General features: G+C 56.0%; 42 protein-coding genes and 1 pseudogene (1 of these 43 only partly in view). 19 read left to right on the forward strand and 24 right to left on the reverse strand.

The window, feature by feature from the left end; translation table 11 throughout:
• A protein-coding gene (locus tag ACY9XZ_RS20025) for an ArdC-like ssDNA-binding domain-containing protein (protein ID WP_463458745.1) crosses the window boundary here: on the forward strand, positions 1-385 show its end. It extends 542 nt beyond the left edge of the window; only the last 385 of its 927 coding nucleotides appear in the window; its start codon lies off the left edge, out of view; its stop codon occupies positions 383-385.
• Between the two features lie 10 nt (positions 386-395).
• On the opposite strand, the gene ACY9XZ_RS20030 is transcribed toward ACY9XZ_RS20025, so the two are convergent.
• Positions 396-773, reverse strand: a complete 378-nt coding sequence (locus ACY9XZ_RS20030; protein WP_463458746.1) for a hypothetical protein — start codon at positions 771-773, stop codon at positions 396-398.
• Between the two features lie 172 nt (positions 774-945).
• On the opposite strand from ACY9XZ_RS20030, the gene ACY9XZ_RS20035 reads away from it, so the two are divergent.
• On the forward strand, positions 946-1,761 hold the full coding sequence (locus tag ACY9XZ_RS20035; protein WP_463458747.1) for a hypothetical protein: 816 nt from the start codon (positions 946-948) through the stop codon (positions 1,759-1,761).
• A gap of 11 nt (positions 1,762-1,772) precedes the next feature.
• Here ACY9XZ_RS20035 and ACY9XZ_RS20040 read toward each other — a convergent pair whose 3' ends face one another.
• Together ACY9XZ_RS20040 and ACY9XZ_RS20045 are read right to left on the reverse strand one after the other, a co-directional pair.
• Complete coding sequence (locus ACY9XZ_RS20040; protein ID WP_463458748.1) at positions 1,773-2,576, reverse strand: DUF6036 family nucleotidyltransferase; 804 nt, start codon at positions 2,574-2,576, stop codon at positions 1,773-1,775.
• Positions 2,573-3,499, reverse strand: coding sequence for a helix-turn-helix transcriptional regulator (locus ACY9XZ_RS20045; RefSeq protein ID WP_463458749.1), 927 nt, complete (start codon positions 3,497-3,499; stop codon positions 2,573-2,575). The genes ACY9XZ_RS20040 and ACY9XZ_RS20045 overlap by 4 nt, the downstream gene beginning before the upstream one ends.
• Positions 3,500-3,637: 138 nt before the next feature.
• Here ACY9XZ_RS20045 and ACY9XZ_RS20050 point away from each other — a divergent pair, with 138 nt between their 5' ends.
• Complete coding sequence (locus tag ACY9XZ_RS20050; RefSeq protein ID WP_463458750.1) at positions 3,638-3,961, forward strand: hypothetical protein; 324 nt, start codon at positions 3,638-3,640, stop codon at positions 3,959-3,961.
• A 560-nt stretch (positions 3,962-4,521) separates the two neighbouring features.
• On the opposite strand, the gene ACY9XZ_RS20055 is transcribed toward ACY9XZ_RS20050, so the two are convergent.
• The 3 genes from ACY9XZ_RS20055 to ACY9XZ_RS20065 form a co-directional block, all read right to left on the reverse strand.
• Positions 4,522-5,790 carry an orc1/cdc6 family replication initiation protein gene (locus tag ACY9XZ_RS20055; protein ID WP_006825219.1) on the reverse strand — a complete coding sequence of 423 codons (1,269 nt, stop codon included), beginning with the start codon at positions 5,788-5,790 and terminating at the stop codon, positions 4,522-4,524.
• Positions 5,791-5,964: 174 nt separating this feature from the next.
• Positions 5,965-8,130: a type B DNA-directed DNA polymerase gene (locus ACY9XZ_RS20060; protein ID WP_463458751.1), complete on the reverse strand. Its 2,166-nt coding sequence runs from the start codon at positions 8,128-8,130 to the stop codon at positions 5,965-5,967.
• A 224-nt stretch (positions 8,131-8,354) separates the two neighbouring features.
• Positions 8,355-9,332: an IS1595 family transposase gene (locus ACY9XZ_RS20065; protein ID WP_463458752.1), complete on the reverse strand. Its 978-nt coding sequence runs from the start codon at positions 9,330-9,332 to the stop codon at positions 8,355-8,357.
• 198 nt (positions 9,333-9,530) lie between these two features.
• Between ACY9XZ_RS20065 and ACY9XZ_RS20070 the strand changes: the two genes are divergently transcribed.
• Positions 9,531-10,589, forward strand: coding sequence for a hypothetical protein (locus tag ACY9XZ_RS20070; protein ID WP_463458753.1), 1,059 nt, complete (start codon positions 9,531-9,533; stop codon positions 10,587-10,589).
• A 175-nt stretch (positions 10,590-10,764) separates the two neighbouring features.
• Here the strand turns inward: ACY9XZ_RS20070 and ACY9XZ_RS20075 are convergent, their stop codons facing one another.
• Positions 10,765-11,088: a hypothetical protein gene (locus ACY9XZ_RS20075; protein ID WP_463458754.1), complete on the reverse strand. Its 324-nt coding sequence runs from the start codon at positions 11,086-11,088 to the stop codon at positions 10,765-10,767.
• Between the two features lie 2 nt (positions 11,089-11,090).
• Positions 11,091-12,035 carry a hypothetical protein gene (locus ACY9XZ_RS20080; protein ID WP_463458755.1) on the reverse strand — a complete coding sequence of 315 codons (945 nt, stop codon included), beginning with the start codon at positions 12,033-12,035 and terminating at the stop codon, positions 11,091-11,093.
• A gap of 340 nt (positions 12,036-12,375) precedes the next feature.
• Between ACY9XZ_RS20080 and ACY9XZ_RS20085 the strand changes: the two genes are divergently transcribed.
• The 3 genes and pseudogenes from ACY9XZ_RS20085 to ACY9XZ_RS20095 all read left to right on the forward strand — a co-directional run.
• Positions 12,376-13,602 (forward strand): hypothetical protein, encoded by a 1,227-nt coding sequence (locus ACY9XZ_RS20085; RefSeq protein WP_463458756.1) that lies wholly within the window; start codon positions 12,376-12,378, stop codon positions 13,600-13,602.
• 256 nt (positions 13,603-13,858) lie between these two features.
• Positions 13,859-15,112, forward strand: a complete 1,254-nt coding sequence (locus ACY9XZ_RS20090) for a hypothetical protein (protein WP_463458757.1) — start codon at positions 13,859-13,861, stop codon at positions 15,110-15,112.
• 73 nt (positions 15,113-15,185) lie between these two features.
• Positions 15,186-15,452, forward strand: a pseudogene (locus ACY9XZ_RS20095) (SOS response-associated peptidase family protein); the annotation flags it as partial.
• A gap of 25 nt (positions 15,453-15,477) precedes the next feature.
• On the opposite strand, the gene ACY9XZ_RS20100 reads toward ACY9XZ_RS20095, so the two are convergent.
• The 6 genes from ACY9XZ_RS20100 to ACY9XZ_RS20125 form a co-directional block, all read right to left on the reverse strand.
• Positions 15,478-16,506: a Cdc6/Cdc18 family protein gene (locus ACY9XZ_RS20100; RefSeq protein WP_463458758.1), complete on the reverse strand. Its 1,029-nt coding sequence runs from the start codon at positions 16,504-16,506 to the stop codon at positions 15,478-15,480.
• 179 nt (positions 16,507-16,685) lie between these two features.
• Positions 16,686-20,324, reverse strand: coding sequence for a DEAD/DEAH box helicase (locus tag ACY9XZ_RS20105; protein ID WP_463458759.1), 3,639 nt, complete (start codon positions 20,322-20,324; stop codon positions 16,686-16,688).
• Positions 20,325-23,222 carry a DUF1156 domain-containing protein gene (locus tag ACY9XZ_RS20110; protein WP_463458760.1) on the reverse strand — a complete coding sequence of 966 codons (2,898 nt, stop codon included), beginning with the start codon at positions 23,220-23,222 and terminating at the stop codon, positions 20,325-20,327.
• 15 nt (positions 23,223-23,237) lie between these two features.
• Entirely contained in the window at positions 23,238-23,855 is a 618-nt protein-coding gene (locus ACY9XZ_RS20115; RefSeq protein WP_463458761.1) for a DUF7680 family protein, read from the reverse strand.
• Positions 23,852-27,142, reverse strand: coding sequence for an ATP-binding protein (locus ACY9XZ_RS20120; RefSeq protein WP_463458762.1), 3,291 nt, complete (start codon positions 27,140-27,142; stop codon positions 23,852-23,854). Before ACY9XZ_RS20120 ends, ACY9XZ_RS20115 begins: the two co-directional genes overlap by 4 nt.
• Entirely contained in the window at positions 27,139-27,273 is a 135-nt protein-coding gene (locus ACY9XZ_RS20125; RefSeq protein WP_006169676.1) for a hypothetical protein, read from the reverse strand. Before ACY9XZ_RS20125 ends, ACY9XZ_RS20120 begins: the two co-directional genes overlap by 4 nt.
• Before the next feature lie 218 nt (positions 27,274-27,491).
• Between ACY9XZ_RS20125 and ACY9XZ_RS20130 the strand changes: the two genes are divergently transcribed.
• Positions 27,492-28,055, forward strand: coding sequence for a hypothetical protein (locus ACY9XZ_RS20130; RefSeq protein ID WP_463458763.1), 564 nt, complete (start codon positions 27,492-27,494; stop codon positions 28,053-28,055).
• A gap of 17 nt (positions 28,056-28,072) precedes the next feature.
• Here the strand turns inward: ACY9XZ_RS20130 and ACY9XZ_RS20135 are convergent, their stop codons facing one another.
• Positions 28,073-29,491, reverse strand: a complete 1,419-nt coding sequence (locus ACY9XZ_RS20135) for an argonaute/piwi family protein (RefSeq protein WP_463458764.1) — start codon at positions 29,489-29,491, stop codon at positions 28,073-28,075.
• Positions 29,488-30,912, reverse strand: a complete 1,425-nt coding sequence (locus ACY9XZ_RS20140; protein ID WP_463458765.1) for a hypothetical protein — start codon at positions 30,910-30,912, stop codon at positions 29,488-29,490. Before ACY9XZ_RS20140 ends, ACY9XZ_RS20135 begins: the two co-directional genes overlap by 4 nt.
• A gap of 112 nt (positions 30,913-31,024) precedes the next feature.
• Here ACY9XZ_RS20140 and ACY9XZ_RS20145 point away from each other — a divergent pair, with 112 nt between their 5' ends.
• The 5 genes from ACY9XZ_RS20145 to ACY9XZ_RS20165 all read left to right on the forward strand — a co-directional run bounded on the left by ACY9XZ_RS20145 (position 31,025) and on the right by ACY9XZ_RS20165 (position 34,243).
• A complete protein-coding gene (locus ACY9XZ_RS20145; RefSeq protein WP_463458766.1) occupies positions 31,025-31,873 on the forward strand; it encodes a hypothetical protein in 849 nt (282 codons plus the stop codon).
• Between the two features lie 161 nt (positions 31,874-32,034).
• Positions 32,035-32,667, forward strand: coding sequence for a PIN domain-containing protein (locus ACY9XZ_RS20150; protein WP_463458767.1), 633 nt, complete (start codon positions 32,035-32,037; stop codon positions 32,665-32,667).
• Positions 32,668-32,758: 91 nt separating this feature from the next.
• On the forward strand, positions 32,759-33,325 hold the full coding sequence (locus ACY9XZ_RS20155; RefSeq protein WP_463458768.1) for a hypothetical protein: 567 nt from the start codon (positions 32,759-32,761) through the stop codon (positions 33,323-33,325).
• A 58-nt stretch (positions 33,326-33,383) separates the two neighbouring features.
• Positions 33,384-33,818 (forward strand): TRAM domain-containing protein, encoded by a 435-nt coding sequence (locus ACY9XZ_RS20160; protein WP_463458769.1) that lies wholly within the window; start codon positions 33,384-33,386, stop codon positions 33,816-33,818.
• A gap of 152 nt (positions 33,819-33,970) precedes the next feature.
• Positions 33,971-34,243 carry a hypothetical protein gene (locus ACY9XZ_RS20165; protein WP_463458770.1) on the forward strand — a complete coding sequence of 91 codons (273 nt, stop codon included), beginning with the start codon at positions 33,971-33,973 and terminating at the stop codon, positions 34,241-34,243.
• Positions 34,244-34,328: 85 nt separating this feature from the next.
• On the opposite strand, the gene ACY9XZ_RS20170 is transcribed toward ACY9XZ_RS20165, so the two are convergent.
• The 3 genes from ACY9XZ_RS20170 to ACY9XZ_RS20180 form a co-directional block, all read right to left on the reverse strand.
• Entirely contained in the window at positions 34,329-35,024 is a 696-nt protein-coding gene (locus tag ACY9XZ_RS20170; RefSeq protein ID WP_463458771.1) for a hypothetical protein, read from the reverse strand.
• Positions 35,021-35,695 (reverse strand): helix-turn-helix domain-containing protein, encoded by a 675-nt coding sequence (locus tag ACY9XZ_RS20175; RefSeq protein WP_463458772.1) that lies wholly within the window; start codon positions 35,693-35,695, stop codon positions 35,021-35,023. The genes ACY9XZ_RS20170 and ACY9XZ_RS20175 overlap by 4 nt, the downstream gene beginning before the upstream one ends.
• A gap of 319 nt (positions 35,696-36,014) precedes the next feature.
• On the reverse strand, positions 36,015-36,485 hold the full coding sequence (locus ACY9XZ_RS20180; RefSeq protein WP_463458773.1) for a helix-turn-helix domain-containing protein: 471 nt from the start codon (positions 36,483-36,485) through the stop codon (positions 36,015-36,017).
• A gap of 226 nt (positions 36,486-36,711) precedes the next feature.
• Between ACY9XZ_RS20180 and ACY9XZ_RS20185 the strand changes: the two genes are divergently transcribed.
• Entirely contained in the window at positions 36,712-37,446 is a 735-nt protein-coding gene (locus ACY9XZ_RS20185; protein ID WP_463458774.1) for a hypothetical protein, read from the forward strand.
• Between the two features lie 277 nt (positions 37,447-37,723).
• Here ACY9XZ_RS20185 and ACY9XZ_RS20190 read toward each other — a convergent pair whose 3' ends face one another.
• Positions 37,724-39,145, reverse strand: a complete 1,422-nt coding sequence (locus ACY9XZ_RS20190) for a hypothetical protein (RefSeq protein WP_463458775.1) — start codon at positions 39,143-39,145, stop codon at positions 37,724-37,726.
• 207 nt (positions 39,146-39,352) lie between these two features.
• Between ACY9XZ_RS20190 and ACY9XZ_RS20195 the strand changes: the two genes are divergently transcribed.
• Together ACY9XZ_RS20195 and ACY9XZ_RS20200 are read left to right on the forward strand one after the other, a co-directional pair.
• Positions 39,353-41,077 (forward strand): SIR2 family protein, encoded by a 1,725-nt coding sequence (locus ACY9XZ_RS20195; RefSeq protein ID WP_463458776.1) that lies wholly within the window; start codon positions 39,353-39,355, stop codon positions 41,075-41,077.
• A 342-nt stretch (positions 41,078-41,419) separates the two neighbouring features.
• Positions 41,420-41,557: a DUF7837 family putative zinc-binding protein gene (locus ACY9XZ_RS20200; RefSeq protein WP_463458777.1), complete on the forward strand. Its 138-nt coding sequence runs from the start codon at positions 41,420-41,422 to the stop codon at positions 41,555-41,557.
• A 147-nt stretch (positions 41,558-41,704) separates the two neighbouring features.
• Here ACY9XZ_RS20200 and ACY9XZ_RS20205 read toward each other — a convergent pair whose 3' ends face one another.
• From ACY9XZ_RS20205 to ACY9XZ_RS20215, 3 genes are all read right to left on the reverse strand, one after another.
• On the reverse strand, positions 41,705-41,980 hold the full coding sequence (locus ACY9XZ_RS20205) for a PadR family transcriptional regulator (protein WP_463458778.1): 276 nt from the start codon (positions 41,978-41,980) through the stop codon (positions 41,705-41,707).
• 264 nt (positions 41,981-42,244) lie between these two features.
• The gene (locus tag ACY9XZ_RS20210; protein WP_463458779.1) at positions 42,245-42,700 is read right to left on the reverse strand and encodes a hypothetical protein; all 456 of its coding nucleotides are present in this window, start codon (positions 42,698-42,700) and stop codon (positions 42,245-42,247) included.
• Complete coding sequence (locus ACY9XZ_RS20215) at positions 42,684-42,896, reverse strand: KTSC domain-containing protein (RefSeq protein ID WP_463458780.1); 213 nt, start codon at positions 42,894-42,896, stop codon at positions 42,684-42,686. The genes ACY9XZ_RS20210 and ACY9XZ_RS20215 overlap by 17 nt, the downstream gene beginning before the upstream one ends.
• Positions 42,897-43,355: 459 nt before the next feature.
• On the opposite strand from ACY9XZ_RS20215, the gene ACY9XZ_RS20220 reads away from it, so the two are divergent.
• From ACY9XZ_RS20220 to ACY9XZ_RS20230, 3 genes are all read left to right on the forward strand, one after another.
• Positions 43,356-43,658 (forward strand): hypothetical protein, encoded by a 303-nt coding sequence (locus ACY9XZ_RS20220; RefSeq protein ID WP_463458781.1) that lies wholly within the window; start codon positions 43,356-43,358, stop codon positions 43,656-43,658.
• 699 nt (positions 43,659-44,357) lie between these two features.
• Positions 44,358-45,269 carry a ParA family protein gene (locus ACY9XZ_RS20225; RefSeq protein WP_463458782.1) on the forward strand — a complete coding sequence of 304 codons (912 nt, stop codon included), beginning with the start codon at positions 44,358-44,360 and terminating at the stop codon, positions 45,267-45,269.
• A complete protein-coding gene (locus tag ACY9XZ_RS20230) occupies positions 45,269-45,778 on the forward strand; it encodes a hypothetical protein (protein WP_463458783.1) in 510 nt (169 codons plus the stop codon). Before ACY9XZ_RS20225 ends, ACY9XZ_RS20230 begins: the two co-directional genes overlap by 1 nt.
• Positions 45,779-45,878: 100 nt before the next feature.
• On the opposite strand, the gene ACY9XZ_RS20235 is transcribed toward ACY9XZ_RS20230, so the two are convergent.
• The gene (locus tag ACY9XZ_RS20235) at positions 45,879-47,135 is read right to left on the reverse strand and encodes a tyrosine-type recombinase/integrase (RefSeq protein ID WP_463458784.1); all 1,257 of its coding nucleotides are present in this window, start codon (positions 47,133-47,135) and stop codon (positions 45,879-45,881) included.
• Between the last annotated feature and the right edge of the window lie 377 nt (positions 47,136-47,512).

Below are 47,512 nucleotides of genomic sequence, written 5' to 3' on the forward strand. Positions count from 1 at the left end.
CGGCGTGACGGTGCGGATCGTACCAGCTGAGGAGTGGACCCACGGCGAGGCGAAGGGCATCTGCGAACAGCTGAGCCTCGTCGACGTCCAGCCGCTCGTCGAGGTGCGCGATCGGGAGAATGAGGCCGACTTCGCGCGGACGCTGATTCACGAGTACGCCCACGCCCTGCTCCACTTCGATGTCGACGACGACACCGAACGGTCGAAACGCGAAGTCGAGGCCGAAGCCGTCGCGTACGTCGTCGGGCGGTACTGCGGGCTCGACACGAGCGGATCGGCGTTCTACCTCGCTGCGTGGGAGTCGGACGATCCCGAGGTCGTTCGCGAGCGGCTCGGACGGATCAGTCGGACGGCAGAGGAACTCATCGACGTCCTCGAAGAGTAATCCTCGCGCTTCACTTGCGGAACAGTCCTACGAGTAGCATCAAACCAGCAGCTCCTATCGCGAAAGTCGTTTGAACTGCAGAGAAACCCCCGCGAAGTGCCATTCGAGTATAATTTGGATTTGAATGGTAGAGGTCGCTCGCCATCCTAATTATCGAATCAACTAGTGGAGCCAACACATCAAATACCAGCGCCTTTCCAAAATTCACCCCTGCTTGACCCAGTCGGTACGCAACCGTCACCAAGAAATTCGCCTTCCCCGTCAGGAAATGGCGGTTTGAAGGTGTGACGTACTGTCCCCTGCCGTTGGTCGGGTTAAATGGCCATTTTGCGAACTTCACAGCCTCAGTAAACAGCGATGCCACAAACGCGATAAGTCCCCGAATCATCTTGTGTGTTATGTAGTAACTAGTGGCACATTAAATTTCGTTCTCAAAAGGCACCAAGCCAGACGGCTAAGTGAGCCAGATCAATTCTCTATGTCAACATTGGCTTCCAGTTTCTGGAAGTTTTTCTGCGCCCCGCCGAGGGGCGGAGGCGCATTCAGACCTCCGTCGAATAATGACTGAACCCTATCTCACGACGGTCCTCGAGGAAGCCGAGCACGTTGCCAAACAACACCACCAGGTCGCTCGTACGACAGACAACCAAGCCCACGAGTACCTCCGATACGCCGTCCTCCGAGTGCTCGAAGGCGCGGCGGAACACCTCCCGGCGGACTGGACGCCGGTCGACGGCGTGACCGTCGGCTACGGGAGCGACGAGGCGATGTTCGACAGCTGGGGCTCCAGCGAAGACTGGTGGGAGACCGTCCCGCCGCAGGAGGCGTGTACCCGCTTCCGGGTGTTCTTCCCGGACGACCACCAGACGGTCCCCCGCGACATCGTCGATGTGATGGCCACGCTCGGTGCCTGGCGCGTCTGGACCGGGAGCGCAGCCGCGTGCGGCTCCTACGACCATCGCGAGCGCCGTGAAGTCCACTACCTGTGGCCGGAAGGCCATCCGGTGGAGGAAGTGCTCCACGAGCGGCTCAGGGGGCCTGCGGAAGCCGTCGCTCCCGACGGTGGCCGAACGGGCGACGTTCGCGACCGACTGGTCGTCGACGAGAACGCACAGTCGGAGGACGATCTTGAGCCCCGCACGAAGCGTGCCGTCGCCGAAGCGATGGACGTCTCACTCCTCTCGAAGGGGGGCCGCTATGAGGTACAGTCTGCGTCCGGGAACCGGTACGAAGTCGACGTCATCGACGAATCGTGTACCTGTCCCGACTGGCAGCAACGTTCACCCGAAGGCGGCTGCAAGCACCTGCGCCGCGTCGATCACGAGATCAAACGGGGCCGCGTTCCCCGACCAGACGGCCGCCTTCCCTCCCCGTAGTCGTGGCCAGACTACTCCACGGGACGGACTGTGTCGCCATCCCGACGGACCCGGTCGAACGTTGAGAGATACGCAATCCGGTCGTGAACCTCGTCGGTATCCAGCTCCAGTTCGGCGGCCAGTTCGTCGACGGTCATCGGCTCGTCGAGTGCTTGGAGGACTTCGAGCCCCCGGTAGTACCGGTTCGTCAGTTCCTGAACGCGCACCTCGATTGGCGTGGTCACTCCGTACCGCTCCTCGAGTTCGACCAGGGCCTCGTTCGCGAACGTGGCGAACTGATCGTCCCCCAGGCGTTCGATCTGGGCTTCGAGTTCAGTCCGGACGACGTCGTAATCGAGACCGGCCTGTACGAGCATATTCATGTCCTCGATGTCGTCGTCGCGGCCTGCGATCGCCTTGAACAGGAAGATATCTTCGTTGCTGACCAGCCGGACCGTCAGTCGATCTGTGTCGAGGAACGGCTCGCTGCGCTCTTGCATCCCGTCGGTGAGCACGAGCTTGTTCGCGACCTGCTGGTTGAAGATGTCAAGGCGACACCCGTCGTCGTTCTCGACGCAGCTCGTTGCCCCCAGCGCCCGATAATCTGGATCCAGCGATTGAACCTCCGCATACCCGAGGTCCATCAAGACGGCCCACAGCTGACCGTACGCGTCGCCATCCGGGACGACCAGGTCGATATCTTTCGTCGCCCCCTTGAGGTCGCGCAGCGACATCGCGCCACCACCGATCAGGTAGACCGTGAGCGGTTCAGATAGGCCATTCGCGATTCGCTGGAATTCGTTCTCGATGTACTCGCGGCCGAATGTTGGTCTCATTGTGGTAGTGGCACCTCGTAGTCAGCCGCCAGCTCCTGGAACTCGTCCCACTCCGGGAGCCGGTCATCGTCGACCTCGCCGTGCGTCTCGAGGTAGCGGAGCAAGGCGTCGATATCGGCTTCAAGGCCATACTTCGCCGCCTGCTCTCGGAGGGCCGCCTCGTCGACGTCGACGTGACTGAGCAGGAGGAGACAGTACGAGCGGTGACGGCTGCCGTCGTCGATCAGCAGCGTGTGACAACACAGCTCCGCCGGCGAAACTGCGTCAAGTTCCTCGGAGTAGACGTAGTAGCGGTGGCCGGTGAGCAGGAACTGGAGGTCGAAGGCCGCGAATCGAGCGAGGCCGGTTTCGTGGAACCCCTCTGCGTCGATCTCCGTCTCGGCCTGGGCAAGGAATTCGTCGTAGTCCTCCCAAAGAATCGTGCCCTTCGGGGCAACGGCTTCGAGGCGGTGGCGATGCAGATGGTGTACGAGTTCACGGGCGAACTCGTGGAGGCGGTCGAAGTCGGCGTTGAACTCGTAGTGGCCGTCGGCCGTCCCGACGAGACCCCGGTCGCGAAACCGCTTGAGGACGCGGTTGACCGTGTTGCGGTAGTTGTCGCTCCGGTTGGCAATCTCGGAGACGGTTCGCGGCTGGTCGAGGTAGTACAGCACCTCGAGTGCCTTGCCGGTCAGCAGTTCGGGGAAGTCGATGTGGGAGTGCTGGCGGACGAGGTCCTGATAGAGTTCGACGGCGCGAGCATCCGACGGGACGACTCGTTTTCGCCGGCCATCGCGTTCCGTGTAGACGAGTCCCTTTTCAACGAGGTCGCCGACGGCACGAGAGAGGTAGCTCTCGCTGTGGTCGAGCTTCGTCGCGAGTTCGGAGATTGTGTCGCCGCGGTCGGCCGTGGCGAGGACCTCGAGTTCGATGCGCCGGAGCACGGTGTAACATAGTACGAAACTTGTATATAAAGAAGTTTCGAGTAGTGTTACGTCCAGCAAGCACAGGAGCCGTCTCCATCGTCTTAACCAACAAAACTATGGATTCGTGGGCCGTGTTGGTTAACACGAGAGTAGCCGATGTCCTACGAACCCCCGACCCCACCGGCGAACTTCCCGACGGAGATCGTCAACACGCTCAACGAGTCGGACCCGGAGCAGCTCCGAGACGTTGCGACGTACGCTGAAGCGCTCGCCGAGCACAAGGAACGAGAGGCCCGTCTCGAGGAGTCGGCAGATCAAGAAGAGGTCGAAGAACGACCAGACGACCTCCCAGACGACGTCCCTGCCAAAGCGACGATCACGATCAAGGAAATCAACGACAATCGCTACTATTACTGGCAGTGGCGGGAAGGTGATTCAGTGAAGTCGAAGTACAAAGGACCGGTGAATCCCGACGAGTAGACGAGATTCAGCTGTAGCCAGATGTTCGTTCCAACGTGATTCGTAGCGTAGCAGATGACACCCCCCAGAGTGTGAATGGGATCGGTTTACCCGACACCCCTCGGTGTGAATGGGCTACCAACCGCCGATCTCTAACGAGACTTCACGCCGAGAGAAGACAGAGCAACACGCGGATAGATTACGCCTCGTTTACCCCCACACCCCTCAGTGTGAATGGTCCACCACCCAGGGTACCGCGATTAAGAAGGCATTAACAGCAGAAGTCCTCACGCCGTAGGGAGGGTTCTCGCCTCAGTGGCGAACCTTCGGCTTCGGCACAAGGCCTCGCCTTTCAGAATACATCTACTCGGAGGACTGTTTAGACTGTAGTATAATAAAGATAACTACAGCTGCGGTGCGGTGCAGTAGCGGGTCGGGTCAGCTACCGTGGCAGAACGTGTAAGCCGCTCTCCGTGCCGTACTAGGTTCTTCAGACGAACGAGCCTGCTTCCTCGACTCCCGTTCTATCTCTACAACCGTCGTATCCTATGGGGGACCATTCACACCGAGGGGTGGGGGTGTCACCATCCCATCAACGTCTGGAGTTCCGGCGTTGAGTTGATCAGTCCAGTTCGCGTACTCTCAACGTCTCCTTGGAGCGAATACGACCTGAACTTCCCCTGATCTCCGCCTTCCTTCTTTTTCGATTCGAGAACTCCTGTCGTCACGTGCTTGTTCAGAAGCTCAAGCGCACGATTGTACCCCTTGGGCTCTACTTCGACGTCCCGTGCTACTGTTTGGTAAACCTCGTGAATCTCTGACGTCCGGAACCATTCTTTCTCCGGGTTATTCCGGTCAAGACGCGTGAGAGCAAACAGGAGTAATTTCCCGGACAACGGAGTCCCTTTCACCATCTCCATAAAGAGTTCAACTTCGACGAGTTCGTCAGCTTCGAGAACGTGATTCGCGGTCACGATATCGTCGCCTTCTTCGTCGGCGATCTCGCCCGCATTCCGGAACAATCGGACTGCCCGTCGAGCGTCACCGTGTTCTTCAGCTGCGAGTTCAGCTGTGGTTGGAATCACCTCGTCATCGAGGACACCGTCGTAAAATGCGTCCCGTCGATTTTCGAGGATTGCAATGAGCTGGTCTTCTTCGTACGGTGTGAACGTTCGGTGTTCTGGCTGGAGAGTCGATTGTACCCGTGACTCAATTTCGCCTTTGAATTCGATGTCGTTCGAAATCCCGATTGTAACGACTGGGAAGTCAACGTCGTCTTTTGATTGTGTCCGTGATAGCGTGTAGAGGACCTCGTTGACTTCTCCGTGCTTGTCGATTTCATCAATGATGACGACGAGGCCGCCAGAGAACTCCCTCTGAACAACGGGCCACAATTTCTGATCTCGATAATGCTCGGCTGAGAGGCCCTGATAGGGGACATCAAGTGGGTTCTCTGCTTTCGCGTTCACCTGCTCTGCAATCTTTCGGAAGGTGGAGGTATACGTAGAGATGGGATCTGGGTTAATGTAGGCAGTAACGATGGGGGAGTCCGTTCCTGCAGTTGCTGCTTCAAGCCGCTCGCAGACGTGTCTTGCAACTAGTGTCTTCCCCGTCCCGGTTTCTCCCCACTCCAGGACGTTATCCGGGACGCTGTTTGTCCGCATCTTTCGGAGATTCTTGGCCAAGAACGTGATATGGTCGTCTCGTCCGACAATTCGATTGGCGTCAGGAACGTTATCGATCTCGAGCAACCACGGTTTCTCAAAAATATCCGATTCATCTTCGCTATCCCCCTCGTCGACATTTAGTATCTCGTCGACGGTTGTTTGCGTGGAATCGTTGTTTGGCATGACCGGACCAATTCGCCCCATTCACATATAGGTTGTCCACCCTCGGTGTGATTGATTTACCTCCATTCACACTCCGGGGGGTGTTCCAGAGAGCAGGACCCCCCAGAGTGTGAATGGGATCGACCTCGTCGCCCACTTGTGATTTTGCTCACCTCAGAAGACATTTGAGACTACTCATCCGTTCCGGACTGCTGTAAACTCCGTCAGCTCCACCTCCCGTGTCTCCGCGAGTCTCCGTCGAATATCTGTACGATCCCACCCCAGCGGCAACAGCACGCTCTCAATCGCTCGAACCAGCTGCGTCTCGTAGTACGAGGCGTCGTAGGTCTCGATATCCTCGTGGGCGAGGGCGACACGGTCTCGCGAGGATTTCTCGTCGTCGACGACCACGTACTCGATATCCTGGCCCGGGTGGACTGCCAGGTCCTGCTCGCGAGCCCGTTTCAAGGCGGCCACGTTCTGGGTATTCTGTGAATAGCCTTCCAGGGGCTTGGAGACACGATTCCGCTCGACGAGCCGCTCCACTGCTACGTTGCCTGCCTGCAGTTCGTCAATAGCTCGTTCGAGACGTCCGAGTACCACGTCCGGTGACCGCGTGGCATCGAGCCGGTCGAGACAATCCCGTTGGACGTCCTCGATGAACGGCGGGGTCGAGCGCTGCCGGGCTTCGATGCCTCTGATCTTGAAGTCGTCGTCGCCGGCGACCTTCCCGAAGTACTTCGTCAACGCGCCGGCGTCGCTCTCGCGCTGCGGCACGAACGCCACCCAGTCGTAGTGGGCTTCGTGTTCGAGCCGAATTTCGACGCCTTCCGTAATCTCCGTCGCTAGCGTCTCGAGGTTCTCGCGATCCTCGTCGTCGATGTCGGGGTCTGGCGTCACCCAGATGGAGTCGACGATCCCGTGGACGACGCGCCAGCCGCCAGCTTCCAGCCGCTGTTTCGCCGTCAGCAGAATCTCACGGGCGAACGCGTTGATCGCTTCGTGGCACTCGATGCGGCCGAACTTCGCGTTGCTGAACCCCTGATACCCGAAGCAGGCGACGAGGATCCACTTTAGCGCTCCCGACCGCCCTTCGAGTTCAGCCAGGCGGTCCTCGTCGGGATCGTCCCGTTCCTTCTCACGACGGATGGCCGCCTTGATCTCGTCGCGTGCGTTGATGATTGGCTGTAGCACATCGACGAGGTAGCCCCGGTCGTCGCAGATCGAGTATTCGAGCCCGGGGACGTCGTCGCGGTCGCCGTGGCAGTCACACCGGATGACGTCCGGTGAGACGTTCCGGGTACAGATGATGTTCGGGTACAACGAGGAGAAGTCGAGTTCGTGGACGTTCTCGTGAAGGCCGACCTCGGGGGCAAAGATGAAGCCGCCGCGGTCGGCGTCGTGGAGCGTCCCCATCGGCTTGTAGAACTCGTGGCGCCAGGAGTTCCACGGGACGAGGACGCCGCGGTCGTGGGCCTCACAGATTTGAATCGCGGTGAGGACGTTCCCGATCGACGCCCACGCGAGCTCCTGGACGGGCTTTTTCGAGCGCGACACGAGGTCGATGACGCCCTCGAGGTTCGTCTCCCCGTAGAAGAACGTGTTCGACTCGTCGATGATCGCCCGTCCGGGCACGTTGTACCGCGCCGGTGAGTGACCGACGCGACCGTAGCTCGAGTACGTCGACCGGCTCGCAAGCTGCTGGTAGTCGACGTCCGGCCACCGACTCAGCGAGAAGTCGCCGACGCCGGCGTCCGTCGCCATCTTGTACAGCGTCGGGACGATCTCGCTGGTTGAGCAGACCAGGACGTCCGGATCGTGTGCTTCGAGCACCTCCTGGACGGCGGTCAGGATATCCGTCGGCGAGCCGGTGACGGTGTCGCCGGCGACAGACAGTTCCCCATAGACGTCGTTGCTCGTTTCGGTCACCGGGACGCTGAGACGGAGCGTCGAGAGCTCGCTCGCCGGCGTCGGATCGGCGCCGGTCTCCAGACAGTACCGGAACTCTCGCGAGAAGTCGACGTTGAAACAGGCGAGATCCCCGATTGGATAGTCCGACAGCTGGCGTGCCTGCCGGGCGAGTGGGGTGATGCGGTCGATGTGGGCGACGTCGACGGCGAGGACTAGTTCCTCGTCCCGTCGAAAGCCCGGTCGTCGCGCAACCATTTCGGTCGCGACGACGTCCGGGTGCTGGTCGTACATCGACTGGAGGGTCGTGAGATTGAGGTCGTTCGCTGGGTCGCGAGCGGCGACGTAGAAGCGTGGGGTGTAGTCCTCGCGCTCGGTCACGACGGCGCCGTCGGCGGTTGCCTCCCACTCCAGGACGCGGCCGTCGTCCAGGAAGTCAATACTGAACGGCATCTGTGGCTATTTCGCCTCTGCCTGTTTGGACGATTGCGTTTCTAATAAGCTGAGGCGTGTCGTTTCCGAGTTTCAACCGAATCGGTACAAAACGTCTCTAATATCCGATCTTGTCTTGTTTGGCGCGTACACTTTCTTTTCCGGGGTGCTTTCCGAGAACACAGCCAAGTATTAACCAACAGATTCGGGTGCTGGCGTCATTTGTTGGTTAAGAATCGACGCTCTTATGTAGAATTGCGGAAAGCCCCGATAACGAGACAGTCAATGATTGACTCGGTGGATTCACCAGCTAGGTTGAGTGACCGAACGATACCAAAGGTATGAGCGGCCTGTTCCAAGCCTTGCTTGGACAGGCCGCGGAACTTCCGCAGCCACGGCTGGAGGAGCGAAAACAGGCACTCAGCTTGGTTAATATGGACGCCTTCTGGCGATACATACCGCTCTTTGTGCATGACCGTTCGGTGATTCCGTTCCATCTCTCGGTAGGCTTGGAGTCCGTCGGTCCAGACCTCTCCCAGCCGCTGGGAGAGGTCTTCAGCCTCCTGGATTACCGGTTCAAGATCTCCGCTGTAGTCGATGCCGAATTGGCCGCGAATCACGCGAAGCGAGTCGCGGCACGCCGCAACGAGCGTCAATTGATCACCGTGGCGGCCTCGCCAGCGTGATCGGCCTGTCTGGGACGAGCCGCCGCGAGAACGGCTGTTCCGCGGCGGCTCTTGGCCTTTGTAGCCCGAGCAAACCTCACCAGACTCATCGACTTGCGTCGGACCATCGATTGTCTGGTCGAGGAGGCTCCAAACGACGGGGAAGCCGCGCTGAACCGCGGCTTCCACCTCTCGAATCGCCGTGTGAACGGTTCTGTAGGCCCGTCCGAGGAACGGCGCAATCTGGTTGATACTGAGCAACGTGTCCGCGTAGAGCGTGAAAGCGAGAAGCACCTCACCGCAGGAGAGGTGCTTCTCGTGGAACGGCGTGCCATAGGTGAAAACCGGCTTGAAATTGCAACTACGGCACCAGATTCGGTCGATACTCTCCCAGGTCACTATGCTCTGGTGACCACACCGTGGACAAGACGTATTCTCCCAGAATTCCTTGAGTCGCCGCTCGATGCGGGCATCGAGCGGCTCCGTGTTGACTTCGACGACGCCCAGCTCGATCAGCTGTCGAAACATCCCGCCGAACGCTGGCTGAGCAGAAACCATATCGCCAAATTAGCGTCGGCTCAGTGTAATTATACGGTCTTTCCGCAGCTTTGCATAAGAGCGAGAATCGAATTTGATCGTCGTATATCTCATTTATATGCCATCAGAGCCTTTGGCGGTCATCTCTATCCAGGATATCATACTCTGAGTATACACGGACCAAAGACTTATTTAGTATCTGGAGTATGGTATTGGTATATGAGGCCGAATGTTGACATTCCGTGGTCCATCCATGGGAGAATCAAGGAGCACGCAGAGCAGACCGACCAAACAATCGAGGAAGCGTATATTGAAACCCTTGAGAATGGAGTCCGCGATCTGCCCGAACAGCGGGGAGAAGTCACTCTTCCAAGTCCCGGTTACAACGATTTTGGGCCACGACTTATCCGAACGCAAGGAACAGACTCACCGGATATTAATGACTCAGTGACGTTCCATCCGTTTTTCCACCTCGGTGAGAACTCAATGGAAATCCGAACACGGACGGATGATATGGATGCTGATGAGTTCACAGACCGATTGGCAAGGATCCACAAGGTAGGAAGACTTAGCACGTCTTGGTTCACAGTTCATCAGCTGGGTGGAGCACTCGTCGGTCGGGGGCCTGCTCACCTTGCCACGGCAGTCAGAGAAGCCCACGCCACGTTTGCTGATGAGGACGTTCCGACGTACAAGAATGGACACCTCATCTATATTGCCAACCTCGCCTACGAAGACGAATACTTGCTTATCAGGGCGGAACTTCCCCGATCATCCCGTGACAAACAAGTCCTTTCAAATGTCGAACTCCGGTTCATCACGGAAGGCGTTCCCGTCACTGGAGCACTCTATCAACGACTGGCTCGCGCCTTTGGTTTTAATGAACTTTTCAACGCCACGGCGTTTGATCTTCCACGAACCGGATTCAACGCACCAGAAGGTAGCACACCCGTTGTCTCCGAACAGATCACCACGGAAGAGGAGAACTACGATGACCCAAGTGTTAACGGGCTTATCATCGAGAATCCATTACAGAATAACGACGATCTCCTTTCCCATCTCAAATCGGAACTTAGCGGACCTGATCAGTCTAAATCAGAAGCAGAACACCACATTGAGGTGTTAGAAAATTACGATGAGTTGTACTGTGATCTTACTCACAACCACGGATTGTCTGAGGATCGGGAGTATGAATTCAAGGGATTATCTGCGACATACATCAAGCCCCTTTTCAACCGAAACAGTACGTGGAATCTTACAGCCAGTGTCAGCTGGTGATTTCAGTACGAATATTGGTTGAGCCGTGTTTCTCCAAATAAGAGTAACTCTATGAGTAGAGATTCCGCCTCTCAATCTAAAGATCAGCCCTTGGCAGAACTCTGGAACTAGGGAGACATATCTCTCACTCGATGGGATTGAGTGACTGCATCGTGGAGTGGAATTTCGAGTATCGTTATTGTCCTTCCTGGTCGGGATTAACATAGCGAGACTGCCTCCCGTGGCCATCTCCGCTCGCTGCGACTGCGGCCTCGAGTTCCTCGAGGCGTTCCTCGTGGTCGTCGAGTCGGCGCTCCTGTTCGAGATCGATGCTGAGCAGCGCCGGCAGCAGCGGGTTCTGGTGGTTCAACAGCCCGCTCGCGTCGGCGTGCTCGCGGGCGTACTCGAACAGCCGGTCGAAGCGCGGCTGGTCGCGACGCCGCAGTGCCCGGCGGAACTCCGCCCAGCGCTCTTCGATGGCCCGCAGAGCATCTCGGTACGTCGGGTTTGTGCGCCCCATCGCTATCGGCCTCCTGCCCCGGTCGCCGTCCACGCATCGAGCAAGGGGTCGGCGGTGGCCGCCACCGTCTCACCGTCAGCTGTGACGCCCGTTCCGACGCCCTCCGGGGTCGGCGTCGACGGCGCAGGCGTCGTCGGTTCCACGCCGACCTGTGTGGCGCGTGCCGCGAGCAGCTGCCGCCAGTACGCGAACGTCGTCTGGTAGTACGCGCCGTCGTCGACGGGATAGACGAGCGTCTCGAAGCCCTCGCCGACGACCCGTGGGCCCATCCGAGTTTGCTCGCACTCGAGATGGTGGTCCGCGACCGTCGCGACTGGCTCGGTGAATTCGTTTCGTTCGTTTCGCGTAACGAGCACTGGGATGTCGTACCCCTCGGCGTAGGTCGCCAACCGGGCAAGGGTGCGGGCCTGGAGGGTTTTCGCGTGGGTTTCGCCGAGGGTATCGTCGGCGCGGTACTGGGCGTCGACGGCCGGCGCGACGATGACGGCGGGTGTGTGGGGCGACGTGTCCTCGTCACGACTCGGTTCCCCTCGACCGGCCGCCCTGGCGTCGGTGGTGGACATCTGGATCGATTTGTTCACTGCCGTCGGGAGATCACAGACGGCGCCGTAGTGCTGGTAGGCGGTGAATCCTCGTGCCACATGGATTCGGTTGAGCAACCGTTGACTGGGCGCGATCTGGGCGAGTGTCGTCGTCGTCGCGTGACCATTTGCGTCGACCCAGAAGGCGGGCCCGTCGTGCAGGAGGAGATGGTCGAGTACGAGCGACTGCAGGATCGGGACGCCGCGGTCTCCCTCGACGTCGAGCAGCGTGATGCCGTCGCCGAGTGACGGCAACAACATCTCGTCCGTAGCCGGATCGGCCTGGTCAGCAAGGGACCGATTGCGGTCAGCGCCCCGTGTCGGCTGGTCCACCGCCAATCGGTTCGACGTTGAGTGTTCTCCCATACTCGACTAGTTGTCTACGTTCCCGATAAGCCGCGGCGTGTCGCTTCCGCGTTTCCGGGAAGGCTTGGGACAAATTTAGAACCAGACTCAGTCACTGGATTTCTGGCATGCTTCGTTTGCTTCTGAGAATGTTTCCAGAATGGTCTTCTCAAGTGGTGATCGTTCTTAGGCGCTGTATTGAATACACAGTGCATAGCTCGAATATTCAAATACCTCTAAAGACAAGGATGCGGTAGAGCGCGAGGTCGAACGCGAAGTCCGTAGTTCGTGATCCTGTACTACGACCGATCTACTAGTTGATCCGGTATTTTATGACAGATCACGTCACAACTACATGGTAATGAGACGACGACAATCAGTTGACCATCTCTTCTCCGACCAATCGATCCACGAATACCGGCGGGAGCAAGAGACAGAGCTGAAGGACGAAATCAAGGAACTGTCCAATGACGAGCTACAGGACAGCACCGACCTCCTGACCTTGATATTCACGTCGAGATACACACCATCCCCGATCCAGCTCAACGACTACGACCTGGAACAGGCGGGCGAGGTCGAGAAAGAGATCCCGCGTGGCCAAGGCCTGCCCGGCCTCAATCAGCGCGGCCGGTCTACTAAGACGTACCAGCGGATCCGTGTGAAGCTGCCATTCCACGGCGACCGCGACCTCCTGCAGATCAATCCCAGCTCCTCGAAGCTGAACAAACCGCGCTACAATGAACTGAACCGGAACGAGATCGTCTACTACGTCGACTACACGATCGGGAACAAGGATGCGGAACAGGTCCAAGTCGAGATTCAGTCCGAGGTTGACGAATGGGTGGACAAGGTGGCGTGGTTCGTGGAACAGCTTGAGGATGATATCGCGAAGATGGAAGAGCAGTTGCGGCGGACCGCCCGCCGCTCAATTGAGGAACGGCGGGAGATCGTTGATACAAACCATGCGGTGATGGCCGAACTGGGTGTCGACACCGGTGACACCGCGGAACCAGGATATGTAGTGCCGGAGAAAAAACGAGAGATTGAGTTGCCTTCACCGGCCGCAAACAGTGATGACGAGGTGCTACAGGACCGGACCTTTATCGAGGTCTTGGATCTGCTTGATGACTTGGGACGGGATCTGGAACGGTCCGCCACGCCGGTCCGGGGTCTGGATGAGGAGTCGCTTCGCGATATTTTCCTGATGGGGATTAATTCGCATTACTCCGGGTTCGCAACCGGAGAAACGTTCAATCGCGGTGGGAAGACGGATATCCTGCTCCGGTATGATAACGAGAACCTGTTCATCGCGGAGTGCAAATTCTGGGATGGACCATCTGTGTATGCCGACGCGGTTCACCAGCTCCTAAACAACCTGACCGTCCGGGATTCACACGCTGCACTCTTGATCTTCTCACGGCGCCAGGACTTCGGGACGGTTGAGGACCGGATACGGGAGGCGACGATGGATCACAAACGGTATGTCTCTGAGGTGTCGGAGATTGCAGATCACGGTGTATATCGACTGGAGTCGGAGAGTGGGCATCCGGTCAGAGTCGCGGTGAAAGCATTCGATGTCCGGGAGTAGGCATAGTGCGATTGGTCCAGTTCTTCTACTCCTTGAGTGCGAATAGTGATCTACGGTAGTCTCAGAGTAGATGGCAGAAGCTTCTTTTTGATCGCAAGATACCTATAGGTAAATGAGGTCTTCTCGCCGCCGGTTTCTCTCGATGTCTGCGGCTGCCCTGACCTTCCCAGTTGCGGGTGGAGCTCAGGTAACTACAGCGGAGCAATCTGATCAGATCACACCATCTAGCCCCGAATCGGACCCCGTCGACCCGGTGATGGCAGAGATCTATGGCGAACTCGAACTCCCACAGGACGACCCGTTCTGGACGTGGGACATTCCCTACTTTTCGGATGATGCCATCATCGAGTACGAGGTCCGGCCGAAAGACGGCGGCCACCTTCCGGACGTGCTGGTCGTGGACGACGATGGACTGGAGAAATACCGGACACAGGTCGCATCGATTCCCCTATACGATACTCAATCACGGGACCTCGGCTGGTTCGGTTCGGTCCCTTGGCCGGTCGTCTATTTCGACAACATCCCGCGAAAGCTAGACCAAGTGCAGTCATGGAATGTGGAAGGGGGGATGGTCGACATTGAGACGTTGGACTGTCTGACCAATTCCCGGCCACGGCGTGATGCGAACGTCATCGCTGGCGGCGACTATCATCTGGTCTTCGACTGGACCGACGAGGTCCTGTCTAGTCCGGGGAGCGAAGATGTGACCGTCGAGGTATCCGCCCGCGTCCGCCGAAACAAGCCGGAGGAAGCGGTAGAAGTAGCTCCAGCGCAGGCCTCCACCCTCTACACGACGGTCGGAGCCGCAGAGTCGCCAGTTGTCGAAGCGATGGTACCCGTCGCTGAAGCAATCTGCAGCCGAGTCCCGGACAAAATGAAAACATTGTCCGTCGCTGATGTGCAGACGGAGGCGCCACGCGCTGTGGAGGCAGTGGCCGTCACACGGATCGTGTTCGCGGTCCTCGACGACAAACTTGGGTATACGCCGACATTCGTCCGGCAGCTGCTAGCTGGTGCATCCACATGGGCACGATGGGGGCGGTCGGTGCTCCCGGTCGTCAACAGCATTGACCATGTGATTAATGATGCATGCCGTGTTGTGGGAGCAGAGCCAGGTGCGTTGACGGATGCCGTGGAAGATCTCCTGCTGAGCCTGGGTATTCTTGTGGCTGACCTGTTACTGGCGAAGTTCGGCTTGGTAAGCCGTGTTGCGTCTTTCGGCGTGAAGCGAGTGCACACGTATTTGCTCGGGATTATCGGTGAAGTGCTGGGACTCAAAGCGTATCTGGTGTTGCTCCGAGAGCTGTACAATCTTCTCGAAATGGGTATTCAGCAGACGCTCCGGAAGATCAAGTCGTTTACCCGCGATATCGAGGAATACGGGTTCCTCACGGATGACGAGGTAGCTACCGTGCAGGAGTTTGAGCAGGAAGAAGATCTTCAGTCGCTTGATTCTGGGTGGGATCTACGGGTGGGACCGTTGAACCCTAGTCCGGAATGTCAGTCGTAAACCGAATTTCCTGACGGAAGTATAGGGCTCCCACTACCGGTACAGTTTTTCCCGGTGCCGGGCCTCGTAGACAACGACCTCGTGCGTGACGATACTGACCACGAACCCGAACGACCTTATGAAGTCCATTCACGACCCGGTGCCGGTTGTCCTGCCGCGCGATGCCGAGTGCGAATGGCTCTCTGCCAGGCCGGACGCTCGAAAGGAGCTGTGTCGCCAGTGTCCGAAGGACGATTTGAACGCCTACGAGATCTCGATGCGGGTCAACCCCAGAAACGACGACCCGCAGATCATCGAGCTGTTGGACTACGAGAAATCAGGGATCGATGAATTCAGTTAGGGGCAGCTGTTGGGGGTCCTCGTTCTTACTGAATTGGCGACGCCGCCGCTGAATCGACGAGCGAGTACTCTCGGTCCCGACTCGTCCCTTCCGCCTCGAGGAGGTTGTACTGCTCCATCTTCGAGAGGTACGTGCGGATAGTCCGTTTCGTCCGCGGATCATCGACTCCCTCGGAATAGCGCTCGTGAATCTCGCTCGGCCCGACCGGCCCGTGCTCGCGAACAATGTCGTAGACGACGCGCTGGTGCGGCGTGAGCGAGTCGAGGCTCTTCTGCTTGATTTGGGCCCGGGCATCCTCGGCGGCGTCGAGGAGAATGTCGTCGGTGATGCGCTCGTGATTCTCGCGATCGGCCTTGCCGGCGGCCGTTCGGAGGATGCCGATTGCGAGGCGGGCGTCGCCGGCGGCCGCGTCGGCGATTCGATATAGCTGGTCGTCGGTGATGATGTCCTCGTCGAGCCCCCACTTCGCCCGCGAACTCAGAATGTCGTACAGCTGCTCGTCGTGGTACTTGTCCATCCGGACGTGTTCGCTGGAGCGCAGCCGGCTCACGAGCCGGTCGTCGACGCGGCTGAACAGCTCCTCTTCCTTGTTCGCGATGCAGATGATCGCGAACTGCGGGAGGCTGTGGAGGTCGTAGATGACGCTGGGGTCTTCGAGCTGGTCGACCTCATCGAGGATGACGACGGTTCGCGGGCCGTCATGCTGCTGGAGGCGATCAACGAGTTCGTCGTGGGGTGTCGACTGGCGGTGGATGTCGATGGTTGCGCCGAGATCGTCGAGGATTTGGTAGAGCGTCCGAAATCGGGTGTAGTTCCGCCAGCAGTTGACGTAGGTCGTTTCGACGTCGAGGACTTCTTCCCGGAGCCGTTCGGTGACGAACTTCGAGATGCAGGTCTTGCCGGCGCCGCTGGGTCCAGTGACGATGGCCGTGTCGGCGGGTTCCCCGTTCGTGATGGGCTCAAGAACGCTGGAGAGGTGGTTGACTTCGGCGTCGCGATGCTCAACTTCCCGAGGGACGAACCCGGCGCGGAGAACGCGAGCATCGCGGATCATCGTTACTTGATAGACTGGTTTTCTGGCTAGTACTAAAAACGTGACCGGGTTGCTTCCGGAATTACCCCATTTGATGGCTTCATTGCCACCTCCATCACGGTGATGTCCGGCGGTTTTGTTTGTGGAAAATTCGTTCTTCCGGAAACTTCCGGAAAGCCTTCTGCTTCTGGAAAGTGCCTCTACTCTGCAACTGGAAGTTGGGATAACCAGGTCAGGATAGTTTGCTCAGCATCGTCGATATCTGAGATCGAGTTCGTCCCACCGAGGAGATTTTTCACACTCTCGCTCGTTACAGCTGGTTCTACAACAGTCGCTTGTTTGGCTTCGGCGACCTGACTACTTCGGGTAACAGACGATCCACTCTCTCCACGCTGACCACAGACGAACTCCACATTATCGACTTCTGCTGGGGCAGCTTCGCGGACGAGCGCTTCGAATAGTGGATCTCCAGGTAGGAGCAGCCGAATCGACGGGAACTGCTCAGCAATCTCTGGGTTGAACGTCACAACAACACCGCTACCCCCTCCAAGCTCTGCCTGAGCTGTCTCTCCGAGCGACTCCGGCATTGCTACTGCATCCTCCTCCGGCAGTTCCAGAACGTATGCATCGTCGACGATATCTTCGAAGTCGTCGGCGCGGTCATGGTTCCGGAGGGCAGTAAACGACCATTCTGTCTCTTCGAGACGGTCGCTTTGCGTAAGCTGTGTCTCGATCGTCTCTAAGCTCACCAACGGTTCATACGACCGATCACCGGTCCCGATCTCATCGAATGCGGGATAGCAATAGGGTTCCCACCCGTCAAGTCCGGAACTCTCGATTATCGCCTCTTTCGTCGATACCTCTTCTGGCTCACCTGCTAGCCCGGTCTCCTCGGCTTTCTCCTGGGCACGTTTTGCCCGTGAGTCCGCTTCTTCGACGACTTGCTCACTTGGCTCTCTGGTGTCATCCGACCCGGAACTACCCATAACGGCGTCTTTGATGTCCTGCTCGATGCTGTTCAGTACCGGACGCATCGGCCCAACCACGTTCTCGAACAGCTGTAACCGTCCCTCCAGTTCCTCGTAGATGTCGCCGTCGATGCTGTCCTTGTAGGCGTAGTTGATGATCTTCACGACCTCGTTCTTCTGGCCAATACGGTCGATTCGACCGATGCGTTGTTCAACCCGCATCGGATTCCACGGCAAATCGAAATTGATCAGCGCATCCGCAGTTTGGAGGTTCAGCCCCTCACTCGCGCTGTCTGTACAGATCAGGATATTGGTATCGCCGTCAGTGAAATCGCGCTTGATCGCCTCTTTACCGACGTTCACCCACTCTCCGGTAGTTTCGTCGTACTGCATCCCGCCACCACCACTGTACGTACCGACGTTTGGATGCGTGTCTGTCAGCGTCTCACGGATATGCTCGAGGGTGTCGTGATACTGCGTGAAGATGATAATGTTATCACGGGCGCTCTGACGGAGTGAGCGAATGTCGCGGCGCAGCTGCGCTACCTTCGGGTCGGTGTGGGCTTGCCTGAGATCGTCCACGAACTCTTGGAGGGCCGTCCGCTCCGCCTGAATCACGTCGGCGGCACCACGACTACTTGGCTGATAGGCGTCGAGGGATGCTTGGCCGATCGCCTCGTCGATGGTCGCTTCCGTCACTCCGGCGTCCCTACTAAGCTCGGAGACCTCCTCGGTCATGTCCTCAACCTTCTCGTCGAGCTTCTCCATCCGGCGCTGGAGGCTCTGCTTGATGGCGTGGAGACTGCTCGTCAGGCGCTGACGATACGTGGTCATCACGAAGCCCAACGCGAGCTTCTCCTTCCCCGTCAGGACTTTCTGCGATTGCTTATACGTCTCATCAATATACTGCTCTACCTGATCGTACAGCGGGGCTGCGTCACCCAGCTCGATACGTTTTGTCTCGACATCCCGAGTCGGAACCGTATCGTCGAGGAGCCCCAGATCCTGACACTGCTCCAAGACCGCTCGAGTATTCCGGAAGATGCGGGACTGAACCGGTGTCGCCCACTGAGAAGCTTCCACAAGTGCGCTCCACTCCGTTGGCCCACAGTCGAAAATGAGCGAGCGAGGGTCGTCAAAGCGAGGGGAGGTTTCGCGCACGCCGACGAGTTTCTCGAGGGCTTTCCGCTGTTGAATTGACTCCGTGTCCGTCGCCTCGACTAGCGCCTTCGCCTGCTCGTCGTAGCCGGGATTCGACGTGAGATGTTCGTGAATGAGTTTCCCGAACCGTTCAATTCTCGGTCGGCCTTCGTCCTCCTCCAGATCGAGCTCTTTCTGGAACTGTTGGAGAACTTGTTGCTGTCCATCGGCTATATTCTGATACCGAGAGCCGACGGTACTGAGGCTATCTTCGAGTGCTTGCCGTGTTTCGAAGAACTCGACGAATCGGTCCTTGTCGTCCCAACCCTCTGGAAGATCGCACAGTCGAAGGAGATCGTAGAGCTCGCCAACATTCAGCTGCATGGGCGTCGCCGTGAGAGCGTAGAGACACCGGGAGGCCTCCTCGGCTTGTCCGAGCAGGTCGTAGAGTTTCGTCTCCTCGCGAGCACTGTGTGCCTCGTCGACGACCGTGAGATCCCACACGTTCTCGTCGGTGCGTGGAGCGACGTGTGCCTGATTACCTTCGCGGCGGGCGGTATGCCACGACTCGATTACGACGGTTGGCTCATCTCTCTCCCTAACGAACGAACCAATCGGCGTGTTCTCCCAGGCATCGGCGTTGACCGCTCCGGATGTGGGGATACGGTGGTCCTCTGCGTCTCCGAGAGGACCGATCATGTAATCACCGTCGTAGGACCGTTCGTGATAGTAGGCGTGGATATTGAAGCGGTCGAGGAGTTCGTTCTGCCACTGCTGAACCAACCCTGCAGGAACCAGAAACAGCGCCTGCTCAGCCTCTCCGACCTGCATCAGCCGTGAGAGGGTCAGGCCTGCTTCGATGGTTTTGCCGAGTCCCACCTCGTCACAGAACAGGAGGTTGTTCGGGTAGATACTGACCGCGGTATCGGAGATCGTTCGCTGATGCGGCCAGGGCGTGACAGTACTGATTTCCTCTGCGAGATGGATTCCTCCCGGTGTCCGTCCGGCAACCGAGACGACGCCAGCGGTATCGTCTTCGGGCACCGTCGTCTGGGGGTCGTGATTCTGGACCCGCTCGACGTGTTCCTCGAGCGTTCCATCGGTGTCCTTCCAGTCGATGAGGTCCTGACGTGCAGCTTCGTCGAGCTCAAAGACATCGACAGAGGGGTGGAAGCCGTTCCAGAGTGCGTTGAACGTCGAGACGTCTTCCTCGACGTACTTCGCTTCGCCGCGGCTCCAGGAGCGATGAACTTTGAAGCGTTCGTAGTTGTACTGCCACGCACTGAGCGTCTCGTTGATACTCCCCTCGAAGCTGATCTTGTTGCCCTCGCGATCGACACCGATGCCGAGCTTCGGGTGGAAGAGTCCGTCACCGCCTTTGGGGTCTCCGACCTTGATTTGGAGGTCGCCGCGGTCGAGGAGGGTCGCGATGATGGTGAGTTGGGACTCAACCCACGGTTCGAGGGGTTCATCTGCGTCAGGGAACATCGCTCCCTTCTCGCGCTTCTGGAGATCGGCTCCAGCGATGACACGTACTGTTCCATCAGTCTCGAGGAGGGAGTCAACCCCTTCGAGAGCGTGCGCCAGACTACGCAGACTCAGATAGCCGGCGAGCCGGTCGTAGCGGATAACCTCGTTGAGGAATGGCCGGTAGAACGTCTCCATGAGCGTCCGGTTGGTCCGGAACTCGCTCTCGTACACCGGCTCCCACGAGACGTCCCTGAGGGTCATTTATTCGAACTCGTTGAGTGCTGCCTGATTATCTTCGTCGTCCTCTCCTCGAACGTTGAGATTGATGTTGCTGATGTCGATATCGAGGTATTCGCCCGTGCGCCCCGAGAGTATATCGCGAAGGGTTTCCGCAGTTTCGTGTTCTTGGGGAAGCACCTCGAGGAGGGCAGTGACGGTGGTCCGGAACCGCTCGTCATTCTTCAGACCACGATCGGATAGCCACTCCCAGGCAGCTTCTGGACCTTTGGTTTCGTAGACGTGGATGGCAGAATGGACTGCATCGATGCCGTGGCTGAAGCGTTCATCAGTCGGGTTCACGGGATATTTGCGGCTGGAGACATCTTCTCCGTTTTCGACACGAACGATGTCCTGTACTCGATTGCTGTGGGTTTTGAGCTGGACATCACCACTGCTTTTCCCCCAGATTTTGGTGTCCCGTTTCACGTCGTCAATGTTGACACCGACGCCGATTCCGAGCTGTCGAGCTTCGTCATAGGGCATCGTGTCTGTTTCGTAAATTAGCCAGGAGAGGACGTACCAGCGCGTCAGCCCGTCAAGATCGTCGAAGCCTTTCGTGTCCAGATACCGCTCGGCGAGAACTTCCGCGACGGCGTCGCGGGCGGCTGAAAGTGCGTCGCGGGGCGGGACTTCCTCCCCCTTCTTATCCACGACGGGGTAGTTATCGGCGAAGACGCGTAGAGTTGGACCGAACGCTGCAATAATCGTGTCCGTCTTGGTGAGGCTCAGACCGGAGTCCAAAAGCTCTCGTGCAGCTTTCTTTGCTTCGGACCGTGTCTCAGATTTCACATCGTCCCAGAGCGTCGCCCCGCCAGTATCCTCCTTCTCGTGCAACGGCTTCCGCCCCGTAAGGAGGATTGTGCTGTCAGCACTCTGGCTCCCGCGCATCACGACGCGGTTTGGCATTTCACTTGTGATCGGGTGTGTCGCGGTAATTGTGAACCCGGCTTCGATGAGCGACATCGACAGCGTATCCCAGGCGTCGGTCTCCTTATGTGTGAACATAATTGTCAGGACGCCGCCGGGCTCAAGAGTCTCGTAGAGTTCAGAGAAGATTTCTGCCATCTTCTCTTCGTAGTCCTCTTTTGCAAGTTGCTTCTTTGACTTCTCACCTTCCAGTCCTTCGAATCTGGAGGTATTCGCAACAGCTTCGTCAGACTTGTTGGTTAGTTCTGAGGTGAAGAACTCGGGGTGGACGTCGCTCAAGTACGCCTTCTGCAAGACGTAGAAGCCATCTGCGAGTTGGGCGTACATGACGCTATCATAGTATGGGGGGTCAACGACTGCAGCTTGGACAGAACCCTCTCCGACTTTCGACGTGAGATCAGCTGCATCCCCACAGTACACCTCTGCTGCGTCTCGGCCCGCAGCCATCTCAACGAGCTGCTCGTAACAGTCGATCACCTTCCGCGAGGTATCTTCGTACCCCATCGTTTCAGAGACTAAATTGTTGTCGCAGAACACTCGACGGAACGAGTAGTTGTGAGACATGAACATATTCGCAGGATATCCTCTTCCTGTGTCCCACGGAGACATTCGAGAGTTCCGATCAATCATCTTACTGGCAGAGATCGTAAGGATCGTCAGGATGGCCTCTGCCTCGCGTGTATCGTATTCCTCACGAATCTCCTCAGCGCATTCTCGAAATGCGTTACAGTACTCGTAATGGGAGACCAGCTGACGCGGATTGAAGATATCTCGCCATTCTTCCATCCCGTAGGTCGCCGGATCAGTGATACGACTACTCACTTCGACCTTTTCGGACAGGAAAGTGAGCAGCTCGAAGTCGGATTCGATACGCTCTTCGGCGCGCTTGAGGGCTTGCTGGTCGAGGTCGTCACCCGCCCGATACCCTGAACCACCACGGGGATCGTCGTACTTGACACCGTAAATCTGGTACTCGAACTCGCCGTTCTTAAGCAGCTCCCGAGTCTCTTCGTACTCGGTAATCACACCACAGTGGGGGCATTCTACGTCCGAGCGCGATACTGTACCCTCCGACGGATCGAAGTCAGTGTTCGAGTTCTCTGTGAGCTCAACGCATTCATACGACACGTCCCCGTTCTCGTAGTGTGGTTTGATCGCGACGCCTTCGCCGGCGCTACGCTTGTGGAGCCACCACTTCGGCATCAACGGGACCGTCCCAGCACAGGACTCACACTGAATGTGGTACGTACAGGCCGATGCCAGCACTTCACGGCCATCCCGCTTCGTAGGGTACAGTTCGTCGAGCTCCTCGCTCGCCTTCTTTTGGATACGGTCGCGCCATTTGTAGAGGTCATCTTCGAGCGATCCGACCTCCGGCGCGTACTCCAACATCACCTTCAGGATCACCGACGGGACGGGATTCAGCTCATTCGCGATGGTGGGCAAGTCGTAGCGGATGGACTCGAAGGGAATCACTCCGCCACCAGCAGTCGCATCTAGAACAGTCGGTAATTCGCCATCCCAGGTGTCTCGCAACGAGGTATGTAGATCTGCCAGCTCGTCTTCGGTCGGAGACTGTGTGAACGGTCTCGGATAGCCGTACCACTCGCCGAGTGTCCCATCACGTTGTCCTTCAGTCGTCTTGCGCTCTTGAACGTACTCGCTGATGTTCTCCTCTAGACCGTTTGGCCCGATCTGCATCAGCGACAGCAGTTCATCCGCACTCGTTCCCTCCTCCATTACCGATCCAAGAATCGCCAGACGGGCCGCAGGGGTGGGGCGGCGAGCGAACCACGGGTGGATGTACCGGTGCGGCGGCATGTGCTTCGGATTCGCTTCCTTGAGATTCTCAATCCCCACTGCCTTCAGGGGAAGTTCGCCCTCGATTGCCAGCGAGGTGTACTCGTCGTCAGATTCAGGTTCGGTCTCGGATGTCGTGTGGGAGTCGCTCATAATATCGAAATCTCGTTAGATGTGGTCGGCGAGCAAAACGCGAAGTGCTTTCGTACCGCTGGGTGAGGACGGCGAGCGAGCCTTAGCGTGCCAGTAGTAGCATTCACCCAGGCTCATCTGGTCGATTCCCTTTGCGACTTCACGGAGACGGTCTCGACGTCGCATCGGCTTCATCGCACGGAACGCGATCGAGAGCCGAACACCGGCCGCTTCGGGAAGACTCACGCTTGCTGGGTCTCCTGTACAGACGGTCTCGGGATCAAGACTCAGCTCCCTGAAGGTGGATTCGATAAGGAAACTCACCTCGTTGAACGCCCCGCCGCGTAACGTCGCGATACGAATCGCACACCAGTCATCCCAATCGTACGCCGCGTCATCTGCCCCGGGGAGTTCGGACGGGGAACGGTCGCCGATAATGGCCTCCTCCAGTTCGCGTACTGAGACGCTTACTGCTTTTTGCGCTCTCTCGAACCGTTCTCGTCGGGCCGTCGCGATATCGCGGGGCGCCAGCTCGTAGAGCGTGATTTCGTGCTGGTCGTCGACCCGATCGCGCGTCAACACGAACGTCGGTCGATTCCCGTACGCGCCGGTAGTGAAGGCGAACGAATTCCCCTCGGCGATCCCCTGACTCATACTTGGGTCACCTCGCTGGATTCGATCAGACGGATTTGCGTGTGCATCGTGACGGTGAACGCGTTGTCGACAGCGAGGAGTTCGTCTAGGGCGTCGAACGTATCGCCATAGAGGCGATCATCGCCCTCGTCGAACTCAATCGCGAACTCGGCTTCAGCGGTACGACCGCCATCCGGATTCGCGAGATCTTCCGGCTCCATATTGAATCGGAGGTGGCTTGCGAAGACCTCCGGGCGTCCATTGAAATCGACTTCGAACTCCGATTTCGAGTCGGCTCCGTCGTTGGCCTCATAATCGAAGTCCATCGTCGTGTCCTCTGCGAAGTCCTCATCGTTGCTGAGTTTGTTCGCAGTGAACCACGCGCCCTTCCACGCATCAGCCCCGTCCAGATGGATCCAGACGCCTTCGACGATGGGCGTCAGTTCGTCAGGGTGTCCGTCGTACTCCTCGCGAGCGCTGGTAAGTTCGTCCGCGATGTCAGCCCGCATTTCCTGCAGGGCCCGAGAGACGTGTGCGGGCTCAGAGGTGCGAACTTCGATGAGTTTACTGAACGGCTCAGGGTCGTCATCGCCACCTGAACCGCCGCCACTACTGCCGCCAGTCTCCTCATCATCGTCAGTAGTCTCGTCCTCTTGCTCTTCGTCTTCGTCGGGTTCCTCCCAGTCGATTTCACTCCCGACGTCGTCGACCAGCTCATCGAGCGAGGTGTAGAGTGTGTGCGACTGCGAGAGCTTCACGTCCTGATAGCTGAGCCCCGCGTGCAGATTCTTCGCGTCGTCGAGCTCGTGATCGGTTGCCGTGAGGGTCGTCTCGGGCGTGTAGTACCCGGTCTTCTGCTCCTCGTCCCAGTAGGCGTACCCGTCTTCACGGACGAGCTGGGCGATCGTCTTTCGCAGTGGGATGGGTGACAGGAGAATCTCAGCATCCTGGCGTTTCCCGAACTGTTCTTCGATTGCTCTCGTCGTCATCGAGGTCGAGCCGACGTTCCAGATCGTCGCCTCGAACCAGTCAACACCGTAGGCGTCCTCTCCTTCGGGGATGATCGCGCCTGCTTCATCGAGCTTCTCGATGACACTCTGATGGATGGTGCTGTCGGTGGTGACGTTCCGATGAGCCAGGCCATCTCCAGTCGGGAAGTAGAGATGTGTATACGCCTTTTTGATGTCTTGATCGAGCGTGCCCTTCGCGCTATCGAGGCGTTCACCGAGCTTGTCCTGCTGTTCGGTGTTGAGCTCGTACTGGTCGCCGAGATTATTCTGGATGTGTTTGATGGCAGCGACGCGCTCTGCGGTCCGCTTCGCGTCGGACACGTCGTTCGCGCTCGCCGCGAGGAAGACGACGTTGTTCTTGAACACCCGTGGCGTCTTCTGTCCGCCACTCGACGATGCTGTATTCTTAAACAGCGTTTGGATTGCCTCGGGGACGGTCTCGTAGTCCGTGATGGTGACCGTATCGAAGTCCATCACGCACAGATGCGCTTCGTCGGCCGTATCCGGGATTTCGTGTGGCTCTTCCGGGCCGACAATCACATTCAGACTACCCTGACCGAGCGCCTCGTCGAGGGCTTCCTCGAGATGCCGACGGGCGAGCCCGTCTTGCAGTTGCTCGACGACGGAATCGATGAGTTTCGTGAGGTTCGGCTCTGACTTGAACTGGATCTTCTCACCGTTGTCTCCGTGCAGGTAGAAACACGCAGACCGACGTCCCTCTCCAAGGAGGTTATTGAGCGCGTCGTCGTAGTGCGCTAGCTCGACTTCGGTGTTGGCAATCGCGTGTCGAAGAGGCCGGCGTGTAGTGCCGCGCCCGTCGGCGCCCTTCACGATGCTTTTCCAGAGGATTGCCGTCGTCAGATGTGTTCCGAGTGGGGGGTGTCCGTTCTTGACCCAATTCCGGTCCTCTTCCTCTGCGTTCGCCGTGCCATCTTCCGAGAAGATGTCGGCTTTGATCGCGGCCTCGAAGTCCATGTCGACCGACGAGAACAGCCGGAGAAGCGTCGAACGAACGTCCCCATCGGAGGGATGCATATCGAACAGACGAACGAAGTGGCGTTCTTGGTAGTCGCTCTGGTGCTGCCAGAGGCGGTAGACTGCGCGGGAGAGGAGCTTGAGCGCACCACGAGTGCGCTGGAACGACGGGAGGGAGTCCAGTTCCTCTGTGAGTGTATCGATGACCGTCGGATGAATCGGGTAGCTGTCTTCGAGGCGGTCTCGATGTTCCGGGTTCGTCGCACTGTCGGGGAAGGAGTCACGATCACCCGTGTAGAGGGACATGTAGGCATCAACAGTTGCATCGCGCCCATCTTCCACGACGCTCTCGAACAAGCGGTGTCGCAGGACAGCGGCAATTTCGTTGTCCTCCGTCGGCGTAATGGAGCCCTCGACACGGTCGCTGATACTGTTGAACTCAGAGATGGTCTCGGAGACGAGACCACGGACGTCTTCGGCTTGGTCGGCGAAGGCGGTGTCCGCGATACTGAGGACAACAGTGACCTTGTCGTTGTTCTGCGTCGCGGACAGCAGCGACATCAGGAAGGTATTCGTCTGCTTCGCGAGCGTCGAATCTCCGATTTCGACAGCGGCAGCTTGCTCGAGATATGCGGCGATCTCGTCGATGAGGATGAGCGATGGATTGTCGTTCCGCTCGAAGAGCCGCTCGAGTTTGGTCGTTCCTGGAGGCGTTCGGTTCTCGTCGTTTTCGCGCAGGAACTCGTAGCCTTCCCGCCCGAACAGCTGGTAGGCCATTTCGCCCCACATGGTCTTCGTCGCGGGGGCGTCAGGGTCGTCGTAGTTCGAGCGAGCGTCCTCGGCGTCGACGTGTGTGCCCACGAAGACGGCTGAGTTGACGTCGAGACCGAGTGCGGCGGCGTCAGTATACTCATCGGCGATGTCTTGGTCGAGGATGAAGTCAGACAGATCGGGGACAGCACTCGGCGATTCTGCGAGGTGATACGCGGCGATCTGGTTGTGGGTTTTCCCGCCACCGAAGCTCGTGTCGAGTCGGAGAATGCCGTTCGTACCGGTGTAGTCGTCGTTATGTGCGCCGACGAAACGGGTTGCGAGACGAGTGAGAAGCTCCTGCAGACCGCTAGTGGGGTAGGTTTTCTCGAAGAAGAGTCGAGGGTCAGCGTAGACATTAGGAGCGTCGTCGCTGTGGGCGACGTCTGCGAGGCTAGCCGCGAATTGGTCCTCGGCGAGTTCGCCGGTGAGAACGTCCTGGCGAGGTTCGCAAGAGTCGAAAATACTCGGCGGTCGATTCGTCGTGCCGGTGGTTGTGGGCGTATCGCTCATTCGTTTGTAGAGGTAGTTTCGTTGGCGCGTTCTTTGAGGAGCGTCTTGATTACTGAATCGAGGGACGTGTGGTCTTCCTCGTCCTTGATCTCCTCTAGCTGTTCTTTCGTCCAGTCCTGTACCCGTATCATCGGCATAATTGTATCACGAAATGTCCACTTCCCTGAGTTTCCTGCATAGTAGGTTATCAGGGTGTATACAGACAGTTGACTTAGTCATTTGGTATTTTAAAGAGGAGTTTAGTGTAACAGGTCTGGAGTTCGACTATGATACGCCCCTCTGGCCAATCTGACGTCCAATCCGCCAACTATTAGCCATCTCTTTGTAGCTCCGATCAGACTCGGACAATATGCCGAAGCCCGATATCGAAGTCCTCGACGACGGCGACGCCTATCCATATTCGTCGCATATCAGCGTAGCAGGTACAGAACTCCAGCTGGGCGATCTTCTCCTCGTGTTTGATTCTCCCGACGACAATGGTGTCAGCTTCTTCGAGCGTGTCTATGGGTTTACTTGGCCGGGAATTATCACTCACGTCGTCGATGGGCCGGTTCCTGCTGAGTTCCACAATTTCGAGGATTTTGCTGCGGATCTCGACAGCGGGAAGTTCGCGGTCGCCAGCAAACGCGAACAAACGAGCTTCTTCGTCGACGAAGACACCGTCCGCACTATCACCCTCTACCGATACCAGTACCAGGGCGGGTGGCAGCCGATCGTGATTGATGAGCGACGAGATCCACTTGAGAACACCCCCTTCAATGAATCAATTACTCTCTATGAGGATGGAGAGCAGGTAATTGAAGAACTACTCGGGACGAGTTCCCCTGAAGAGAAGCAGGAGGTTGAGCATATCCGCGAATTTCTGCGGTCTGCTGGTTATCAGCTAGATCCAATCTCTGATTCAGACGAATAAGCCTCTCACTCACCGATTCACATATAGTAGAAATACTGTGGCCGAACCTCTGAAATGGACTCAGTATCTACTTCGGATAGGATTGTACCGACACGCTTTGCAACACTCACGGTTGCTGGCATCCGAATTGCGTAGTCCGATGTATTCCAGTCGAGTTTTGTGAAAAAGAGAATCTCCTTACAGATCTCTAACGAGGGTGTCTCACAAATCTCGTCAGGTCGGATCTCAATCGGTGATGGTACTCCACTCCCCTGATAGGTCGTCTCTTCCGGGACATATCCGGATGTGTAGAGATAGTGGACGTCGTCATCAGGGACGCTCAGGAGGGTTCCCCGCATGGCGGGATAATCCGTAGGTGGGAACAACCTGACCTTTGGCCGCCTACGAACCCATACAAGGTCTAAATCGCGAACACCGTCCGTGGCATCAAGCAACCCTTCACGTTCTTCTTCCCAGAAGACAGATGGCTTATGTAGGACAAACCGGCTGGGAAGGGTCCCTTTCTGAGCTTCGTAGTATTCCAGAATCTGCTCACCCACCTGTCTAGCCGCCTCATATGAGAGATGGGGAGATCCATTTTCGTCTTCGGTGATATCCGGGAGCGGATCGCTCTGAAGGATAATATGGTCCCGTCCGTGAAAGACGTGAGCAAGAGCAGCTCGAATTACATCGTCTCCTTCGTCTCGTTCTTTGTAGAACGAGAGTCCTGCGTAGCAGTGTCCATCTTCGATCTGCCGAGTTTTCCAGGGATGCCCTCGTTGTGACTTGTATAGAAGTCCAACTGTGAGATTCCAGGCCCGAGATGCTCGCTGTCGGTCAGTACGGATTGCAAGTGTGGATGGCTTAATCAGCTGTGTGGGGATTCGAGCCTCCATCCCGATCAGCTTGATTCGATTTCGCAGGTCAGAACCTTCCGACTGGATTCGCGCATGGTCCTGGTTCTCAGGAGTACACGCGTCCATCACTTCTTGCGGAATACAGACGATGATTGCGTTCGGCTGAACCGAATCCCGTTCGATTATCTCTATGTCTTTCCGCACTAGCTTCAGGAATCGCTCCATCCGATCTCTGGGGGTCGATTTACTCGTAACAGATTGGATGTCTCGTCGGCGAATTTGGCGTCTCCAACCCTTCTTTGCATTGATGGAGAGATTGAGCGGGGAACTCTTACCAAGGCCGGGATACGGAACCTGCCACGGATTATCACTCGTTCCTGGATGGATCCCGACCTCCATATCGTGAAGTAGTTCGGTCAACCGGCGGATCGAATCTCGATCGCCGATAATCCCGAGTTTGATTGTGTGGTGTCCTTCTTCATAGAGCCGTGGACCATATCTGATAAGGCCACGTTTGGGAGAGGTTTCAGTACCTCCTTCAAACTGAATCTCTGGCTCCTCGAGGTGACGAAGCGTGAACGGGGAATCTTCAGGCGTCATTGTTCAATTCCACCTGTGTTTTCGAGATCAGAAGCTGACTCGATGAGCTCATCACGTTCGTCTCCATCTTTGGGCGGGCGGACATTGAGGGACAGCGAGTCAACTCTGGTCACTTCGAGTTCCTTTACGACGGGTATCTTTTCACCCATAAATCGATCAAGCTGGGTCTGATCCGACATCAGCAACTCTTCCCAGACACGCAGCTGGCGGTCGTACTTACTATTCTGGGCGTGGAAACGATTTGGCGAGAAGTCGTTTTGGAGCCGCGATTTACGCTCGCCTGTTACAGGTCGACGACCGTCAGAAGTGAAGACTTGTGTGGGTAGCAGAACGTAGTAGTACTCTTCCGCATAGCGCCGCACTCGTACTTTGACACCACGATGTATAACATCGGAGTAGGAGTCTAACTCCTTTGCAACCCAAGATCGACCTAGTTTTCGCTCGGAACCGTGCTGTCTGCGGTCTAGTTCGGGGTATACGGTTGTTCCCTTCTCACGGTCGATGAGACAATCGTTATCTCTTGCAACGAGAGTGAAAATCCCTCTGAGAAGGGACCTTACGATATTTTCACGCTCTTCTTCTTGAGCCCGCGTTCGGAGGAACTCCTCGAACTCTCGTGTTTCGAAACGGTCCTCGTGTATGTAATGACGAGTAGACCCCGGAAGATGGTCCGGATGAACGAGCGAATATAATTTCCGCTCGTGAAGCTTGATGGGGAACGCTTCGTTGTTGTAATTATAGACGCGAGCAGATTCGGCTTCCTCTGTCGTCTCTATGATGTACAGTGTCTCTGGGTAGCGGGTTACCTGAAACAGATTCGTCGCATATTCTGTTTCCTCAGAAACCGGTTCATACGAATGAAGATATGGTTCGTACTGGAACCGTTCTGTTTTCTCGAGTTGATGAGCTTGTTGACGGAGGTCATCGTATGTACCGACGAAAACATGGGTATCAATAGCAAAATCTCGGAACTCATCTACATCAGTATCATCTAGCCGATCTACGACCTCATCGTTAACGCTGTCTTTGAGTTTTTCGTAGAAGTCAACCAGTTTCTGATTATCGGTGACATCACGATCGAACAGGGCTTTCCAGAGCTGGTCATTAGAAAGTGTCTCCGTAAAAATATAGAAGTCAAACCGGTGGGGTTGGGGTTGTTTGATATATTCGAGGAAATACCGGGCCAATTCGTCTCTAAAATCGTTCGGGCTGAGGCCTGTGGAATACGCTTTTGCCTCGGCTACCACTTTATCGCCCGTAGCTTTGTTCACAAACTGAATATCGTCAAGCGTGGAGTGGAAAGCTGAATCCCGTTCGACCATGTAATTCAGCCCTTCCATGTACTCGATGGCGACTTCCTTATAGTCCTCCCCGCGTCTCGCCGTCCCTTCCCGCTCTTTATATAGATTGTAGATGGGCACGTTGTATCTCGTTACAAGGAAGTCTCGTGTGAATTACTTTTCCCTCAGTCGTTGGATAGTCTACTGGGATCCGACGGTACTTCTATAAAACGAGCGGTATATATTGGAGATAATGAACCGCGAGGACTTGGGAACGACTCTGCGCCTCCTCAATCGCGAACGTGGGGCCGCGGATGCGTTACCGAAAAAGTCGCTTCACAAGCTCCTCTACCGTATTGACGTCAAATCTGCCGAGCGAAATCTGGATATCTCGATCCCGTATTACTGGTATCTCTTTGGTACTGTCTCTCCAGCAACGCCCTCGACTGTCCCCTCAGCCAGTATTAACGAGCCCGGACTTGAAGATCGCCTACGTTCTGTTGTCTCAGAGGCTCTCTCTGAATATTACGAACATGGATTAGAATGGCTCACAGACCGAATGTATGATGATGCGCCGTATCAGGTTCAGCGGGATTTTCGGGAGTTAGATAAGAAAATACGAACGTTACATACGGAGTATCACGATTTCTTTGAGGTTGACCCAAGCAGAGAATCGGTACTCAGCTCCGTCCACGACACTTTTGAATCATTTCCAAACGACCGATTTCCGGAGTACGATCGACCACTAATCAAGTGGTATAACGCGGTCACTCGAGAACTCCATTCGCATTCTCCTAACCCCTCCAGATTGATGACGGTGAATGTAACGTTCTGGCGTATCTTTGCCCTCGAGCTTGCTCAACGGCATGCCCAGGGAATGTCTCCGGAAGAGGTCCGTGGGACCCTCGGTATAACCTCGTTTGAGGAGGCTCGGAGTTCTGCGATCCAGAAACTTGACGAATTCGAAGAGGAAGACCTTGATGCGAAATTTTCTGGATTAGCGACCGAACTCGAATCTGAACGGAGTGCAGCTGACGAACTTGTTGCTCCGATTCTTGAACGTCGGGGAATTGCGCACGAAGATCTCCATCCGGGCCAATGACTCGATACTTCGTAGACACTAACGTCCTCATTGGACTCACGTTTTCTCATGACCGGTGGGCCGTAGAAGCAGAGCGTATCCTAGACGGTCATAACACGCTCTTCACGAGTGAGTTTGTGATCTACGAGTATTGCAGCCGTCCACAAGGAGCGCCTCGAGTTGTGTCCGACCCCGATCAGCTACAGGTTGACCCTGACGATACCGATGGCGTGTTCGGGACCGTCCTTGAAGACTTTCAAGAGAATGTCGAGGATAATATCCCAATGTACAATCGAGAAATCGATTTACATAGCTACGATGGGCTTTCCTTTGAGAGGATCTTAGAGATTTTCTTCGATAATATTGAGGTTCGAAGTCAGGCCAAGCCACACTTTGTTCGGCACTTCCAGAACTACTTCTCCTCGCGTGAAATCACCCCACGGAATGCGAAACGGTGTGTCGAAGATCTTCGAGATCGTGTTCTTCACGACGCAAAGGAGCGGAAAGACGCACTAATGGATGCTGTCCACGTCATGTCGTCAACTTATGACGATCAGGAGCGCGCTCGCGGCCTAGTCAAGGAGCACATCGGAATTCGAGAGTCCCGGATTCCTCCAGTAGACTCTCAGTGGCTTCTTGACGCAATAGGGCTTGCAGAACGCGATGTGCTTCACCGTGTTGTGACCGGAGATAAGAAAGACATCGTCCGATATCAGCAACAACTGACGTCATTATTTGATGTTTCAATCCTCTATATTTTGGATGAGTTTCATACTCGTTCCCAAGTCGGTCAGGATTCACACGAAATCTTCTGATTACGCAACGACTGGTTAGAAGGTACACTGTCGCCGGAGCTGAGGTCCACTCTGACAGGAAGTACTTATGGGTGCCGTCCGGACGAAGCGTATGGGACTCTTTGAGACCTTATTTAGCTCATCCACCGGGGATACTGTCCCTCAGGCACAACAACCGAGTCAGCACGAAATCTTCCCCGAGGACAAGTACAATGTCGCATACGCTGTAGCCGCTCGGCGTGAAGAAATTCGGGCGTTAGAACAACTTCTAGAAGCGGATCAGACCTCACCTACCGCCTTGGAGGCTGAGCCTTTCCTTCAGGATATAATCGAAGATATGGAGCAGGATCAGGAATACTCCCTCCGCCTTCGCACCTCTGGGGAGGAGCTCGTCGACGATATCCGTGAACTCATAGAGCATTGGGACAATCAGGTAGATGAGCAGATAGGGACGATTTGGTGGCCTATCGGAGCAGATACGACGTTCAGGTTGTACCTCCATTATCTGGAACTCCGTGCTGACGCGGAGGATGACCAATTTTCGTTCCCGGAGTCTGCTGGACAGGTTCACACTCTCGTCCAGCGTGGTCTTAGTGCAATGGAAGATGATGACGACTCGAAGCTCGCTGTAGTCCACAAGCGAGACATTCCTTGGGAAGAACCAGCTGAGGACAGCTGATCTAGTTCGCTCCTTCTCAAAGAGACCGATTAATTGTATCCAGTATCAAAACCCAGCTATGGTAGAAATCTCAGACTCCCTGTGTTCGCTGTTCACTGCGAAAATTCAGGAGGAGGATGGCACATTCGTCATCGAGATTCCTCCGAGTGAGATCAAGCATGGGGCGCTGACTGTTGATGAAACCTACCGCATCGCTCTTCTTGATTCATCCTCCGAAGCTGAATCGACATCTCCACAGAGCCCACGCCATCCCGCCTCTCAGGGGAGCACGAGCAACGATTCATCTGGTCCTCCTGTTGATGAGGGAGAAGTGCGCGACGTGACAATCGAAACCGTCGGTGATCAAGGAGACGGTATTGCGAAAGTCGAACGGGGGTACGTCGTGATCGTTCCCGGCGCTCAGCCCGGCGACGAGCCAACAGTCGAAATCGAACAAGTTCAGGAGAACGTCGCGTTTGCGAGCATTGTCGATAGCGATCCGCGAGCACTCTAACCTGTTGTCCCTTCTGTGGATCGGTCTTCTTCTCGGTAAACCATCGGTGTGAGAAGGCTCCGTTCGCGTTTGTCTGATGGAGGTGGTTCTGAAAGTCACGTTTTCTTCACGCGCTCGCGATGGCACAACCCTCCAAAGCCGAAATACAATCTATGACAAAGGAACCGATTGAGGTACTCGACGACCTGGCCAACAAGGTCGCCGATGAGTTCGAGGCGTATAGACAGCCGGACGAATTCAAGGATGTCTCGCTCGTGATTGAGAACAGCGACGAGGAGCGCCCGACGCTGATCGTCCACGTCGATAGGGAGGATGCGGAGGCCCTTGCCGACCGCATTGATGAGTTCCTCCGCGAGCACGGTGCTCGTACTGAACGGGAACGACACTCAGCTACGGATGTCCGTGTGTTAGCGACGGTCGACTGACAACCACCCCTCCAATTTTTTGACTGACTGCAAGCACCGCTGAAGGGCCTTATCTTCACTTCCGATCAAGGGGGTCCCGACCGATTCAGCTCGGGTAGTCAATCTGTGCAGACAGATACTCTTGGAGAGCGGTGACCGTTTCTTCTGAGACAGCTGAGGCCCCGAAGTCACTCCGAAATCCGTGCTTGAGTTCGTCACTCTTCAAGATCTCCAGACCACGCTCAAGTTGCTCCCGGAGCTCATCGTCGTCCCCTCGCCGCAGGTGGGGTGTGACAGCGTCGAGGTCGATCTCTTCAGCCACTGCCAAGACGTCCCGAAGGTCCGTTTCTCGGCCACTGTGGAGCTTTGCAGCCACAAGGACTGCCCCATCGATGACTCTAGCCGTCGTCGTTACTGTGCTCCCGCTCACCTCCTGTTGGTGGCTGTGGTCGTACAGGTAGTCGAACGACCACTGTGCCTCGGTCTGACGACAGCCGAGTCCGTTCACCAAGAGGTCGAAGCCGATCGGCTGTTGCGGCGTGAGCCGCTTTTCGTACTCGATCACCTCTGTATCGTAGAACCACTCCTTGGCGTGGCTGTCCGTTTCCTCGAAGTTCCGACGTTCGAGGAATTCGACGAAGTCAGCTTTGGAGTCCGGCGCGACGACGATATCGAGATCCGTGGAGAAGCGAGCATTGAAGGCTGAGACTGCGTAGCCACCGACGAGAACGTACTCGTGGCCTTCTTGGGTGAGCTCTTCGAGCAGTTCGATGAGTGCGTCACTTCGATTGTTGAAGCTCATGGCTGTGCCCGTTCCGTCTCTCGATACGTGACGCCGAGGTCGAGGTCCTCGTACATCCGGTCGAGCATTGCCAACGCCGACTGGAACTGAGCGTAGTTCTCGCGCATATACTCGATTGTCTCTGCTCTCGGTATCACCGGGTATCCCTCGACGTATTCGATGTCGAGTGACGGGCGTGGCTCGAGGACGATCTGCAGCGGTCGGTCCAGCTCATCTCGGGGCTGTCGTTCGAATGCGGTCGGGAGGTCGAACGATTCGAAAAACGTCTCCCAGGCGTCGACGTCCTGCTCACGAACAGCGAGGAATAGTGGATAGTCGTCGGGCTCGCGACCGACCTGGTAGCCGCCCTGAGTCCACACGTAGACGGCGTCGATCCGCGTGAACGCGAACGGCCAGTCACTGAACTGCGGGATGACGTACGTTTCCTCGATGGAGGGTGGACTGACGCCGGCGCTGGCAGCGACGAGCTCGAGCGCTGCGTCGCGTACGCGCTCGTCGACGACAGTGAGGCCGTCGTCATAGGAAACGTAGCCTGCGTCTTCCAGCCGATTGACGGCCTGTCGCACCGTTTCGTACGGCGTGTGGAGGTGTTGGGCGACACGGCGGATGGAGTCACCACTCTCGATGGCGAGGATGGTCTGTGCCGCCGTGTCGTCGAGTACCTCATACATCTGGTGGTTACCAATAATCCGGTAACAGTTAAAAGTCTTACTAGAAGTGGGGTTAGAGTGCCCCCGACTGACTTCAATAAACGCGTCAGCTCGCCGTGTCTTGAAGCCGTCGCAGTCCTGGTAATGCGGATCGTGATTCGGCTCCGATGTGGGGACCTGTTGGCCGAGAGCGGCGACGGTGAGAGCCGTACAGCGAGCGTGCGTATCTGATTCCCCTTCGGATGCCGTTGAACAGGCTCAAGTCGTCATCACTGGCGTGGAAGAAGTGACGAGCGCGTTGATCGCCATTACGGGGGTAGAGAATAGCTCGTCATTCGGTCTACTCATCGGCGGTTTTTTCGAGTCGATCCTCTTCGTCCTCGTCGAAATCATTCGGAGTGTACGTCGTCGGGGCCAACTCGTCGTCACCGAGATCGAGAATCGAAAAGAGCGCTTCGACGAAATCATACACGGTTCCAGGCGACAGGTCTGTGAGGTTCGCGATCTGCCTGATCGTGACGTCCCCCTCACTGTGTGCCTTCACGAGATCGTATGCGAGTGCGAACGTGACGATGCCGTAGTCTTCGAGGGCCCGCTCGATCGCTTGGTGCTCGTTCTTCTGGGCGATTCCCTCGATGAGTTCGGGCGTGATCGAGACTTCCGTCTCGCGGACCGCCAAAGCCAGTTCGAACTCTTCAGCGGTGTACACGGCGGTCCCGTCATCGTCACCGACTTTGCTGATCAGGCCCGCCTGCTCCAGATTACTGACGGCATCGTAGAGCGGCAGCTCGTCCTTATCGGGCATCGTCATCACCAACTCATCGGATAGAGCTTCTCGTAGTAGTTCTCCAACACTCACGCTTCGCCGTTCTCAGCGTTAGCTTGCCGGATGTATTGCAACCTCCGTGTACTCATTTTTGAGATTAGTGGTCATTGGACGGCATCTTTCGCTAAGAAATTGATCGATGAATAACGTTCTGTGTTTTGTCCGATATGCGTCTTGTATCTTCAAGTAAGACAGGACGAATGTAGGCGCTATGGACGAAGAACTAGCTCTGGATCTCGTTCGAGAACTCCGCAGCGAATACGAGGAAAACGCGGTGATAGGACGCGAAATACAGGGTGAGACAGTTCAGAATCGTCATCAGGACTCATTCGAGATTCGTGCCAATCGGATCCCTATTCCGTATGATTGGGTAACGGGAGATGATCTCCCCGAGATATCCAAGGTTAATCTTCCATCCGTGGTTTCCGGCTTCCATCAGGCAGAACGCTGGTTCTTAATCGATCGGCTTTATGAGGCCGATAATGTCCCGACAGTGTCGATCCCGGAGATTACGCATAATAATCTCGTAAAGCCGCTGTCAGAGGTCTACGATCCAACCCATCTCTATGTTCCCCAATCTGAGCCATTTCTTAGTGTTCAGTCACGACAGGCCATCAATAGCGTCACTGACTCCTTTGATTCCCTCGAAGAGGTAGGACTGAATACCGACAATCGGGAGGATGTGAACGCCTGTTATGCGATCCGTGGAGACTACATTCGACTTGACCAGTGTACTCGTCTTCCGTTAGACCAAGCAGAGTGGCTCCCCGACAGAACGGCGACCCCTACGAATGAAAAAATTCCAGAACATCCGCTATATTGTGCGTACGGGATGTCTGAGGAAATTGAGGCTGAGTACCTGCTGGCTGTGGCCTCTATCCTCTCGAAAAACCCCACTATCCGAGACAACGCAGCTGTGAGGATTGAATTGGGAGATGATGCGTGATTCTGTCGGGGGTATGATTCCTACTCTGCCCATCCCTTGAAACTTTCATTTAAAAATCTAGCCACGATAAGGAACAAGAGCTAGCAGCCAGGCCGTACTGCCGTCCTAGCCATAGTACCGTATTCGTTGCACTGTCAGCTTTTACGAACGAGATACGTGCTCTATATTTAGCGCGGCCTCAACAATCTATCGACGACTGAGGATTTCAACAGAGTCACTTTACTCCCCATCTGGAGATTGGGGAGCATATCTCTCCACCGGGTCGACAGTCGTTCTCTTAGCTGCGGTTCTCGTCAATTTCGGTCGCCGCTTGGATAATCAAGTCAATGCTAACCGCTGGTCCGAACATCCGCATGAGGGATGACTGTGATCCATCAAACATACACTCCGCCAATAGCCTCCCATACGCGGTCAATTGCCACCCGTCCTTACTCCCGGCTAGTACTGGCCGCTGCTCCCACTCTCGGCCCGCAAGATCCGTACAGATCTGGGTGACTTGCCCTTGATATGATGTTTCGGAACCGATATCCCGTGCTATCTGTTTCGAACTGATCGCGCTCTTACTGTTGTGAATGGCCGAAAATACGTCAAACGCATCTAGTCCGCGAGCTTTCTTCCCCTGGATTCGATCAGCGTCTGTCTGACAATGGCGATACAAAACATCCCGTTCTAGAATTCTATACTCTTCGACTAGGGTTACCACACGGTCGTATTGAATGAACTCTTCTGGCTCAAACTGCTCTGCTGGACCGTGTTCGGCTTGAAAATCGCCCCAGTGTCCAGATGATCCGACTGGATAATCCGACTCGATGCTGTTGTCGATCAAAACGAAGAGAAGATCCCGACAGTCGATACCCCTCTCGTTCACTCCTGTTCCTTGCGAGTCAGTATCGCCTCGCTTTTCGAGCACCCGAGAACGGAACTCTGACATCGATCGTCGAGGGGCAATCGGTTCCGGTGCTTCGTTGAGGATCTCTCTAAGCCGGGAGATCATCTTCGTTCGATGTTCATCCCACAGATCGTCTTGCACTCGCCACTCACGCTCCCATTCAGCCCATTCACGATCGTATGTCAGCTCATGCTCGAGCTGTTTTTGAAGGGCTGAAATGATCTCGTTCATGTACTTTTGCCGTTGCTGCATTAATTGATCACCGAGTCCAGCTGGTCTGTGGTCGAAATAGAGCCCTTCAAGAAAGCCATAGGCAATATCTTGTAGCACTTCGTCTTCGTCCATCTCACCCGGAGCAAGTGAGAGTTTCCGGGCTAGCTCACCGATATCCCTGCCGAACTCCTTCGTACTCGACATCGGACGGCCAATGTCTGTCTCAGTGTCAGAGGCCATCCGACACGCTTCAACGATCTCCGAGTCATTGTTGGGCTCTTCAAAATCGGTAAGCTCTGGGGCTCTTTTTCTTCGTGTAGACGGTTGGACGGGGTACTCGTCGAATCCGAGTAGACCAACCCATCCGTCCTTCCACGACTCCTCTGTGAGGTAGTCGTTCGCGTGGAGTAAGAAAATGTCCGCTAACAGGTGGTCGATCCGATATCCGAGGCGGTTGATCTTCGTCTCGATTCGGGCCTCCATATTCGTTTTCGATTCGCCCCCTGGGTCTCCCGACCGGACATACCTCCGTTCAGCTCCGGTTAGTGCGTATGCGGGGCTCCCGTGTGTGTCTGCTAGCGGTTCGTTTTCGCTCATCTGTACCAATATGTCGGGTTGGAAATCGTATAAAAATGGCCTGTGGAAGTACTGCCAGCTGCTTCTTTAAATATCAATTGCGAGCCCACTCGTGATCGACTAGTGGTACAATCGCAGAGTAACTCGGGTTGATGCCGGTGCTCAGAGCACCCGTCGCGAGGTGTGTGCGAACAATGGAACTATTGGCTCCCACTGGGATGCTCTGACATGGTCAACAACGAAACAAAGCTTTCCTTCTCAGTAAAAAACAACTCTGGCGTCTTCGCCTTATTATTGGGTTCAGGAGCTTCTACAGAGGCTGGCATCCCTACTGGATGGGATATTGTCCAGGACCTCATCCGAAAAATTGCTGACCAGTACGACGAAGAGATCGAAACAGCCCCCTCCGAGTGGTATGAGAATACATTCGATGAAGAGGCGAGATACGACAATGTCATTGAGCAGGTCGCTCAATCAAAGGAAGAGCGACGATCGCTGCTGGAAAAATACTTCGAGCCGACTGATCTCGAACGTGAGCAGGGTGAAAAACTTCCCACCGAGGCTCACAAGAATATTGCTTGGTTAGTTGAGGAAGGGTATCTCGGGATCATCATCACGACAAACTTTGACCGATTACTCGAGCACTCCTTCATTGATCGGGAGCTCACTCCGCTGGTCACATCATCCGCCAGGGACGTCCGAGAGGCAGAACCGCTGCAACATCAAGAAGCGTTAATCCTCAAAGTCAACGGCGACTACAAGGACGTCAACCTGAAGAATGTCTCTGACGAGCTTGACGAGTACGAGGATAGTGTTGCTGACCTTCTCAGTCAGATTTTCTCAGAATACGGGCTCATCGTCTGTGGGTGGTCAGCACGCAATGATACTGCCCTGCAGGAGCTTCTAACGGACAACGCGTGTGACCGCTATCCTACATACTGGGCCAATTATGGCGGCTTGGAAGACGAGGCACGGGCGATCATCGATGATCGGGATGCAATACAGATCCCTATTGATGGCGCAGCCTCCTTTTTTACGACGCTCACGGAGAACGTCCGCGCTCTCGAAGGCGCAGAACGCGAGGGACCATTAACCAACGAAATCGCTCGGGAACGCACCAAACGGTATCTGAGCCAGTCGGAGAAGAACATTGCTCTCGGCGACCTCTTCCAAGAGGAAACAGAACGGGTGTATCAACGGATCTTCTCCGAGGAACGATATCCACTCGATCACGAGGTTAATCGCGACGCTATATACCAGCGATTTAAGAGCTATGAACAGGAGCTGAGTGTCTTGGCGACCGCAGCTGCCACGTGTGCCTACTGGGGGCCGAAAGGCGAGAACAGTGGTCTCTTCGCATTAGAAAATATGATCGAGCGCTTAGGCTCACCGCCAAGTCCTGAGAGCCGTCACCGTATGGGGTCGTGGATGGCGATTAGACAGCGATATCCGATTGCCTACCTTTCGTACGTGGTGGGCATCACAGGCATGGAAGTTGGTAATTGGGATGCCGTTCGAGCAGTTCTGCGCGAACCTGAACTCGAGAACTTGCGGGGAGATGTTGCCCCGCTTCGGCAGATTCACCCGTGGGACTTTGGTACCGAATTTCCCGACGGAGGCTGGGGAAATCGGAATCTGCGACCCCGTCTGAAATCTGCCGTCCGACCGATTCTCTCCGAATATGTCCCGTCAGATACGCGCTTTGAAGAGCGTTCACGGGAGTTTGAGGCGCTGCTTGACTTACTTCTCCTCGTCTCGAAGGAAGTCGACGAGGATCAACGGCTTCCTCATTTCGAGCAAAACTACTACAAAGAAACGCTGAATTCCTTGGAAGCGGAACTCGAAACGAAAGGTGAAGACTGGGGGCCAATACAGATCGGATTGCTGCCGGCTGATATTGATACTGTAAGCGCCTATCTTTCGAATCTTGAATCACGCTTTGATCCATACTAAGTCAATTCGGGAACACCAATGCGTCTCTCCATCGACTACTGACCATACAGCGGATCGGCATCCTCCTCGAATTCGGTCGGACAGAGCTCAAATCTAGAAACTCAATCTAGGACGTCGGACTTGGCAAGGAGATGCCTCACGATACGTCGTACACAATTGGTGAGGGCTATTTTGGCAAATACCGTATTGGTGATTTTCACTCCTCCTTTGCTGAGATGGCCTTCTCGCCGTGTAGACTAATCACTGCTACCACTTTCACTTTGGTTCACTGAGATATATGTGGCCCCATCCCTTAGAGAGAAGCAGAGGGCAGTGCGTCCCTCCGTCACACGTCCCACTCATATGAGTACCCAAGACCCGCACCTCGGTGACTGCCCGCACTGCGGTTGTGAGATTCTGCCTCGTCATACGCTGATAGAGTATGCAGGCGGTGTCTGGGCCGAATGCCCCGAGTGTCGGGACGTCGTCGACCCACAGTGAGTCTCTATGTTACGAGTCCTAAAGCGGCTGTCACCGAGTTCGACTCACACAACGGAACTGTTCGAGTGTCGGTCTTGCGGAACCAGTTTAGATGAGGCCCAGGACTCCTGTCCCGAGTGCGGCTGTAGAGATATCGCTCGGTACGAGTTATAGATCGACGTACTGGCGTTCCCAGTCACGTCGGGCTTCGAGTTCTCGCTGACCGCGTTTGGTAACTGTATAGACGTTTGTCCGGCGATCTTTTTCTCCCTTCTCGACTAGCCCCTTTTCGACCAGTGTATCGAGGTTGGGGTAAAGACGTCCGTGGTGGATCTCCGATTCGTAGTACTCTTCGAGTTCGTCTTTGATTGCGAGGCCGTGAGGTTCCTCGATACCTGCGGTGACCGTGAGCAGATCACGTTGGAAGCCGGTGAGATCGTACATCCTTCCGCGCAGGTTTACCCGCTCTTAGTATAATTCTACAGGATTACAGGATAGTCAGCGACAGAAACACAATCTGTCCGACTAATTTTCTGGTAGTCGGATACGGGCCTACATCCTATAGTAGAATCTGGAAGTCTTTACGGGGATACCCGCCGAGGAATGCCGTATCTCGTCGGTTCTCGAAGATGTGGTGAGAGATGTGAGTAGATACTTCTGGAGATTACTATAGAATCGTACTCTGCGCGAGTACCTGCTCTACTAGATTTATCGGTTAAGCAGTGAGGATATCCGATCCCAGTCAGCGAGGGCTAGGAGGGCGAGGGCAATGACGAGTCCCAGTCCGAGAAGGCCACTTCCGACCCAAAGCCGGATGTCCGTGAATTGGAGAACCTGCGTCACACCGACGACCAGCGGGATGAATCCAAATACAAGGAAACCTGCGTAGGGGAGGTACTTTTCGCCAATTCGTTCGAGGAACACTCGTTTTGCCCGGGCGTTCTCCTGTGCTGCGACAGCGTTCGCCCGTTCAGTTGTTGCCCGCTCTCGGTCGGCGGCGGCCTGTTCATATTCCGCTAGCGCACTCGCTACTCGTTCAAGTCGATCTAACTCTTGGTCTGAAAGATCAGCGAGTTCCTCGTTTTCGATCCGTAATGAGGTTTCTGAGGGATCAAATTCCGGCTGCTCAAATCCGAATGGGTCGGTGTTATCGGATTCGCTCATACGGAAACTTGTCCTTGATGCGTCGGTGATGGTATTTGCCGTGTGATGCGGCGTTCATCAACCCGTTGTAGACCGATTCCGGGACGTTGAAGTACTGGTACACACGGCCACTGTGGAACTCGATTTCCAGGGTATTTGTTGCGGAGTCGTAGCCAACACTTCGAAGGTTGCTGGAGGAGACAGGTGTTCTATTCATGCTCTTGGTGTTTTTCTATGTGAGCAGTGTATTTGACACTCGATTCTCACAAAATGATAGGAAAAGAGCTACCATAAGCTTTCGCCGGCCGGATAACCGATATCTCCGGCCGCGAGAGGGAGTAGCTGTTTATATCAACAAACCTCATTATTGAGAGCCACACAACCTAGCGAAGAAGCTCTGTTGAGACGTCAATAGCGGGTACGATTCGGTCTGAGTGGCTTCTAGTCGATTAGCCACTCATCAAGCACTTGGCTAGTTTCTAGATGAACATTACGTAAACCAGGATTTTGACTGGTGGATGCCGCTCTACATATAGCGGTATGGGATTTATCCGAACCGTCCTAACTATTTGAGTCGAGGTGTCTGGGAACGTTGGCACGAAGTACTTATAGATGCCCTTCGGACGACCAATATGGGCCTCTTCGAGACGTTATTTAGTTCATCCACCCCGATTCCGTGCATCAACCGCAGCAGCCAGCGCAGCACGAAATTTTCCCGGACGATGAGTACAACGTGACATCTGCTGTTGCTGCCCGTCGCGAGGAACTCGGCGCTTTAAATCAGCTTCTCGAAGCGGATCAGACCTCTCCGACTGCCGTGGAGTCAGAGCCACTTCTTCGGATGATCATTGATGATATGGAGCGTGAGGGACAACCATCTCTTCGCCTCCGTGCCTCGGGTGAGGAGATCGTCGACGATCTTCGTGAACTAGTGGCGCAGTGGGACGAACAGATCGATGGTCAAATTGGCACAGTGTAGTGGCCGATTGGGGCGGATACCAGGTTCAGGTTGTATCTTCACTATCTGGAGCTTCGCGCAGACGCGGAGGAGGACCAATTTTCGTTCCCAGAGTCTGCTGGGCAGGTGCATACCCCTCGTTCAGCGGGGACTCAGTGTGATCGAAGACGATGACAACTAAAGCTTGCAGTAGTTCATAAGCGGGATATCCCTTGGGAAGAACCGACAGAGACTGCTGATTAGGTGCCGTACCCGGTTTTCTGCCCTTCTGATGACGGAAAACTTACTGATCAATCCCTTATCGTGTGATATCCGTTCATCATAGCAGGTGGAGGAAGCGCTATTTCTCGCCTGTCTCTTCGTTGCTCGCGAGAGCTGTTCTAACCCACATATCAAATTCATCCGTTCAATTCATACACCTAATCTATACACCTAACCAATTCACCTAATATTATATTTGGAGGGTGGTTCTCGGTAGGCTCCACGAAAGTCCTGTATTAGCGCCCTACTGTGCTACTTGGGCGCATTATGCGAAAACCTAATCCGAATCTATAATCTGAATGTAGCGCTTCCTGGTGGGTGGATAGATTCTCTGGAGTCATTATCAACATACATTGGGCGGGCTAATTGGGTCTATTGATTAGGTGGATGGATTAGGTGGATGGATTAGCTGTATGTCTGACGTACCTTTATTATGCGAACGAACGATCTGGAGAACACATGCCGATCACCTATACCATTTACTCGGAATCAGGGGGAATCCACAAAACAACGTGGACAGCGAACCTCGCCGAGGCTCACGCTCGACAGGGATTCGATGTCCTCGTCATCGATCTCGACCACCAGGCCGCCAATCTCACCTACCTCTTCGATGTTGAGGAGGGGCGTGACGATCCCGAGGCAGACAATCTCGTCCGACACGTCCTCGGACGACCCGACGGTGACTTCGAGGACCTCATTCGCAGCACTGACGAGGGAGTCGACGTCCTCCCGGCGCACGATATGCTTGAGGAGTTCACCGAACTTCTCCTCCAACGTGAACGCTTCGAGGAGAATATGGGTGACGAATTCAACCGCTACGAGCAGCTCTATAACGTTCTCTGGGAGGAGAACAACGTTCAGGACGACTACGACGTAGTCATCATCGACCCGAACGCTCGCGCTGAGATTATGCTGTATAACGCCATTTATGCCACTCGAACTCTCGTCTCACCGAGTAAACCCGCTGGAAAGGGCAACAAGAGCCTCGAAGGGCTCGCAGGGCTCTTAGAGAGTATGAGCGAGAACCTTGGGATCGATGTCGGCGTCGCCGCAGTCATCCTCTCGGGTGCCGGTACAACCAGCACACACAACCGCTACATCGAAGAAATGGAAGATGAGTACGGTATCGCCGCGACGATTGGCGAGCGACAAAGTATGATGGACGAGATGTGGGATGCCCAAGGCACGGCGTTCAAAGTCGTCGAGGAAGCGTGGCACAACGGGGAGGCGGGAACCCGTCGTCTCCGCGAGCGCGAAGTCGAGACGCTCGAGACCATTCTCGATATTGCCAGTTACCTCACCGATGAGTTCGACGTCGAACCCCCTCAAGAGCCGGAACTCAACATTGAGGACGCGGAGGTGATGTCCTAATGGCGGGATTGAAGAAGGGAACTGGGAGTCTCGATTTCGACGAGGAGTCGGACGAGGAGCCCGAAGAGCCGGACGACACCGAAGCATCCGAACCGGAGACGGAGGAGAAAGCAGCAGAGACGGAGACACAACCCGACACACCGACGGAATCCGACCCGACCACAGAGCCCCCATCTTCCTCGGAGGAAATGCCACAGGATGAGGCCCAATCACAGGCGACGACACCGGCACAGTCGGGCGATTTCGATATGGATGACCTTCCCTATCTCGTGCAACGGCAGATGCGCGGTGCGTCGGTGAACGCGGACCGAACGAAGCAACTGCTGCTCGAGGTTCGTCCCTTTGTCAAAGAGGGTGAAGAGGACTTCTTGAACGACCTGCAAGACCTCGTTGATGGCCCAGTGTACAAGGGTGACGCGCGCGAAGCTGCGATGGTAGTCGCACAGGAACACCCCGAACTCGTCGCCGAGAAACTTCGTGAGTGGGGGATCGAATATCTGGATAAATAACCCGCAAGCGTCGAGATTCGGGCTCTCTTCCCTCCCCTAGATCCTCCTCGGAAGTGCGACTGCGACAAATCGGTATACAGCAGCTGCAGCACCGGCTCAGTTACTCGTCGACCGGGTGGGAATTTGACTCATCGCCGGCGTCGTGTTGACCCCGCAGCTCTTGATCGTGTTCGGCGAAGGCGGCTTCAGCGCGTTCGGCCAACTCACCCGCCTCAATGTGCGAGTAATGCTCGCGAACGATCTCTTCGGAGTTGTCTAGGTATCGGGCCGCCTCGGCGTGACCGTACGCTCGGACGAGCACCTCACCGACACCACGACGAGCGCCATGAGGGGCTAGATACCCGTGTTTATCTTCGAGGTCGATGCCCGCGTCGGCCGTGAGCCGTTTCAAGACCTCGCGAGCCCCATGCGTCGTTAACGCGGGCGGTTCGATACCATAGTCAGCAAGCAGTTCGAGAGGTGACGCCTCGCCGTCATTCACTTTCTCTTTGCGGATAGACTCGACTTCAGCCGGTTCATATCCTCGGGCAGTCATCTTCTGAGCGAACGTCTCCACTAGTGTCGGGTAGTCCAGGGTCGGGAACACCGGCCACTCCTCGCTAGGTATGTCTGTGACGCGCTTCAGCCGCTTCAGTGGAGGAACAGCAGGGTCTGGTAGCGGTCGGTCATCCCATTTCCCTGTCTTTCCGAGCACCTGGATGTTGTTGTCCTCGAACGAGACATCCGACCACTGCAAACCATCACGTCCGCGTCGATCGTCGTTTCCATCGGCGAGGACCTCGGCGCCTCGGACCCCCGTGAAGCAAAGGACGTAGACGAGTGCCCGATCACGAGACGCCTTGATCGCCGCTTGGCGGTCCTCCGCGACGGCGTCGATGGCATCGTGTGCCTGTTTGTTCACGTACTCTAGGAGGCGTGCTCGATGCTCGGCTGACCAGGCCTGTTGTTCTCCGCTCTTCCGACCTGTGTCCTCGGGGAGTGGCTCTTTCGCCCGGCGTCGTTGGGCGATGTTCCCCGAAAGGTAGCCTTCGCGAGCCGCCCAGCCGCAAAATCCAGAGACGTGTGCGTAGTAATTCTGTACCGTGCCCTCGGTCCAGCCCTGTCGAGCAAGATACCGCGCGTACTCACGAAGATCGCCGACGGACAGCTCCTCGAACGTCACCGATGACGACGAATGATCTTCCGCGAGAAATTCGATGAGCCGATTCACCTCGCGTTCAGCATGTCGTCGATACTGCCCGCTCTCGCCGTCGCGTCCCTTCCCCTTGTCCGAGAGGTAATCCTCGAGAACATCGACGAGAGGCACCGCTGCGTCGCGTTCGTCGCCCGGGAGCGTCTGCTTCTCGTCGGAACTCATCGCGATCCCTCGCTGTAGTCAAGTTCGGGTGGTGTTGGTTCTCGGGAACGAGCCGACAAGGTCCGATATCGCGCAGGGCCGTCCTGAGTGGTTATATCCCGGGGTTTGAGCGGAAGCATTGGGTTCGCTGTGGCAGACGGCGGCCACCTCCTTGAATCTGTTTACGTTTATCGCACTAAACGTAAACGCTTTGTTGGCTCAATCTTAATCTCTATACCGACGGTAAACACGCCTAAAACAAAGAATACGGCATTTTAGCCAAATTATATATTGTATATCGCTATACTAATTCATGGTGTCTGGAAGTTGAGACTACAGCGGGTATACCGGGTCTGTAATGCGTGGTATCGGCCGAATTGATGAGTGGAATCTGCGTC

Source organism: Haloarcula sp. HT12 (genome assembly GCF_055271655.1).

What these genes read in the sequence shown, in the direction of transcription:
- ACY9XZ_RS20210 (WP_463458779.1), bottom strand. Translation starts at nt 42,700, where the DNA reads ATGAGCGAATCCGATAACACCGACCCATTCGGATTTGAGCAGCCGGAA.
- ACY9XZ_RS20185 (WP_463458774.1), top strand. Translation starts at nt 36,712, where the DNA reads ATGGACGAAGAACTAGCTCTGGATCTCGTTCGAGAACTCCGCAGCGAA.
- ACY9XZ_RS20090 (WP_463458757.1), top strand. Translation starts at nt 13,859, where the DNA reads ATGGCAGAGATCTATGGCGAACTCGAACTCCCACAGGACGACCCGTTC.
- ACY9XZ_RS20065 (WP_463458752.1), bottom strand. Translation starts at nt 9,332, where the DNA reads ATGGTTTCTGCTCAGCCAGCGTTCGGCGGGATGTTTCGACAGCTGATC.
- ACY9XZ_RS20215 (WP_463458780.1), bottom strand. Translation starts at nt 42,896, where the DNA reads ATGAATAGAACACCTGTCTCCTCCAGCAACCTTCGAAGTGTTGGCTAC.
- ACY9XZ_RS20165 (WP_463458770.1), top strand. Translation starts at nt 33,971, where the DNA reads ATGACAAAGGAACCGATTGAGGTACTCGACGACCTGGCCAACAAGGTC.
- ACY9XZ_RS20040 (WP_463458748.1), bottom strand. Translation starts at nt 2,576, where the DNA reads ATGAGACCAACATTCGGCCGCGAGTACATCGAGAACGAATTCCAGCGA.
- ACY9XZ_RS20110 (WP_463458760.1), bottom strand. Translation starts at nt 23,222, where the DNA reads ATGAGCGACTCCCACACGACATCCGAGACCGAACCTGAATCTGACGAC.
- ACY9XZ_RS20130 (WP_463458763.1), top strand. Translation starts at nt 27,492, where the DNA reads ATGCCGAAGCCCGATATCGAAGTCCTCGACGACGGCGACGCCTATCCA.
- ACY9XZ_RS20125 (WP_006169676.1), bottom strand. Translation starts at nt 27,273, where the DNA reads ATGATACGGGTACAGGACTGGACGAAAGAACAGCTAGAGGAGATCAAG.
- ACY9XZ_RS20205 (WP_463458778.1), bottom strand. Translation starts at nt 41,980, where the DNA reads ATGTACGATCTCACCGGCTTCCAACGTGATCTGCTCACGGTCACCGCA.
- ACY9XZ_RS20085 (WP_463458756.1), top strand. Translation starts at nt 12,376, where the DNA reads ATGAGACGACGACAATCAGTTGACCATCTCTTCTCCGACCAATCGATC.
- ACY9XZ_RS20155 (WP_463458768.1), top strand. Translation starts at nt 32,759, where the DNA reads ATGGGACTCTTTGAGACCTTATTTAGCTCATCCACCGGGGATACTGTC.
- ACY9XZ_RS20225 (WP_463458782.1), top strand. Translation starts at nt 44,358, where the DNA reads ATGCCGATCACCTATACCATTTACTCGGAATCAGGGGGAATCCACAAA.
- ACY9XZ_RS20100 (WP_463458758.1), bottom strand. Translation starts at nt 16,506, where the DNA reads ATGATCCGCGATGCTCGCGTTCTCCGCGCCGGGTTCGTCCCTCGGGAA.
- ACY9XZ_RS20160 (WP_463458769.1), top strand. Translation starts at nt 33,384, where the DNA reads ATGGTAGAAATCTCAGACTCCCTGTGTTCGCTGTTCACTGCGAAAATT.
- ACY9XZ_RS20180 (WP_463458773.1), bottom strand. Translation starts at nt 36,485, where the DNA reads ATGACGATGCCCGATAAGGACGAGCTGCCGCTCTACGATGCCGTCAGT.
- ACY9XZ_RS20230 (WP_463458783.1), top strand. Translation starts at nt 45,269, where the DNA reads ATGGCGGGATTGAAGAAGGGAACTGGGAGTCTCGATTTCGACGAGGAG.
- ACY9XZ_RS20115 (WP_463458761.1), bottom strand. Translation starts at nt 23,855, where the DNA reads ATGAGTCAGGGGATCGCCGAGGGGAATTCGTTCGCCTTCACTACCGGC.
- ACY9XZ_RS20175 (WP_463458772.1), bottom strand. Translation starts at nt 35,695, where the DNA reads ATGTATGAGGTACTCGACGACACGGCGGCACAGACCATCCTCGCCATC.
- ACY9XZ_RS20170 (WP_463458771.1), bottom strand. Translation starts at nt 35,024, where the DNA reads ATGAGCTTCAACAATCGAAGTGACGCACTCATCGAACTGCTCGAAGAG.
- ACY9XZ_RS20030 (WP_463458746.1), bottom strand. Translation starts at nt 773, where the DNA reads ATGATTCGGGGACTTATCGCGTTTGTGGCATCGCTGTTTACTGAGGCT.
- ACY9XZ_RS20120 (WP_463458762.1), bottom strand. Translation starts at nt 27,142, where the DNA reads ATGAGCGATACGCCCACAACCACCGGCACGACGAATCGACCGCCGAGT.
- ACY9XZ_RS20075 (WP_463458754.1), bottom strand. Translation starts at nt 11,088, where the DNA reads ATGGGGCGCACAAACCCGACGTACCGAGATGCTCTGCGGGCCATCGAA.
- ACY9XZ_RS20135 (WP_463458764.1), bottom strand. Translation starts at nt 29,491, where the DNA reads ATGACGCCTGAAGATTCCCCGTTCACGCTTCGTCACCTCGAGGAGCCA.
- ACY9XZ_RS20080 (WP_463458755.1), bottom strand. Translation starts at nt 12,035, where the DNA reads ATGGGAGAACACTCAACGTCGAACCGATTGGCGGTGGACCAGCCGACA.
- ACY9XZ_RS20070 (WP_463458753.1), top strand. Translation starts at nt 9,531, where the DNA reads ATGAGGCCGAATGTTGACATTCCGTGGTCCATCCATGGGAGAATCAAG.
- ACY9XZ_RS20195 (WP_463458776.1), top strand. Translation starts at nt 39,353, where the DNA reads ATGGTCAACAACGAAACAAAGCTTTCCTTCTCAGTAAAAAACAACTCT.
- ACY9XZ_RS20060 (WP_463458751.1), bottom strand. Translation starts at nt 8,130, where the DNA reads ATGCCGTTCAGTATTGACTTCCTGGACGACGGCCGCGTCCTGGAGTGG.
- ACY9XZ_RS20050 (WP_463458750.1), top strand. Translation starts at nt 3,638, where the DNA reads ATGTCCTACGAACCCCCGACCCCACCGGCGAACTTCCCGACGGAGATC.
- ACY9XZ_RS20035 (WP_463458747.1), top strand. Translation starts at nt 946, where the DNA reads ATGACTGAACCCTATCTCACGACGGTCCTCGAGGAAGCCGAGCACGTT.
- ACY9XZ_RS20235 (WP_463458784.1), bottom strand. Translation starts at nt 47,135, where the DNA reads ATGAGTTCCGACGAGAAGCAGACGCTCCCGGGCGACGAACGCGACGCA.
- ACY9XZ_RS20200 (WP_463458777.1), top strand. Translation starts at nt 41,420, where the DNA reads ATGAGTACCCAAGACCCGCACCTCGGTGACTGCCCGCACTGCGGTTGT.
- ACY9XZ_RS20190 (WP_463458775.1), bottom strand. Translation starts at nt 39,145, where the DNA reads ATGAGCGAAAACGAACCGCTAGCAGACACACACGGGAGCCCCGCATAC.
- ACY9XZ_RS20055 (WP_006825219.1), bottom strand. Translation starts at nt 5,790, where the DNA reads ATGCCAAACAACGATTCCACGCAAACAACCGTCGACGAGATACTAAAT.
- ACY9XZ_RS20105 (WP_463458759.1), bottom strand. Translation starts at nt 20,324, where the DNA reads ATGACCCTCAGGGACGTCTCGTGGGAGCCGGTGTACGAGAGCGAGTTC.
- ACY9XZ_RS20145 (WP_463458766.1), top strand. Translation starts at nt 31,025, where the DNA reads ATGAACCGCGAGGACTTGGGAACGACTCTGCGCCTCCTCAATCGCGAA.